Here is a 52,954-nt window from a genome sequence, read left to right on the forward strand (position 1 = left end):
CGGGGAGTGGCACGCGCCGCGCCGCGGGGCGTTCTCGGGGGGGGGCTTTGCCCCCCCGGCGGGGGGCGCCGGGGCCCCGCAGCCCAGGGCACAGGTGGACGCCTGCGTCGTGCTGGGGGCCAAGAATGCGATGTTGCGCGATCAGCTGGGCCAGCTCGAGGACAAGGTGAAGCTGCTGCAGGTGGCGGCGGGCGCCGCGCCGGCTTCAAGCCTGCAAACGCCGGTGGCGCCGCAGCAGCAGGTGCACCGGCTGAAGAAGAAAAAGCCGGAGCCGCCGGCGGAAGAGGGCTCGCCCTGGCTGCTGGCGGCGCTTGGTGCCGCCGTGCTGGCGCTGCTGGCGGGGCTGGTGTTCGCCCTGCGCGCCAGGCGGACGGCAAGGCGCGCGGAAGGGCCCCGCGTCGGTCTGGGCGCGCGCGTCAAGGCGCGGCTGGGACGCAAGCCCCTGCCTGCCTCGGCGCGCGAGCCGACCCTGGACGAGGCCGCGCACAACTCGTCTACACAAGATTGAAATTCTTGCTATACTCACTCCGTGGTCGCGAGATCACGAACGGCACAGAGGCCTGGCGCAGCCACCACCGATAGCGTGGCGCGGAAAGCAGGCAGACGTTGAAGAAACGCCTGTGTCCGGAAGCGGTTCGCGTGTCAACTGAGGCAGCGAACGCCGGATGCAACCGGCAAGAGGCGACGCCAGGAGATACCTGGTGATCGCTCTCCCCGATTCCGTGGCCGAGCCTTCTGCTCGGGCACATCTCAAAGCGCCTGCGGGCGCTTTTGTCTTTTCAGGACGTCCATTCGCAGTTCATGCGTTTTGCATGGTGGGCCCTTGGGCTACAATCCCACCTGCGGCACAGACCCTGGCGGACTATGAAGAACTGGATCAATCGTTTATTGAGCGGCGCGGAACCCCAGGCGGCCGCGCCCGAGGAGCCGGGCGGCGGCACGGACCATGCCGCGACCGACGCCCTGTATTACCTCTGGCTGGCTGGCCCGGCAAGGTTCGACGCGCCGCCCGAGGCCGAGCGCCTGATCCTGGAGCAGGTGCGCACGCTGGCGCAGAACCCGGCCATCGCGGCCGAGCTGGTGCCGCGGGTCCCGGAACTGATCCCCAAGCTGCTGCGCAGCCTGCGCGACGAGAGCGTCAGCACGGGCGAGCTGGCCGGCCAGGTGGCCGAAGACGTGGTGCTGGTGGCCGAAGTGCTGCGCGAGGCCAACAGCGCCTATTATCGTCCGGTCACCCCGATCAAGACCCTGGACGCCGCCATCATGCTGCTCGGGCAGAACGGCTTGCGCATGCTGCTGGCGCGGGTCGCCTTCCGGCCCCTCATCAGGCTGCACGAGGCGGGCTTTGCCCGCCGTGCGGCGCCGCTGGTATGGAACCATTCCGAAAGATGCGCGGTGGCGGCGAGCCTGATGGCTTCGGCGGTGGCGGCCGACATCTTCGAATCCTGCCTGGCGGGGCTGATGCAGGACGTCGGGCTGATCGTCGCCTTCCGCCTTGGCGACCGCATCTGCCAGAACGGCAAGGTGCCGGCCTCCGAAGCGTTCGGGGTGGAACTGCTGGCGCGCAGCCGGCAGCTGTCGGCGGTCATCGCCAGGCATTGGGATTTCCCGGATACGGTGGCCGAGGCAATCGCCCGGGCCGGCGAACCGGATGGCCCGAACCTGGCGCAGGCGCTGGCGCAGGGGGATCACATCGCCAAGCTGCGGCTCTTGATCGATGCCGGGAAGCTGGCCGAGGACGATGCGCTCGTCACGGAGGGGCTCAACAGTTACCAGCGCCGCTGCCTGGGCAAGCTGAGCAAGCTGGAATCGTAGCCAAAAAACAAAAGGCACCCGCAGGTGCCTTCGATCGTCAATTCGTGCTGTTCAGTGCGCGCACATCGCGCGGTCCAGCTGCCCCATCCAGGGTTCGGTCACGTCGCGAATCGCGCGGTCATTGGCCATCAGCTGCTTGAGCAGGTCGATCTTGCGCTGGCGCTTGGCGCCTTCCAGTGCCGGCACGCCGCCGATCGCGGCCCCAGCGGCCACCGCCGCCTGCACGTTCAGCTTGTCGAAACCGGTCCAGTCGCCAGCCTCGGCGGCGCCCTTCATCTGGCTGCTGAGGCCAGCGAGGTTTTCGTACATCGAGAGGACGTCGTTCGAGGTCATGTTGGCACCAAGGCAATGAACGCCGGCCGGATTGCCGGGTATCTAAGGCATTTACGGATGGGCTTTCGGGAACTTTAGGGTAATTCGAGAAAAATTTCGGATTTTTTTCGAATGCCTCCGCCATTCCCCGGTTTCAGCAGTCTGGCCCCGTTTTTTGCAGTCTGTCGCAATCCGGGCGCAGGCGGCGCCGGGCTTTCCTACAGTGCGTGCTGGGTTCTTGCGCCGTCGCGCGCAGGAACCGTCACATAAAAACAGATTCGAGAGAGAGACTTATGAGAGACATGCCAGTCGCCCGGGCTCGCAAAGCCACGGCCGCGCTTGCGTTGGCCCTGGGCGCCGCCACGGCGCAGGCCGAGGCGCCGTTTTCTTTCGCGGCAACGCCGGGCAAGCTGCCGAAGGACGTGGTGCCGCTGCAGTACGACGCCCACATCGTGCCGGACGTCGCCGCCAACAGCTTCCGCGGCACCCAGACGGTCGAGATCGACGTCCTGAAGCCGACCTCGACCATCATGCTGAACGCCGAGAACATGCAGATCGATTCGGCCAGCCTGACGGGCAAGCACATCGGCAGCTTGAAACTCGACCCCATCCTCGACAAGAAGCAGCAGACCCTGCGCTTCGCGCTGTCCCAGCCGCTGGCGCCCGGCAGGTACGCGCTGGCGCTGGCCTTCCGCGGCCAGATCAACCGCGAAGGGCGCGGCCTGTTCTACGTGAACTACAAGGCGGGCGGCCAGGACAAGAAGCTGATCGCCACCACCATGGCGCCGACCGACGCCCGGCGCATGCTCCCGACCTGGGACGAACCGGCCTTCCGCGCGCGCTTCAAGCTCACCGTCGACGTGCCGGGCAATTTCAAGGCCTACTCCACCACCCCGATCGACAAGCGCGAAGACCTCGCCGGCGGGATGCAGCGCATCAGCTTCGGCAACACCCCGAAGATGCCGAGCTACCTGGTGGTGCTGGTGGCCGGCGAGCTCGAGCGCTTATCAAGCAAGCAGGATGGCGTCGACATCGGCATCGTGACGACCGAAGGCAAGCTCGGCTCGGCCACCTTTGCCCTGGGGGCCACACGCGACCTGCTGCGCTACTTCAACAACTACTTCGGCATCCCGTACCCGCTGCCCAAGCTGGACCAGATCGCGATTCCGGGCGGTTTCAACGGCGCCATGGAAAACTGGGGCGCGGTCGTCTACAACGAGCCGACCCTGCTGTACGACCCGAAGAGAAGCCCGGAGAAGGTCAAGAAGTTCACCTTCAACATCAACGCCCACGAGCTGGCGCACCAGTGGTTCGGCAACCTGGTGACCATGGCCTGGTGGGACAATCTGTGGCTCAACGAAGGCTTCGCCTCGTGGATGGCGACCAAGGCGACGCACCACTTCCACCCCGAATGGCGTCCCTACCTGGAAGGCATGGCCGAGCGCGAATACGTGATGAACCTGGACGCGCGCAAGACCACCCACCCGATCCAGACCCCGATCGAGACCGAGGAGCAGGCCGCGGCGGCTTTTGATGCCATCACCTACCTGAAGGGCGAGGCTTTCCTGCGCATGCTGGAAGCCTACCTGGGCGAATCGGCCTTCCGCAAGGGCATGCGCGCCTACATGGCGAAGCACCAGTATTCGAATACGACATCGAGCGACCTGTGGGCCGCGCTGGAAAAGGCTTCCGGCAAGCCGGTCGGGAAGCTGGCCTCGGACTGGACCCTCCAGCCGGGCTTCCCCTTGATCCGGGTCGAGCAGGCCTGCGAGGAGGGCAGGCGCAAGGTGACGCTGTCGCAGGAGCAGTACCGCCTCGACGAGCCGCCCCGTGAAAAACGCCTGTGGAACGTGCCCTTGCAGGTCGGCACCGTCAACGGCAAGGCCTGGACCACGCTGCTGTCCGGCCCCAGCACGACCATCAACCAGGGCAGCTGCGACGGCACCCTGGTGGTCGACCCGCACAGCGTCGGCTACTTCCGCGTGCAGTACGACGCGGCCAGCTTCCACGCCCTGGCCGAGCAGGCGCCGCGCCTGCCGGACAGCACGCGCCTGAAGCTGCTGTCGGACACCTGGAGCTTCGCCTCGAACGGCCGCATGGGCCTGGAGGCCTACCTCGACCTGGTGCGCAAGTACGGCGACGAGCCGCGCGTGGCGGTCTGGGACGCGATCCTGTCGAACCTGCGCACGCTCGACTCGCTGGCGCGCGGCGAGCCGGAACAGGCCCTGATCCGCCGCTTCCTGGTCGATTTCGCGCGCCCGAAGTTCGACAAGCTGGGCTGGGAAGAAAAGCCGGGGGAGACCGCCGAGGACGCCCAGCTGCGCGGCATGCTGGCCACCGCGCTGGCCCGCGCCGGCGACCGCCAGGCCATCGACGAGGGCAAGGCCAGGTTCGCGCGCTATGTGCAGGACCCGTCCTCGGTGCCGCCCTCGATGATCGACTTCGTCACCGGCACCGCCGGCCGCTATGCGGACAAGGCCACCTACGAGCTTCTTGCCGCGCGCGCCGCGAACGCCCCCACCAGCGAAGAGCGTAACCGTTTTGGCCGCGCCCTCACGGGCGCCCAGGACCCGCAGCTGGCCGCGCGTACCCTGCAGTCGCTCCTGTCGCCGCACACCCCGCCGGATCTGGTGCCTTATATTATTGGCGGGGTCGCCGGCGAGCACCTCGACCAGACCTGGAAGTTCGCCATCGCCAACCGCGACGCGCTGCTGGCCAATATGGAAGCGCTGGGCCGCAACAGCCTGTTCGCCAGCATCGTCGCTTCCTCCAGCAATCCGGTGCATGCGGAGATGATGGAAGCGTACATGCGCAAGAACTTCGGTCCGGACGGCGTTGTCGAAGCCGAACGCGTCGGCAACGGCGTGCGCATCCGCGCCGACCAGAAAGCGCGCCTGTTACCGCAGGTCCGCGCCGCCCTGCAATAAAGAGCAAACACCACTTTCACAAGAAGGGAAGCGAATGAAAACCAGCTGGACCTTGAACAAGACTGCCATCACCCTGGCGCTGTGCGGCGCATTTGCCATGGCTCCATCCTACGCCGCAGAGCAAAGCGCCGCCGCCGTGGCGCCCGCCACGCCGGCCGGCGCCGTCGTGCTGCCAGGTGACGATTTCTATGCCTACGCCAACGGCGAATGGATGGCCAGGACCGAGATCCCGGCCGACCGCGGTTCCTGGGGCTCGATGGCCGTACTGGCCGAAGACACCAATGCCCGCATCGTCAAGCTGATCGAGGACACGGCGGCCAGCAAGTCCGCCACTCCCGAGGCGCGCAAGGTGGCCGACTTCTACACCGCGTACATGAACGAGGCGGCGATCGAGTCGGCCGGCCTGGCCGCGCTCAAGCCGCGCCTGGATAGAATCGAGGCGATGGAGGACCGCGCCGCGCTCTCGCGCGTGCTGGGCGAATTCCTGCGTGCCGACGTCGACCCGCTGAACGCGACCAACTTCAACACCCCGAACCTGTTCGGCGTGTGGTTCAACCAGGGGCTGACCGACCCGTCGCGCAATGTGCCCTACCTGCTGCAGGGCGGCATCGGCCTGCCGGACCGCGCCTACTACCTCGACAACAGCCCGAAGATGGCCGAGCTGCGCACCAAGTACCAGCAGTACATCGCTGCCATGCTGAAACTGGCCGGCTACGACCGGGCCGACGAGCGTGCGGCGAACATCTTCGCGCTGGAGTCAAGACTGGCCGAGAGCCACGCTTCGCGCGAAGAGTCGGCCGACATCCAGAAGGCCAACAATACCTGGACCATGAAGGACTTCGCCGCCAAGGCGCCGGGCATGGACTGGAACGCCTTCATGAAGGGCGCGCGCCTGGCTGGCCAGGACCGCTTCATCGCCTACCACCCGGGGGCGCTCAAGGGCGCCGCCGAGCAGGTGGCCGCCACCGACCTGGGCACCTGGAAGGACTACCTGGCCTTCCACAGCCTGAACCAGTTCGCCAGCACGCTGCCGAAAGCCTATTCCGACCTGCGCTTCGAGTTCTACGGCAAGGGCCTGACCGGCTCGCCGCAGCAGTCGCCGCGCTGGAAGCGCGCCCTGGCCGCCACCAATGGCGCGATGGACGAAGCCGTCGGCAAGATGTACGTCGCCAAGTACTTCCCGGCCGAGGACAAGGCGCGCATCCTGAAGATGGTCGCCGACATCAAGACCGCCTTCGAGCGCCGCATCGACAAGCTCGACTGGATGGCGCCCTCGACCCGCACCCAGGCCAAGGAAAAGGTGCGCACCATGTACGTGGGCGTGGGCTATCCGGATGCGTGGAAGTCCTACGAGGGCCTGAAGGTCTCGCCGAACGACGCGCTGGGCAACGTGCTGCGCGCGCAGGAATTCCACTACACCCAGCAGCTCGCCAAGCTCAAGCAGAAGCCCAGGAAGACCGAGTGGGCGATGCCGCCGCAGCTGGTCAATGCCGTGAACCTGCCGCTGCAGAACGCGCTGAACTTCCCGGCCGCGATCCTGCAGCCGCCGTTCTATGATTCGAAGGCATCGGATGCGCACAACTACGGCGCGATCGGCTCGGTGATCGGCCACGAGATCAGCCACAGCTTCGACGACATGGGCGCCCAGTTCGACGCCCAAGGCCGCCTGCGCGACTGGTGGACGGAGGAAGACCTGGCCCATTTCAAGAAGGCCTCGCAGAAGCTGGTGGAGCAGTACAACGCCTATAAACCCTTCGATGACCTGGCCATCAACGGCCAGCTGACGCTGAGCGAGAACCTGTCCGACCTGGCCGGCCTGGCCGCGGCCTACGACGCCTTCAAGGCCTCGCCGAGCGGCAAGGCGGCCGGGACGGAGGCGGACCGCGCGTTCTTCACCGGTTTCGCCCAGAGCTGGCGCACCAAGATGCGCGAAGCCTCACTGCGCCGCAACGTGCTGACCGACGGCCACTCGCCGGGCCAGTACCGCACCTACACCGTACGCAACCTGGATGCCTGGTACAAGGCCTTCGACGTGCAGCCGGGACAGAAGCTGTACCTGGCGCCGGAGCAGCGCGTGCGCGTCTGGTAATGGCGTGAGCGGCGCGAACGGACGGATTCTGTTCGCTCGCGCCGCGCTCTGGCGGATAATGCTGTCATGAACGCAGACGACATCTCCCGCCGCACCCTGGCCCACTACGACCAGACCGCCGACGCCTTCTTCGCCGGCACCATCGACCACGACGTCATCCAGAACATCGATGCCTTGCTGGGCGCGATCGAGGCCCCGGCGCCCTGGACGATCCTCGACCTCGGCTGCGGCCCGGGCCGCGACCTCAAGACCTTCACCAGCCTGGGCCACAAGGCCATCGGCCTGGACGGCAGCGCCCGTTTCGCCGAGATGGCGCGCAGCTTCAGCGGCTGCGAAGTCTGGCACCAGGATTTCCTGCACCTCGACCTGCCGCCGGCCATGTTCGACGGCATCTTTGCCAATGCCTCGCTGTTCCACGTCCCCAGCGCCGAACTGCCCGGCGTGCTGGCGCAGCTCTACGGCGCCTTGAAACCGGGCGGCGTCCTGTTCAGCTCGAATCCGCGCGGCGACAACCGTGAAGGCTGGAACGGCCCGCGCTACGGCAGCTACCACGACTACGAGACTTGGGAGCACTACTTGACCGCGGCGGGTTTTACGCCACTGCATCATTACTACCGCCCAGCCGGCTTGCCGCGCGAGGAGCAGCCCTGGCTGGCCAGCGTCTGGCGAAAGCCAGTGTGTTAACTGGCGAACAGAACGCCCCGCTCATCGCGCCTATGGTGGGACCTCGCTTCACAACCGAAGAGGGTGACTGACATGAACGACGATCAAATCAAAGGCAAGGCCAAGGACATCGGCGGCAAGATCCAGGAGAAGGTCGGCGAAGCCGTCGGCAACCGCCAGGCCCAGCGCGAAGGCGTGTCCAACCAGGCCGAAGGCAAGGTGCAGGAAAAGGTGGGCGACGTGAAAGACATCGTCAAGGGCAACCGCTGAGCCTTGCCGCCACCATGAAAAAGCCGCGCACTGCGCGGCTTTTTCTTGTCCGTCCCACAGACGGGGTCAGGTCTGACATTTAGACACGGGCTGAGCAATACAACAGCCTAATGCTTGAGTTCGTGTCCGAATGTCAGACCTGACCCCCGTGGGGTTTGACCCCCGTGGGGTTCTGTGCGCTAACTTCGTTTCTGGGCCGGCCGGTCGCCCAGCACGTCCTCGATGTAGAGCATCTTGACCAGTACCGCCAGCCCGGCCGCCAGCGGGGTTGCCAGCGCCACCCCGGCAAAGCCGAACAGGGTGCCGAAGACCAATTGCATGACGACGACCAGGGCCGGCGGCAGGTCCACCGCCCGGGCTTCGATGAGCGGCTGCAGCACATAGCCTTCGACCAGCTGGATGCCGGTAAACAGCAGCACCGTGTACAGCGCCAGCTCCGGGCTGATCGACAGCGCCAGCAGCACCGCTGGTATGCCGGCCATGATCGGGCCCAGGTAGGGGATGAAGTCGAGCAGGCCGGCAATGATGCCGAGGATCAGCGCCAGCGGCACGCCCAGCATGGACAGGCCGATCGAGGTGGCGATGCCGACGATTAGCATCGAGGCGGCCTTGCCCAGCAGCCAGCTCGCCAGCGTCTGCCCGAGTTCCTGCTGCACTTCCCGGGCGCGCGGCCGTTTGCTTTGCGGCACGAGACGGATGGCGCCATTGGTGTACAGCTGCGGCGACGCGGCGAAATAGATGCCGACGAAGATGATGATGATCACGTTGCCGATGGCGCCCAGCACGCCGCCGAAGAACAGCCCGGCGTTCGGCACCATGTTGCCCATTTGCTTGACGATTTGTTCCGGCGGCGGCAGTTCGCTGGCGACACGCTTGAGCAGCGGTTGCTGCTGCACCGCGGCTTGCAGCCGCTCGACGGCGGCCGGGATTTCCTTGGCCAGCTTGCTCGACTGCTCGGAAATCTGCGGCGCCATGGCCCAGCTGCCGAGGCCGATGATGGCCGCCAGCGCCAGCACCACGATGGTCAGGGCCCACTTGCGCTTCATGTGCAAGCGGCGCGCCATGATCTCGCTCAGCTTGTAGAGCAGGATGGCGCACAGGATGCAGGCGAAGACCAGCAGCAGGGCATCGGCGGCCAGCACGATGGCGGCTGCGAGCGCGATGAACAGGATGGCCAGGCCGTTGATGATCGTCACCCGCTTGGCGAGGCGGCGCTGGGTTTGCGGCGGATCGGAAGCATGTTCGTGGTGTTGTTCGGTCATGGCATCAGCCTTTCGAGCGGGATGGTCGTGTTGACAAAAGATTAGCATTCCCAGTGTCTTGACGTCGCGCAAATGCTGACATTTGTGTAATGTGCGGACGCGAACAGAAGCGCTGTCGACGCTGCCGTATTCTGTACCCATGCATGGCCATCCGGACATGTTTTCTTAAAGGAGAAGACCATGATTAACGAAAACCAAGTCAAGGGCAAACTGAAAGAAATCGGCGGCAAGATCCAAGAGGAATTTGGTGATGCGATCGACAGCCCGACCCAGGAAGCCAAGGGCAAGGCGACCAAAGTTGAAGGCAAGGTCCAGAAGGCTGCTGGCGATACCCAGGAGCATGTGGAAGAGAAGCTGGACGACGCGGCACGCCGCCACTAATCTGTTTCACGCTTCGCAAACAGCCGCCCGCGTGCGGCTGTTGTTGTTTTCGGAGCGCTGAAATGAAACAGCCGCCCTCGGGCGGCTGATTTACTTGGCGAAAATCGGCTTACTTAGCCGCCGTTCCACCCAGGTTCTTCTTGAAGAAGGCCTCGATCATCCCATACACGTGACGCTGGTTGACCTTGCCCGAAATGCCGTGCTTGGCGCCCGGATAGGTCATCAGATCGAACTGCACGTTACGCTTCACCAGCTCGTCGATCAGGCGCGTGGTGTTGGTGAACAGCACGTTATCGTCAGCCATGCCGTGGATCAGGAGCAGGGGCGACTTCATGCCGTCCAGGTGGGCGAACACACCGCTGCGCTCGTAGGCCTTCGGATCCGATTTCGGGGTGCCGCCCACATAACGCTCGGTGTAGTGGGTGTCGTACAGCGCCCAGTCGGTCACCGGGGCCACCGACACGCCCATCGCGATCTTGTCCGATGCCGCCGACAGCAGGCGCAGCGTCATGAAGCCGCCGTAGCTCCAGCCGAACACGCCAATGCGCTTCGGATCGACAAAGCTCTGCTGGGCCAGCCAATCGATGCCGGTCACCTGGTCTTCCACTTCGACCGAGCCGAGATTGCCATAGAGGGCGTCGGTGAAGACGCGCTCGCGGCGGCCCGAGCCGCGGTTATCCAGGCGGAACACCACGAAGCCCTGCTGCGCCATGTACTGGTCAAAATAATTGCCCCAGGCGCGGGTCACGCGCTGCGAGTGCGGGCCGCCGTAGGTGAACAGGAACACCGGGTAGCGCTTGCTCGCATCAAAATTGGCCGGCTTGATGATCGAATAGTGCAGGGTCTGGCCATCCTTGGCCTTCATCGTGCCGTATTCGGTCGGCAGGTGGTCCGGCATGTACTTGGCGTACGGGTGGTTCGCGTTCAGCTCGTTCTTTTCCAGCCATTCCACCATCGTGCCGTCGGCGCGGCGGATCGACACCTGCGGCGGCGTGGTCGGGTTCGAGTAGGTATCCACAAAAATCTTGCCGTTGCCTGCGAACGCCGCCTCGTGCCAGCCGTCGCCGGCCGTGATGCGCACCGGGTTGGCGGCATTGCCGCCGTCCAGCTTGAGCGCGTAGGTCTGCTTGTCGATCATCGCGTCCTTGCTCGACGAGATGTAGACGCGGCCGCCGTCCTCGTCGACCGCCAGGATGCTGTCCACGCCCCATTCGCCTTTCGACAGCGGGACCTGCAACTTGCCGTCCAGGCCATACAGGTAGAGGTGCTTGCGGCCGCTGCGTTCCGAGGCCCAGATGAAGGCTTTCTTGTTCTTCAGGAAGCGCAGGTCGTTGTGGATCTCGACCCAGGTCTTCGAGGTTTCGGTCAGCAGCGGGCGCTGGGCCAGGGTGTCGACGTCGACGGCGACCAGGTCGAGGCGCTTCTGGTCGCGCGTCTGGCGCTGGTAGACCAGGGTCTTGGCGTCGGCGCTGAAGTCGGCGCGCACCAGGTAAATGTCTTTCTCGGCGCCCAGGTCCACCTTGCGCTGCTGGCCGGTGGCCGGGTTCACGATCATCAGCTCGATCAGCACGTTCGGGTCGCCCGCAGCAGGGTAGTGCTGGTCGATCACTTCGGTGCGGTCGGCGAAGATCTCGAAGCGGCGCGCCACCGGCACCGGCGCTTCGTCATAGCGGCGGTAGGCGATCGCGGAATCGTCCGGCGCCCAGTAGTAGCCGGTATGCTGGTCCATCTCTTCCTGCGCGACGAATTCGGCTTCGCCGTTATGGATCGTGCCCTTGCCGTCGACCGTCAGCTGGCGCTCGGCGCCGGTCTGCAGGTCGATCACGACCAGGTTCTGGTTGCGCACGAAGGAAACGTAGCGGCCCTTCGGCGAGATCTTCGGATCGGTGACGTTGCCCGAGGCGACCTTGCGCGGCGCGTCAGGCTTGGCGGCGTCGATCAGGAACAGGTCGCCGCCGATCGGCACCAAGAGCTGCTTGCCGTCCGGCGACCAGTAATAATTGATGATGCCCGACAGGCCCGCGGTACGGGCGCGCTCGCGGCGTGCCTTTTCCTCGAGCGAGAGTTCTTCGTTCGGCACCAGGCGCTTGGAATCGACCAGGCGCTGGGTGCTCTTGGTCTTCATGTTGTATTCCCAGAGGTCCTGCTGGTACTGGTTGTCGGCACGGCCGCGCAGGAAGGTCACGCGTTCGCCGTCCGGCGAGACGCGCAGGGTCTTCACGCTGGCGCCGGCCAGGGCCGGATCGCCGTAGATGCGGTCCAGCGTCAGGCGTTCAGCCGAAGCGGGAGCGGCCGCGAGAGCGGCCATAAGGAGCAGGAGAGGGCGCATGTAAATGTCTCTGGTATAAGTTAATTTGCGACAACTGCGGAACGATACCAGAGTCGGCCCTCAAAAGCTGTAATTACGTCGGTTCGGCGTGCCGATGTGCCACCGGCTGTTTGGCGCCGTCGCGGATGCGCTGGCGCGCCAGCTTTTCGAACGACCACGTGAGCAGCACGGCCGCCACCGTCAGCGCCACCACCAGGCCGATCCAGAAACCGGTGGTCGACATCGGTGCGGCCGGCGTCCACGGGAACCAGCCCGGCGCGAGGCCCAGGATGCAGCCGAGCGGCAGCGATACCCCCCAGAAGGCCAGCAGCTGGATGATCATCGGCGGACGCGTCACCTGGTAGCCGCGGATCGCCGAGGCGGTGGCGACCTGGGTCGCATCGGACAGCTGGAACAGGGCCGCGAACAGCAGCAGGTGGGCGCAGGCGGCCTGCACCGCCGGATCGGAGGTGTACGCGGCCGCGATCTCCCAGCGGAAGATGGCGATGCCCAGCGCAGACAGGGCGCCGAAGCTCACCGACATGCCGACGCCGACCCAGCCCACGAAGCGCGCACGCTCCGGATTGCCTTCGCCCATGGCCTGGCCGACGCGGGTCATCATGCCGATCGCGAAGCTCAGCGGCACCATGAACACCAACGAGGAGAAATTGAGTGCGACCTGGTGCGAGGACACCGCCACCACGCCGAAGCGCGCCACCAGCAGGCTGATCAAACCAAAGGCGCTGACCTCGGCGAAATAGGTAATGCCGATCGGCAGGCCGAGGCGCAGCATCGGGCCGATGGCTTTCCAATCCGGCCCTTCCCAGCCGGTGAACGGGTAAGTCTGGCGGTAAGGCGGCGCGTGCTTGACCCACACGATCATGGCGCCCAGCATCAGCCACATGCCGAGCGCGGTCGCCACCGCGCAGCCCACCGCGCCGAGCTGGGGGAAGCCCCAGTTGCCGTAGATGAGCAGCCAGTTCACGAATACGTTGAAGACGCAGCCCAGGATAGCGATCCACATGATCGGCTTGGTCTGGTTGATGCTCGTGCTGTAGCCGTACAGCGCGCGGAAGCAGCCGAAGGCCGGCATGCCGAGGCTGGCCACGTGCAGGTACATGGCGGCACGGCCGGCGACCTGCTCGTCGAGACCGACATGGCCGAAGAGCAGGGTGCACAGGTTGGCGAACAGGCAGCCGACCAGCCCGACCAGCAGGCCCTTCCACATCGCCTGGCGGACCGAATGCGGCACCTGGTCGTAGCGGGCCGCACCGATCTCGTGGGCGACAACGGTATTGATCGCCATCATGGTGCCCATCACGGTGACCAGCACGATCGACCACACCGAGGTGCCGAGCGACACGGCGGCCAGTTCCTCGGCGCTGACGTGACCGGTCATCGCCACGTCGGCGACACCCATGCCCACGGTGGCCAGCTGACCGACCAGCATCGGCCAGGACAGGCGCCACAAGGTGGAAATCTCGGTGCGTACGGGCGAAGCGGTGCTGGATGGGGAGGTGGTGCTGGTCATGTCGGTCTGGCGATACTGGAAAGCCCTCCATTTTACTGATTAAGCCGCCTACTGAACCACACGCTCCCCGCGCTCGTCATCCAATGCGTGCCGAATAGCTACTGCTCATCCGTTCTTGAGCCGTCGCAAGGTCTCGTGCGCAAAACTGCACGACCTTTAACGCTTGAGAGGAGAGGGCCATGGAAGAACTGTTGCCGTACTACGAGCGTGAACTGGTCTACCTGAACACGGTCGGCCGCGAGCTGGCGCACCAGTATCCGCGGCTGGCGAGCGAACTGGGCCTTGGCGCCGAAGGCCTCGAAGACCCGCACATTCGCCGCCTGATCCAGGCCTGTGCCCTGCTCAATGCGCGCACCGCCCGCAAGCTCGACGACGACTATCCCGAGTTCACCGAAGCCCTGCTGGGCAGCCTCTATCCCTATTTCCTGCAGGGGATTCCCTCCTGCTCGATCGCGCGCATCGGCAGCGGCGCCGGGCCGCAGGTTCCGGGCAAGGTCGAGCAGGTGCAATCGGTGCCGCGCGGGACCGAGATGAGTGCGCTGCACGCCAAGGGCACGGTCTGCCGCTTCCGCACCGCCAGTTCCCTGATGCTGGCGCCGGTCGGCGTGGCGCGGGCGCGCTACGAGCCCGTGGTGCATGCGCCGGCCCATGTGCGGCTGCCGGCGCGCGCCACCGGGCAGGTGGCGGTGACGATCGAGAGCGCCGCGCCGGCGCGCCTGCTGCGCCAGCTCGGCCTGCCGCGCCTGCGCCTCTACGTCGATGCCGATCCGCTGCTGGCAGCAAGCCTGATCGACACCCTGTTCATGCACGTCGGCGCCAGCTACCTGGAAATCGGCGACGGCGGACCGTGGCGCCAGCTCGAGCGCATGCCGCTGGCGCTGGGCGGCTTCGGCCACGACGATGCGCTGGTGCCGCTGCGCCCCAGCGAGCACGCCGCCTACCGGCTGCTGAGCGAGTACTTCGCCTTCCCCGACAAGTTCCACTTCATCGACATCGACCTGGGCAAGCTGGCGCCGATGCTGCCGGCGGCCGCGCACCGTTTCACCCTGCACCTGATCGTGGGCGGCCTGCACGGCGACAGCGGCGCCGCGCGCCTGCTCGGGACGCTGGAGGCGGCCCACCTGGTGCCAGGCTGCACGCCGGTGGTCAACCTGTTCCACCAGGCCGCGATGCCGGTGCGGATCACGCACCGCACGGCCATGTACGACGTGGTGCCGGGGCGCCATGAAGAAGACGTGGAGGTCTACAGCATCGACACCGTCAACGTGCTGCGCACGGCGGAGGGCAGGGTGCAGTCGATTGCCTACCGTCCCTACTACGGGCTGCGGCACGGCGAAGGCGGCGAGCTGCGCGAACGCTACTGGTTCGCCCGCCGCGACGACCGCGGCATGCACCGGCAGCGCATGAAGATCGGCTTCACCGATGCCGGCTTTACCCTGGCGGCCGACGAGCAGTGCGTGGCCTCGATCGACCTGACCTGCACCAACGGCGCGCACGCCGCCAGCACAGGCTTCGGGGCCCCGGACGGCGACCTGACCAGCGAAACCGCCACCGGCGGCGTGCCGATCCACCTGCTGCGCCGCCCGACGCTGCCGCACCGCTTTCCCTCCTCGGGCGGCGCGCATTGGCGCCTGGTGGCCCAGCTCGCGCTCAACCACCGCTCGCTCGGCGACCTCGATGCCTTCCGCGAGGTGCTGACCCTGTACGACGTGTCGCGCTCGGCGGCGACCCAGCGCCAGATCGCCGGCATCACGGCCATGGAGACCTTGCCGTCCACGGCCTGGATGCGCAACAAGAGCGGCGCCACGCTGGTCCACGGGCTGGAGGTGCGCATGACGGTGGACGAAGAGGCCTTCGCCGGCAGCAGCCTGTATGTGTTCGCGGAAGTGGTGAACCGCTTCTTCGGCCTGTACGTGCACATCAACAGTTTCACGCGGCTGGTGCTGCGCTCGGCGCAGACCGACAGGGAGCTCCTGCGATGTGAACCATGCAACGGTAACCTGACGCTGGTGTGATCGCGCTGTGATCACTGAGCTGCTGGCCGAACCCTGGCGCTACGAATTCTTCCAGGCCATTCGCCTGCTGTCGCGCTGGCTGCGCCGCTACGGCGTCGCGCTGGAGACCGCGATCCGCTTCGAGAACAGCCTGTCGCTGGCCTTCCCGGCGAGCGACATCGATGCGCTGCAGCTCGAGCAGGGGCAGGGCCAGGGCGGCGCGGACGCGATGCGCCTGCGGGTGCGCACGGCGGTGATGGGCCTGCTCGGCCTGAACGGCGCGCTGCCGCTGCACTACACCGAGCGCATCGCCGCCTGGGAGCATGCCACGCGCGACGAAGGGCCGCGCGCCTTCTACGATGCCTTCTCCAGCCGCCAGGTGGCGCTGTTCTACCGCGCCTGGAGAAAATACCGGGTGCGCGGCGGCGCGGACGAGCACAACCGCGACCGCTTCCTGGCCCAGCTCGTGGCGCTGGCCGGCGCGGGCTGGCAGGCGCCGGGGCAGGGCCAGCCCGGGGGCGGCCTGGCATTCGAGAACCTGGCCTACTTCGCCGCCCAGCTGCGTAGCCGGGCGGTGCCGGCGCACCTGATCGCGGGCGTACTGTCCGAATACCTGCAGGTACCGGTCAAGGTCGAGCAGTTCGCCGGCAAGTGGGATCCGCTCGGCACGGGCGACCGCAGCCGGCTGGGCGAGAACAACTGCGACGTCGGCCTCGGCGCAACCCTCGGCGAGCGCCTGCTGCGCCCGGAACTCGGCATCCGCATCAAGGTGGGGCCGGTGTCGTCGCGGATGTTCGAACGTTTCCTGCCGGGCGCGAGCGGGGCACGGGCGCTGGCCGCACTGCTCGACCGTTTCGCGATCGAGGTGCCCTACCGCGAGCTGCAGGTCATCCTGCGCGGCGAGGAAGTCGACGGCGCCGGCCTGGACGGTACGGTCCGGCTCGGGCTGGACGGCTTCCTGTGCACGCGGCCGGATCGGCGCGACCGCGACGACGTCTGTTATCTGCTGCCTTAGGTCCATCATTCGCGCGACGCCTGCGATGTCGGCGTCCTACAATCGACCCGACTAGCGAACCAACCAGACAGGAGGGCATATGGAAAATATTGTGAATGCGGGCGATCACCTGGACCTGGTGAGCGAGAAGGACCTGGTCGGCCGGCGCGTTGCGGTCCTGATGACCGATGGCGTCGAACAGGTCGAGTACACGGGGCCGCGCAGTTTCCTGGAGCAGAAGGGCGTGCGCGTGACCCTCGTTTCGCCCAAGGGCGCGGGCGAGGAAGTGCAGGGCATGAACCACGACCAGCCGGGCGACAAGTTCAAGGTGGAACTGAGCCTGGCGCAGGCCAAGGAAGCGGACTTCGATGCGCTGCTGCTGCCGGGCGGGGAGGAGAATCCGAAGAAGCTGCGCCAGATGCCGGAGGCGATTGCCTTCATCAAGGCGTTCGACGACGCCGACAAGCCGATCGCGGCGATCTGCCATGGTCCGTGGCCGCTGATCGAGGCAGGGATTGCGGAATCGAAGCACCTGACCAGCTATCCGGCGATCCAGGACGACCTGAAGGCTGCGGGAGCGGAGTGGACGGATGACGAGGTGGTGGTGGACGGCAAGCTGATCACGAGTCGCAAGCCGGATGATATTCCGGCGTTTAACGAGGCGCTGATGAAGGAGTTGATGGTGATTCAGCAGGCGGGAATGGATCCGGGGCCGACGTCGTAAGGAAAACGAGCAGCGATTCGATAAAGGGGACAAGCTTGTCCCCTTTTACATTCGATTGACCCCAGGGCGTACAGTTGGCGTTACGCCATAGGCCCTATTCGAGGCCCAGCACGCGCATCCTCGTGCGCAGTCGCCGCACCTCGTCACTCAGGTCGATCACCAGCGCCGCGATCTGCTCGTTGGCTTCGAAGTCGCGCTCGATGCTGAGCAGGCGCCGCACACGGTCCAGGTCGCTGCTGCCAAAACGCAGGCTCGTCACCTGCACCGCTGGCTCCCCGCCCAGCACGCCGGCCTGCACGTGGCGCACTACCCACTCCGGTTCCACGTTCGCCGCCCGCGCCAGTTCTTCCAGGCTCAGGGCCACTTCTTCCAGCAGCACGCCGGTCAGGGTCTGTGGCTGTTGCATCGTTCAGGCTCCCATGTTTTCACGCGGATTGAAGGACATCTCGCGCGCCATCTGTTCGTAAAGCTCTTTTGCGTGCGGAGTATCAGCCGGGGGCAGCACCACTGCGAGGATCAGGTACAGGTCGCCTGGCGTGGCGGCCGGGATGCCGCGACTCTTCAGGCGCAGTTTGCGCCCGTTTTGCGATCCTGCGGGGACCGAAACTTCGACCGTCCCGGACGGTGTAGGCACCGATATCCTCGCGCCCAGCGCCGCTTCCCATGGCGCCACAGGCGCGGTCTCATACACGTTCGCGCCCTCTACCCGGTAGCGCGGGTCTTCGCTGAACTGGATTTCCAGGTACAGGTCGCCCGCCGGGCCGCCCCCTATCCCGGGCTGGCCCTGTCCGGCCAGCCGCAACTGCTGGCCGGGCGTGACGCCTTTTGGAATGTTCACGCTCAGGGTCTTTTCCTGCATCGTCACATGGCCTTGCGCGTCCTGCACCGGCGCGCGCAGGCTGATGTTGCGCGTCGCGCCGGTGTAGACGTCGTGCAGGTCGATCGTGATCGCGGCGTGTATGTCTTCGCCGCGCATCTGGAAGCCCGCACCCGGGCCGGCGCCCGTGCGACCACGGCGCCCCATGTGCGCAAACAGGTCGGCAAAGATGTCGTCCGCGTCGGCGCCGGAGAAATCGTGCTGCGAGGCCCAGTCCGGCGGCGGCCGGAATCCTTCGCGGGTTTGCTGGCCGCGGCGGCCCAGGTCGTCGTAGGCCGCACGCTTTTCGGCGTCACCCAGCACGTCGTAGGCTTCGTTGATTTCCTTGGTCTTCTCGGTCGCGTCCTTGTGCTTGCTGACGTCCGGGTGGTACTGGCGCACGAGCTTGCGGTAGGCCTTCTTGATGTCATCCGGGGAGGCGTTTTTTTCCAGCCCCAAAGTCTTGTAATAGTCCTTGTACTCCATGCGCACCTCCGCAAAGGTTCTGGTCATCCTAACCGGCTACGCCTTCGAACAGCGCACGGTTATGGTGGGCCGGGCCTGTTGCAGCTCAGCTAGCGAATCTTGCATGCGGTCTTATTTCCTTATCGCTTTGGCTGACGAGAAATACCAGATTGCTAGCGTCAACGAATTTCTCGCGAGGAGGAAATCGACATGAACAGTGGATACAGCGGACCAGCAGAAATGAAAAAGCCGCTGACGAATCAGCGGCTTTTTGGAAGAGGTTGGTGGAGGCGGCGGGAATCGAACCCGCAGTCTGCTAGCATCCATGCGGGTTTCAAGGCTTAGGTTGGCTGAAAGCTGCCATTCCAACGAAAAGGAGCCTACGAACCATGCTTGAAGTCGCAAAGAAAGACGATATTGATTGGGAGGCGATTTACGAGGCGGAGCGCTTTCGCCTGCCAGTCCGAGAACTTAGCCCGGATGTTGCCCGGCACTTCGCCTGGGAGGGGTGGAACAACGAGCACAAGATCCCGGCGCAGTGGCTGATTCATCACGCCCAGGCCTTCCATTTCAGCGACGCAGAGATCCTTGCGGCCAGGACGACACGCGACATGCCGGCCACCGCAGGAGTCTACTTTCTTTTCGATGGCGAAGAATGCATTTACGTGGGGCAATCACAGTGCCTACGAGACAGGGCAATGCAGCACCGGGACGGCGGCAAGCGATGGAACTCTCATTCCTACATCGAGGTGCCCGCAATGCATGTCAAGACTGTTGAGGCCTATTACATTCGGCGCATTAATACGCCGCTGAACAATATGTTTCCGCCAGATCGCACGTATGCCGACATCGTTCGGGGGCTCGGCCTGGACGGAGAGCCGCCGGCGCCAATAAAGCAGAGAGTAATTGTGGTGCGCCGTCAACTCCCGACCATCACCGACCACTCCTGAATGTATGCCGGCCCGGCATCGCCCTGCTGCCTTTCCTCGCCGTAGAGCAACATGCCATGGCCGTGCATCGTGACCAGTTTGGCGTGATGAAGGATGGGCAGCAGCGGCTCGCCGACTTGGGAATTCGGATCGCTGACGCTGGCCACAATGACTCCAGCCAGGCCATAGACGCGCACCTCGCCCTGAACGAAGTCCGACCGGGCAATATCGTGATCCGACAGGCGCTTGCCCGCGGAGCGCAGGCGTTTGACTTTTCCATACATGGGGCAAGTCTAGCACCGTTGAGCTATCGCAAGCCGGCGTGGTCAGCCGGTGCTATGCTCATTGGATGACCAAACGCATCGACCGCTTGACCGCCATTCATGTTGACCTGGCCATCAACCTAGCCGGCTCGCATGGGGTCGCCGCCGGCGCCGCCGAATTGTTCCGAATGGGCCTGCCGCTTGAGCTGGCCCGGCGGGTATTGCTCAGGCCGTCGGAGCGGCGAGGGCGCGCAGGGCCAACAGCTCAGCCTCGGCCGCCCTCAGCCGCGCCAGCTCCTGCGCGCTGATCATCTGCAGCGGCGTCTCGTCCTTCTCGCCGCGGTGGATGGTACACACGTGGGTTGTGCCCTGGTCGGTGTGGGCGTGGAGCTCGAGCGTGCTCATTTCTCGTTCACCGTCCGGCAGGCTTCGAAGCGCTCGACGACGCGCTCGTATCGCCGCACGAGTCCCGCAACGTCTGCGGCGTCGCCGAGAATCTCTGCAGCAACCTCTGGCACAATTTCCGGTCCTTCTCCGTCAGCTGCAAGTCCGGCGGCAGCGGATCGATCGCCGCTCTGGGTGGCGGCTGGTACGGCGCCGGGGCAGCGCAGCCGGTCATCGCCAGCGCGCATGCGGCGCTGAGCAGCAGCGAGATTCGTTGCATATTCCTTCTCCTTGGTAAATGCCGCGTCGTCCTTGGCGCGCAGCTGGGCGCGCAGGTCCGTCTCAGTCTTGCGAGCAGCAGCGGTGTCGCGCTCGAGCTGAGCGCGGCCGGCGGCGATGGCGGCAGCGTGGCCGACCTGGTACTGCTCGGCGCCGTAGTGCCGAATGCCGAACCAGGCGCTGACCAGCAGCAGCACCGCAGCCAGGACGGAGCAGAGCAGTCGGTCGAGCGAAGTCATGCCGCCACCCTCGTAGCGGCGCGGAACATGGCCTCTTCGGCCGCGCGCCGGTTGACCAGACCCTGCAGACGCACGCCGCCGGAGTTGACCCAGCGCTTGAACTCGTCGGCGGCGGCGATCGGCAGCCCAGCATTGAGCCGCTTCAACAGCGTCGACTGCTTGAACGCGCCGGCGCCCAGGTTGAACACGAACGACACCAGGGCGTCGAACTGACCCTGGCTGAGCGGCGCCTTCACCAGCGACGAAACCGCAGCCTCGGCGTCCTGCAGGTCTTCCGTCAGCCACAGATCGGCTTGCTGGACGTTGCACCGGTCAGTCATCTTGACGCCGCGGGTGTGGCCGATGCCGATCGTCGGGATGCCGGCCGGGCAGCGATAGGCGGTCAGGCGGCAGCCTTCGAACTGGCGGATCAGCGCGCGGCAGGCGCCGGAGGCTTTCATTGCGGCCATCAGAGTACCTCCCGCGCTTCACGAACGACTTCGGCCAGGTCGGCGCCTTGCCTCTTGGCGATGTAGTTGAACAGCCAGCGCACCAGGGCCCAGCCGGGCAGGCCGCAGGCGAACACGAGGCCGAGCATGCCCACGAGGCCGATTGGGGTCTGCCCCCAATGCTGCAGGCCGTAATGCTGGATCACTGCCGCGCCGCCGCCGACCGAGGCGACAACGGTCGAGATGAGGCCGATTGCCCACTCCCTGGGGCTGCGGGGCGTCATGGCGCACATCACCACGATCGCGGCCAGGCCGGCCCCGATTCCAGCAGCGCCGGCAGCGCCGCCGATCAGCTTCCATCCTGCGGCGCCGGCGGCTGCGCCGGAAATTGGTTCGCTCATATTTGAGGCTTTCATAGTGGTGAGGCGTTAAAAAACCCGCTCGGGGCGGGCTTCGGTGGTGGTGTCGTTTCGCATCGACGGTGGGAAGTGGTATCGCGTCAGCTCTTTCTTGTGGGCGTTGACGCAATGCCCGGGCCCCTGCCAGAAGAACAGGGCGTCGATGAGGACGCGCCAGAACTTGTACGGGTAGCGGTGACCGAGCCGCCCGCAGCGCGCGGACAGCGTCTCGTCCGGCCAGAGCTCCTTGCTGGACGGATGCATGACGAAGCCGAGCATCATGCCCAGCGTCTGATCGATCGAGATCAGGATGAAGAGGAAGTTCTGCCAGGCTCGTGCAAGCTTGCTCATGCCATCTCCTAAAGGGTTGCTGCTTGGGTGAAAAGTGCATCAAGGGCCGACTCGTCGAGCCCAAGCGCCGCGCCGATCTGAATCACCAGCGGGCGCGTGCGCACAAACTCGAGCGAGTCCTCCCACTCGATCTGTGCCATGCGGCGCTGGACCGGATCCGGAATGGCGTCGATGGCTGGCTGCACATCGTCGAGCAGTTCGGCCATGAGCAGCGCCTGCCGAGCCTGCCGGCGGGTGACGGTCTGCGGCACCGGCGGCGGCATCTCGGTCGGCTCCTTCACCGGCATCAGCTCCAGCCCATCGCGTGCCTCGTTGGCGCGGTAGTTGACCCACGCCGCGCGCTGCACTTCATCGGCCGGGATGTGGCAATCGGCGTGGTCCGGATGTAGCACCTGCAGGTAGGAGCCGGTCAGCTTGCCGGCGTCGTCGTAAGTCACGTAGCCGAAGGGCTGCGGCTGTTCAGGGGTGATTTCTTGGTCAATCATCAGGAGACCTTTTCGATAAAGACATCGGTATAGACTTCTTCGCCACCCAAGCCGAGAGCGAGGCCAAGGCCGTTGGGAACATTCCAGGTGTCAAACATGTGCTGAATAGAAATCGATGCCGTACTCCCCGCCAAGAATTCACTCATCTGGATGGCCGAGGGGGCGGACCCGTTGGCCGTCTGCCCCTCGATGGACGTAGTCACGCCGCCGACAGTGATGCTTGCGTACGCCCGATGTCTTCCTGAGCTGTACGCCGGAGCGGACGCGGAAAGTCGGTATGTACCGGGTGGTACTGTAATTACGTCCCCAGATAGGCTTGCGCCAGGGATGGTATTTCGCTTGACGGTATTGAGCGTTCGACGCTGAGTGTTGGCAGTTGTACCTGCGCTTTGCCCGCTGCCTTTTACGTCTCGCACCCACAGAACAGTCGTGAGCGATCCAGCGTCGCCCTTGTCTCCGGTGCGCTGGAAGGACACCTCAACAGCTTCCCCGGCGCTGAAGGGGAACGGCTCGCTGGCATCAATTGGCGCAATCGAAAACACCTTATATGGCCTAGCCGGGTCCGTGATAGAGAGGAGCGCCGTTACGCGAAATAAGGCCCATGCTGTGGGGCGGTTGATTACGGTGAGGCGGATATGCCCTTTAACGGAACTCGTATTCCCCTCTGTGGTGCTGTAGAGCACATTCGCCAGGTTTATTCCTCGGAGATCGGTGTTATCCACATACATTTCGGTGGACGAAAGGGCGCTACCATTCAGCGCGAAAAATCCGTTGCCGTAGCCCACGTCACTTCCAACGCCGAGTTTGTACGGAATCGCATACGCCCCTCCCGCTGCGATGGAGTTGAGGTTGGCGGCGAGGGCGTTGGCCTGCCCGACGAATGCGGGAATGGCCGACCCGAAGAAGTTATCGACGTCGGTGCGGAACGTGGGGCTGGTCCGGTCCAGCGGTGCGAGTGGTGTGATCGCCATTTAGTTAAGCCCTTCAATTTCGATGGAAAGCATGTGGTAGTTCGGGTACGAAACCGCGATTCCGAAGTCCTTATAGAAGCCGTAGGTGATCATTGGCTCATACCCGACCTGATCGGCGCCAATGTAGATCGCCGGGGTCGCGCGTAGGGATGCGAGGAGGCGGTAGATGCTGTTGAACTTGGCCTTGTCCGTGACGACTTGCAGAGTGCTACGCCGGCTGTAGTTGCGCTCGAGTACATCCAGATTGCCGAATTGGTCGCGCTCCTTGCGGCTGTAATCGACGATCCCGACCGACGCGCCGTACTGCGCGCGCCCGATCTCGAACACCTGGCCGACCGGCAGCGCGCCGATGGAAACCCCCGAAGTGCCGGTAAGCGTGAAGCTCAGCTCGCATCCGGGGTAGTGCTGCGGAAGGTCGGTCAGCACGAAGTCGCTCAACTGCTCGTAGTCGGCAAAGAACCAGTCGTAGATGGTGTCCACGACCGTGCCGTCGAGCTGCACCGTCCGGTCGTACACCACCGGGCCGCCAGGCGCCGTTTTCATCTGGATGTGCGCCTGCCGCCCGACCAGCTCCAACGCGCTCAGGCCAGATACGCCGCCAGGCCGCATGACCACCGTCAGCGACGCCGCCTCGGTAGCGGTCCCGATCTTCCGGTCGAACATGGCCCACCGATTGGTGGGTCCGATGTCCATCCAGTTGGCTGGATCGCTTTCCGGCGCCGTTGCGGTCGTGCCAGCCGCCAGGCGCTCGTACTTGCGGTGAGTCGTCGTCCGGATCGCGACCTGACCCTTTGCATAGGCCGTGCCAGCGTTCCAGGCGACCTCTCCGACATCCGGCTCCGCGATGCTGCTACTTGCCAGCATCGCGTCCGTGATCACGGTCGGCTTGATGATCTTCATGCCGCTCATTAGGCCTCCGCTTTCACTTTGATTTCGTTGCCCTCGATCACCCGATCAAACAGTCGCGCAGTCTTCTCAGTGTGCGTAGCCGTTGCTCTGGCTTCGGCGCGCAACCCTTCGACCTCGCGCGTCAGTCGCTCGACGGCAGCGGCCAGCACGGCGTTGCTCTGCTCCGGATTCGACAGCCTGCGCATCAGCTCGCGGTTATCAGCCGCAGGGATGATTCGCTCACCCTCGTGGATCATTGCCGGCATGTTGGTCGGCACATAGTTCGTGCCCACCGCGAAGCCGCGCAGCTTCTCTCCGCTTTGCTCGAGCGCCCTCTGGATGTCCGCATACGACGTGCCCTTGTTGACCTGGTCGACCCAGAACTGCAGTCCGCCCGCATCCGCTGCACGACCCAGAGTTGCCTGGTACATGCTCTTGATGTTGGCCTCGGCCGAGTTGGCGATCGCGTTGAGGATGTCCGTCTGCGACACGCCCTTCGCCGCCTGGTCCTGCCAGAACTGCATGCCGGCAGCATCCGGGGCGCGGCCCAAGACACTCTGGTACTGCGCATTGACCGCACCGGCGCTGGCGACAACCGCATTGCCCTTCGCACTCGCGATCGACAGGCCCAGAGCTGCGACCGCATCGGCAACCGACAGCACCGAGGTGTCGATGCCCTTGAGGACGTCGATCTGCTGCTGGGCGCTCGTGAGGATACTGTCGAGGCGCTTGCCTTCCTCTTCCAGCAGCTTGAGCGACTTCTCTTCGATGCTCAGGGTGCTGTCGGTGATGTCGGCCAGCGCGGCGATGTCGTTCTGCGTGGTGTAGAAGTCGCGCAGATAGTCCTGCTGGGTTGCGTACAGGGCCGATGCGTCCTGCCCAACGACCGACAGGGCGCGCTTCAGGCCGTCCGCATCCGGCAGCGAGCCGCTTGCTTTCGCCATCGCCAGGGCGGCCTGGATCTGCGCCTGAGCACTTTGCCGGCCGAACAACTCCTGACCTGGCACCGACATCCCGTCGAGCGTACTGCGCAGTGCCGATGACAGGGCCTGATGCTTCGCGACGATTGCCTGCTCGGTAGTGATGCGCTCCTGCAGCAGTTGCTTGTCGCGGGCGACAACACGCTGCAAGACACCGAAGGCGCCGTCTACGCCAGAGAGAAGCGATGTCGCCTGCTCCTTGATGGCCTGGGTCGCGTTACGCTGCGCCTCGGCCTGGGCCTCCAGTGCAGCCCGCGATTCCTTGAGCGCCTGGATCTGGTCGAACAGCGGGCGGTTGCTCTCGTCGAGCGCGTCGCGCTGCTTGGCCTGCAACTGCACTGACGTCATGGTCAGCTGGTCGAGCTCCTCCTGCAGCGACGCGCGCTCCTGCAGCGCCTTGGTCGCCGCCTCGGTGGCTGGGTAGACCTGGGCAAACGCGGCCTGCAGGTTCATCAGGGCGCCGTACTGTTTGGCGCCTGCTTCGGTCGTCAGGTCCAGCCCGAGCACAACCTGCTTGAACTCGTCGCGCGTGTCCACGCTGGCCAGGCCGAGAGCGGCCATCTGCTCGGTGACCATCTTCAGCACCGGAGCGTTGCGTTCAGCCTCGGACAGGAAATTCTGCTGGAAGCCCGCGGTGTTAGCCGCGAATGCCTCGATCCCGCCGGCGGCCGCCAGAAGACGCTCGCGCGCCTCCAGCGATGCAGTGCCCACGGCGCCGAACGACATTCCGATGGACCACAAGGCCTGCTCGATGGTCGAGTAGCCGGTTGCCAGGCGCTGCAGCGTTGCGCTTGCGGCTTCACCCTGCGCCTGGAACTTGCCGATTTCGGGCAGCAGCTCGCCAGCGATGGTGTTGCCGACGCCGACGAAGAAATCAGCGATTGCCTTCTGGTTCGCTGCTTCGTCCTTGCCCATGGCGATGCTGATTGCCTGGGAGCGGCTCGCGATGCTGTCGGCGTTGATGCCCAACACCCGGGCGAACTCGGCGGAGCTCGACTTGATGGCATCGTAGGCAGACGTCAGGCCGGCCGACATCTCGGCACCGACAGCATTGCGGTCAACACCGTTCTTGTCGCTGCGGAACCAGCCGCCCTTTTGCGTCCAGGCTGTGTCCGTCGAGCCGGAGAAACCAGCCGAATCGAACGAGCCGTTCAGCACCGCGTCGCCGTACTCCTTGGCCTTCATGCCGAACGCACGGTTGACCAGGGCGCCGACCACGCCAGCGATTGGGCCGATCCCGGGAATCGCCGAAGCTATGCCGGCAGCGATGTTCACCCAGTTGCCAGCCGAGTAGCCGCCCGACAGGCCCTTGCTGATGCCGTAGCCCGCCAGCCCGTTGCCGAGCATGCCAAGGCCAGAACTGAGCATCCCGGCATTGTTGCCCAGCGACGCGCCCATCTTCTGCATCATCGGATTCGAGCTGTCCATCATCCAGTTCGCCGCACTAGTGACACCCTTCGTTGCGCCGTAGCTGATCGCGGAGCCGTTCGCCATGCCCCAAATGTTCTGCAGGGCGGAAGCGTAGCCGCCGGCGCCGGTAGATGCCTGTGCGCTGCCTGGCATCATCCCGGCTAGGCTGCCCGAGATCGGCGCCATCATCGGCTGAATGATCGGTCGCAGCACCAGCGTCTGGAACATGTTCTTCAGCGTGTCGACCAGGTTACGCCCGAAGGACTTGCCGGATTCGAAGCCGCGAAGGAGGGCGTCGGTCAGCGAGCGGTTGATGTCCTCGGCGGCGCGCCTCCAGTCGTCGGCGGCCTGTTTGGCCGAGTCGGCGGCGACTTGCTTGCGAGCGCCTTCGCTTTTGGCGGAGGCAAGATCTCGCAGCGCAGCAGCTTGCGCTCGGTACAGTTCAGCCACTCGGCTACCCGGCTCGACCGCATCCAGTGCGGCAGCGGTCTGCTCCTTCAGCGCGGCCGCATCTTCCAGCCGGCGCACCTGCAGGTCAGCAGCAGCTTCCGCTGAGAGGCCGATCACCTCGTTGCTCAAACGCTGGGCGCCAAGCTGCTCAAGCAGCGAATCGCGGTACTGCTCGGCGGTCTTAATGCCTTGCTCGTAGAGCTTGTCCGATTCGGCTTGCGCCTTGATCTGCTCGTCGTTCGCTTTCTTGATGCCGGGCTGTTTGGCCAGCAGGTCGGCCTGCGCCTTCGTCAGCTGGTCAAGAGAAAGCGCGCCCTTAGCGTAAGCCTTGCTCAGCCGGTCCCAATCTTCGGCAAAGCCCGGGGTCAGGCCGGCGAGCTCGGCCAGGAGGCCAGCTTCCTTCTTGAGCGCCTCTGCTGCCGCCTTCGCGGCTGCCTCGCGCTTCTTCTGCGCGGCTTCGTCGACGTCCTTGTACTTGTGACGGACGATAGCGAGAGCTTGTTCAGTCTCAGCCTCGGTCAGCCGGTTTTCCGCAGCCTTCCTCCTGGTAGCAGCCAACTCACGCTCGCGCAACTGCTCACGGCTAAGTAAGGCATCTAGGCCGTTGGCGATCTCGATGCGCATCTGATCCGCCTTTGATCGGCGCGCCTCTTCCTCAGCCTCTTGCTTAGACAGGCCGAGCTTCTTCTGCATGGCTGCAATTTGGGCATTCACAACGTCCAGCAGAGCCTGCTGCTTTCGCGCGCCCCAGGTGTCGTTCCGCGCGTTTGCGTCGTCGATGTTCTTCTGGATCTTGGCAGCGCTGGCGGTTAGGTCGGCCAGGGTATCGTCGCGGCCCATACTGAGGAACCAGTCCTTGGTCGCGCCGGCCGCTTCAAGCACACCGTTCTTGATGCCCTTCCATGCGGATTCGATGTACCCCAGGTTCTCGACGACCCGTGCAGACTGGCTGTTGATGCCGTCCGCGTGCGCCTTCTGTGCCAAGGTGACCGCCTCGACGGTCCGTCCTTCATCCTGCAGGGCCTTGACCTGAGCATAGGTCGCGCCGGACAGGTGGTGATACTTCCCGATCAGGTCGGCGAGGGCCTTGACCGGGTCCTTGCCCAGGGAGGCGAATTCCTCGACCGTCGTACTCACCTCGCGCCCAAGGTCGCGCTGGGCCTTGATGGCGGCCACGCTCAGGTCGATCATCACGGCGCCGGAGATTTGGCCGGTGGCGACCATGGAAGCCAGCACCTTGGCTGCGTTGCTCTGCGAGCCGACGAATTCGGCAGTTTGCGCAGCAGCTTCAGCCATCAGGGCGGCAGACGTGCCGGCAGCGTTGCCGGTGGTGGCGATCGCCAAGTTATAGGCGCGCGCCTCTTGGCTGCCGGCATAGTAGGCATAAGTCAGACCGGCGACAGCCGCTGTTGCGAGGGTCACCGGATTGAGCAACCCCAGAATGTGCGAGCCGACGTTCCGGATTGCGTTGCCAACGCCGCCAAATGAATCGGTGACCTGGCCACCCTGCTGCAGCAGGACCGTCAGCGGCGACTGACCGCCCTGCAGGCTGACCAGAACGTCGGTCATCTGCGCTGGCAATTGCCGCATCGCGTTGCTGGTCTGCGCCGCCGATTGGCCGGCACGCTGCTGCGCCTGTTCGACCGCGCGAAGCTGGCGGAGGTATGGCTCCAGGGCCGCAGGATTGACCCCACGTTGCTGCGCCAGGATCTCGAAATAGCGTGAGCCGGCGCGGCCGCCCGATTCCATTTGCGCCGTCGTTCTTTGAATCGCGGCGATCAAGTTCCCCTGCGAGCGGGCCGAGTTGTTCGCGCCGGCGGTGATCTGACGCTCGGCGCGCTCGGCGGCGCCCGTGGCCTGGCGGAGACCGGCCTCGACACCAGATGCATCAACAACAACCTGGATTTCTGCGGTGTTCTGCGATGCCGACATATCCGCTCCAAATGAAAAAGGCCCGCCGAAGCGAGCCTAAATGTTTAAATAAATCGCAAGTGCTTATCTGTCTTCGCCCTCCACCTGGGTGGCTTGCACTGGGACAGGCGGCGCGTGGCGGAATGCCCATGCGAGCGTTAAAACCCAAGGGACAAACAACCAGCCAAGAAGCAAATTGACTATGAAGATTGATGTGAAAGCAGGATGGCCGACTTTTCGCGCTCGGAATGTCGGCCAGAAGTAAAGCAACACGAAGCCGACCACTAGCAGAACAAGTACGACAAAGCCGAAAAGGTCTTTCATTTTTTTTTGCACCGTGGAATGTATAGGGCAATATTACACCAGCAACACGAACAGCCGCCTCCATTTCTGGGGCGGCTGAGCGAAGTGCGGCAGTGGATCAAGGACGCCAATGGCGCCATCCATGGAGTAAGCCAGCTCGAGTCTGAATTTGCGAAGCGACTCGATAAAGTCCGGGAGGCGGTTGAAAATCTTGAGCCTCTTGCTCCTGGCGTTGCTCCGATTGGCTCATCGGACGAGGAAAAAGCTGCCTCGTCAAGAGCGCTTCGACTGCACCGCAAGCCTCCTACGAAAAAAGGGTGACCCAACTTGGGATACCCTTTGCAAAGGGGGTATCGAATCGATACCCCCTCCCTTTTTTTCACTCCTGCCTCATCGCCGGCAAAGCGGCGCTCTCCATCACCCTGATGTCTTCGAACAACTGCGACCAGTCGGCGCGCGGCACGCCCTGCAGGCGCAGGACAGTGGGCACGGCGTTGTAGTCGAGGCCGGTAGCGCCGGCCATGCCAACGCGCCACTGCGTGCGCAGCGCGCTGAACAACTCGTAGGCCTGGAGGTTTTCCGGCCAGATGTCGGCACCAATGTCGAGATCGTCCTCAGTAAGGCCGGCGGCCGCCAGCTCAGCAGCCGAGGGCGCGGAGGTGTACATCGCCTCCGCGATTTGAGTCAGTTTCCCAGGCGGCCCTCGACGATCGCTTCGCGGTAGGTGCTGACGATCGCGGCGACTGCGGCCGGCAGTTCGTCAACCAGCTGCTCGACGGCTTCTCGATCGAATGGGATATCGAGGTTCCAGCCCTTGACGGCGCCCATGATCGTGTCGACGCTCGCGGCCACCTGATAGCCGACGATATCGGCCTGCTTGATCTGCGGCACTTCCTGGCCGGCGTCGGTCAGGCCTTTGTAGCGCTCCGCTTCGGCTTTTGCCTTCGCCTCGATGCTGGCTTGGATTCCGTCCACGAACTCGGCGTGCTCCTTGCGCGTGCGGTATTTGAAGTCCACTTTGATGCAGCCGGTCGAGCCGTCCAGCATCGGGAAGGTGACTTCTTTCGAGAAGCTTTCCGGACGCTTGCCGAGGGTGATTTTCTGTGCTTTTGCCATGATGTTCTGCTTTCTGGAGGGGTAAAAAGACCGCGAGGGGCGACCTCGCGGCGGAAAAGCCGGCACCGGCCGGCAGGCAAAACGGATTAGTAGCGGACGACCTTGTTCTGCAGCGAGAAGGTCGCGCGCACGGCCATGACACTGCCCTTGGCGAGCGAGGGACTTTCGTTGAACGAGCAGTACCCCGCGTACAGCAGGACGCCTGCAGTGGCGCCCGGCAGGATGCCGCGCAGGCAGGTCAGCTTCACGCCATCGGAGACGCTCTTGAGAGCGGCGTGGTGGGCGAGCGACTTGTCGTCTGCGATGGTCAGGGTCACGGTCGTAGCGCTGAAGCCGTCCGGCAGCATGACCGGCATATCGCTGTCCAGCAGAGCGACTTCGACGGTCTTGCCGTCGCCGCCGGACACATCGGCGCTGACCACACCGGTGATCGGCACCCAGGTGGTGACTTTGCGCACGGTGCCGGTGCCGGCGCCAGCCGGGAACAGCGAGGTGTCGGTGGTGTCCAGGCCTTCGAGGGTGAAGTTCGTGCCGGTCGGAGCCTTCACGCGGAAAACGCGGCCATTGGCCTTACTCCAGCCGCCGATGTACTCGACGTAATCGCCAGCGGCGAAGGTGTTGGTAGCGCTCAGCACCGCCTCGGCCGCGTTGGTTGCGGCGGTGACGCTGACAGCGGTTGCGAAGACGGTCGCCACGGCGAACGCGATGTTGTTTGGCAGTTGCATAAGGGCCTTTCAGGTTAAAAGCCCGGGAGCCGGGCAAAGAAAAAGCCGCCCGGATTGCTCAGGGCGGCTTGGATGGAAATTGGTGAGTCAGGCGAAGATGTAGAAATCCTGCCGGGTGCCGCGGCACTTCGTCTCTTCGTCGAAGGTGGCAAGGCGGCCAGTAGCGACCTCGGGCTGCAGGTGGGTCGCGGTGCGGATCGCCTCTTCGACCTGCTGACCGAGCTCGGATGCGGCGATGCGCGACTCGCCGGCCCACGCACTGACCTGCACTCGGACCTTCTGTTTGTCAGGCTGCTCGCCGGTCAGGTAGTTCACCGGCTCGCCGCCGACCACCTGGTAGACGATACAGGGCAGCTCGTCGGTTTCAGCAAAGTCCGGCCAGATTCTGCCGCCAGCCAAATTCTTCAGCGCGTCGTATACCAGGGCTTCAGGCGTCATGTGTTCCTCGCGAGGATTTCAGACAGGGTACGTGTCATGGCATCGACCGACTCCTGCTTTTTGCTTTCGTAAGCCGGGCGAAAGAACGGGTAGGCCGGCACCTTGCGGGAGCCGTATTCAAGCTCCGCAGCCCGGCGGTGCGCTGCCCAGCCGATCGTGCGCCCTGTCTTCGCGCTACGCTTGCGATTTGGCGGGACGATCTTGTGGCCCTTCTCGACGAAGCGCCAGTAGAAGCCGCCAGGGCTTGAGCCCGTACCGTTGCGCACAGTGATCTTGTACACCTGACGCTTGTTGGCCTCGGACTCCTCGGTTACCCGTACGACGATGATGTTGTCGAAAAGGATGCCGGTCTTCTTGTGGGCGAGAGCGTTCTGCTTGACCTGATCCTTGAAGATCTCGGCGCCTTCAAAGCCGATGGTCCGAAGAGTGCTTTCGCCTACGCTCTCTTCGACCCGCGACAGCAAGTCGCCCAGCACTTCACTCAGGTTTGAAGCATCGATCGTGATCATTTGGCCGACTCGCAGACGAGGAACATGAAGCGCCGGTCGTCGCTGGGCAGCACCGACTTGATATCGTACCGCTTGCCCTTGTGCACCAGCCGCATCGTGTTGTCGATGTCGCTTCGCTCGCGAACCATGGCGGAGATTCTCACCGTGGACACCGGCAGGCCACCGCGCAGCACCTCGGCGCCGGTCTGGAACTTGACCCCGGCCCAAATATTCGCGGCGACATCGGTCCAGTCGCCGATCACCTGGCCGGCGGCATCCTTGCTCGTAGGAGGGGCCTGAATCGTGATGCGCTCGTTCATCCGTACACCTTAAAGCGGTCCAACAGGCCGCCCAGGAACTCCGCATTCTTCAAAGCGGCCGGCAGGTATTTCGCCTCAATCCGCCCCAGGATATAGCTCTGGATCTGCGCCGGCACCGCGGCGTGATCCGGACCGTAGCCGCAGCGGTACTGCACTTCGACAGCGTTTGCGCGATTGGCAGTCGCCGGCCAGGACCGGCCCGGCGCCGGCAGCAGGTAGCCCGGCTCGCTGACGTTGTCGACGTAGTAGTCCTGCGGGTCCAGGGTCTGCAGCGCGCCCTCGGCGTCGTAGAACTTGACGTAGTCCACGGCGATCACCGGCGGCATCGCAAGCTTGATCGCGTCGGGGAAGCGGTCGAGCGTCACGCGCCAGGTCTGCTCAATCAAGGCGCGCTCCAGCTCGTGCTCGACCTCACCGGCGACGCCGCGGACGTCAAGTTCAATTTCGGCGTCGAGGCCGGCGCCGTCAGCCTTCGCCTTCGCGATCGCAGCGGCCAGCGGGACCGGCAGGCCGACAGGTGGCACAACCAGGCGGGCGCTCATCGCTTATCCTTCAGGGCCGCTTCGTGGCCGTTGCCCTCGGGGGCGCGGACAAACTGCGGCGAAACAGCTGACTGCTCTTTGCGCACACGTTCCTGCTCGAGCAGAGTTTGCACGGCTGGGATGGTTTTTGCGTCGATCATCAGTTGTCCACCCGGTTGAAGTAGATGGTCCGGTCGAACTGCTCGGTATTCGCGCAGATAACGCGGAAGGTGCAGTAGTTGACGGCGTCTGGCGCGGTGTCCAGGCCGCCCAGCTTGACCACGATCAGGCTGCCCTGAATCTCCGGGCCCTCGATAATGGAGACGCCAGCGACGACGCAGGTCACGGACGCCGCGGTAGTGCCGCTGTCGGTCAGGTCGTTCGTGATGTCTGCGACGTAATACCGTTTATCCTCCGGGTCTTTATCGATCGTCCACTTGCCGTCTTTCAGGTATGGAGCTGCTGCCATTTAAAACCTCACTTTTCTGGTTCCACCTTCGAAGGCGACGACCCGGACGCCGCCGGAGAATACGACGACACGCGAGGCTGGCACCTTGGTTGCGTCGACACTATTCTCTGGCGGCGGGCTGGTTGCTGTAGGAGGCTCGGCGGGCGCCAAGTACGCGCGCCCGACGGCATCTGCGGGATGTAGGTAGGCTGCCATTTACGCCACCGTCACAGTACGGACCAGGTTTCGCCCGTCTGCCATCTGCACGACGACCGAGCCCGAGCCGCCAGCCGTAAGCGTCGACTGCACCGCAAGCGACATGACACCCGATGCATTGGTCGTCACATTCGCAGCCTTGAAGCGTGGCGCGGTATGCAGGTCCGGCGTCGGCTCGTCGTAGAACGCCACTTTCAGGCCGGTTAGGTTCGCCAGCGGACCCGATTCGTTGCCGAGGGCAAGCGTCACAGTGCGCGCACTCGTTGCCGGTGGTGCGCTGGTCGTCGCGGGCAACAGCGGCTTGACGGCGGCGGCCATCCTCGGGCCAATGATGCGGTTGTCGAAGGCGCGCGGGTGTATCCGGTCCTCGCCTGATGCTGCAGTAGGAACGAAAAAGCCGGCCGTGTCGATATAGCTCACGCGGGGCGAGTTGACCGTAGCAACAACCGCCTGCATCTCGGTTGCGCGGCCACCGAACAGGCGAAGTACTGCGATCTTGGTCGTGCTCGGCGTTTTCGCCAGCAGTCCATTCACCACCCCGACCGCCGCATCGATAGTCGCCTGGTTATACGGGTCATTCGTGCCCATATTGATGACGATGAGGTCGGGCGCCGGGTTGAATGTCCGATCCTTGCCAGGATAGAGTTTGTCGTACGTACTGGGCAGCGCCGGGATATTGCCGTTGCCGATCTTCGTAAAGCCTTGGCCGGTAAATGCCGCCATGCCAAGTTCCACCCCCAGCACTTCGGCCATCACATAGGCCCAGCTATGGCGCGCCGTGACCGCCAGATATGCATCGATCGTGCGGAAGCCTTCGGTGATGCTGTCGCCGTAGACGAGCACGCTTTGCGGCAGGGCGGCGGGTTTGCTCAGGGTTGCGCCAGAGTCGATCGTGACACCTGTCAGCTTGACGCCCTCGACCGGATCAACCCAGCGCGTATTGTCGAAACTGAACTTGTTGATACGGACTTCCAGCAAATGCACCGAGGATGCGCCCCATACAAGGCGCGACGGGATCGAGATTGTCACGGATGCTGCAAGCGGAACCAGTACCCAATCGTCAGCATCGACGCGATACTCGATCACGTCGGCGAGATACTGAATCCCGGTGATGTCGAAACTCAGCACGCAGCTATTACCACTGAAAATCGTGCGGAAGTACGCGCCCGAGTGATTCGAGAATGCCGACGTGCCGGTCACATCCCAGTTAAAGGGGGAGAACAGGATATTATCGGTGAAGCCGGTGACAGGTGCAGCGGTCGCGGGCACGATGGCAGTTGCCGCGCCCGACTTGGTGCCATCAACCTGACTGGTTGCGGTAATCGTGATCGTTTGCGCGGAAGCAGTTGCTTCTGGTGCCGTAAATAAGCCGGATGCGTTGATCGTGCCTGCGCTTACGGTCCAGTTGACGGCCTGCGATGGCGAATTGGCGCCCGTGACGGTCGCGCTGAACTGCTGCGTTGCGCCGCCTGCGACGTTGGCGGTGCTCGGGCTGACCGTCACACTCGATACCGTTGGCGTCGCGCCAGATGCCTCCACAGTGACAGTTGCGGTGCCGCTCTTGGTTGCGTCAACGGTGCTGGTAGCCGTGATCGTAACCGTCTGAGCCGATCCGGTTGCTGCTGGCGCGGTGAATACACCGGACGAATTGATGCTTCCTCCGCTTGCCGACCAAGTGACGGTCTGCGCAGGCGAACTCGTACCGCTGACAGTAGCTGTGAAGGTTTGCGTGCCGCCACCGGATAGACTCGCCGTTGACGGGCTGACCGATACTGTGGAAACAGTTGGGGATGGCGCGACAGCGCCGGCGCTGTCGTTCGCATTGTCGTCCAGGTGGTACAGGGCGCGCAGCCCCGATGCGCTGTCGCTGGTTGCGGCAGTCGGCGGGGTGAAGGCGGTAGTGTGCAGGCATGAATTCCACACCGCCACTTCATCGACCAGCCCGTTGAACCGGAAGTTCCCCGTACCGAAGGCGTGTACGCAGAACGGATTCGTCTCGCGCGTACCGTTGAACGCGCTGGCGGCCGACCCCTGCAAAATGCCGTCGATGAACAGGTAGACAGTCGATCCGGTGAATCCGATCTCGAAATGGTGCCAGTTCGTATCAAGGGTTGGTGTAGTGCTGGAGGATATCGTGCCGCCGCCACTAACAACAGTCAAGTTCCAGCAGCCAGTCGATGTATTCTGCTGGAGGTAGAACACGCCGAGCTGCCCTACCGGGACCGTGTTATCGGCGGTGGCTGCGTTTTTCTTGAACCATCCGCTAATGGTGAATGGCTGACCAATGGCCGGGAGTGGTGTTGGACCGTAGGCGTCGCCCCCACTGATTGCCGAGCCGAATTTTCCCGACGCACTGTAGGTTGCGCTTGCAGGAGTGAGGTTGAATGGCATTGCAGGCTCTCGCTTTCAGCTTGGGCAAATTGACTAGGGCGACTGTGCGCCCTGCGGGGTTACTTCAGGGATTCGGCGTAGGCGACTGCGGCCGGATCCGTTATTTCTTGGTGCGAGTGGGCTTCGCTCCGTCCTCATCGGCGTCGAAGGCGCCCAAGGCGGCAGCCGCCGCCTCCAGCTCGGGCGGGCATTGGTCACCCACCTGGTACTGCACTGGGTAGATTTCGCCGTCAGGCACGCCCAGGAATGGTTTTGCAAGTTGCATTGGCTTCTCCAAATGAAAAGGCCCGACATCAGCCGGGCCTCTCGGGTCACTCAGCGATTAGGCTGCAGCGATGCGCATGAACTTCATGCACTCCGGGTTCTCCAGACCGCCGCCGACGCGCTTCGTGGTGTAGAACATCACGTAGGGCTTTTTGGTGTACGGGTCGCGCAGCACGCGCACGCCGACGCGGTCCAGGATCTTGTAGGCACGCTTGAAGTCGCCGAACGCGATCGACAGGGCATTCGCCGCGACGCCCGGCATGTCCGGAATGTCAGCGATCGCATAGCCAGCAAGGGTGGATGGCTGGCCAGCCTGCATCGACGGCTGCCACAGGTAGTTGCCGTCCGAGTCCTTCAGCTTGCGAATGCGGAGCATCGTGTTGCGGTTCATCGCGAACTTCGCATTGCCGGTGAAGGTTTCCGGCAGGGCATACACCAGGTCGAGCAGCGCATCGCCAGTGATCGAACCAGCGGCACCCGATGCGACGACTTCGATGCCGCCCAGCGGGTGCAGATTCGAGCCGCCGGCTGCGTAGGTCAGCAGGCCGCGTGGCTTCTTGGTGCCATCACCCGAGACGAAGGCCTTGCCTTCCTGGTACGCGAATTCGACGTCGACTTCGCCGGCCAGCCACTGCTCGATGTCGATCTCGCTGTCGTCCAGCATCTGCTGGGTGGCCGACGGGTTCGCGTAGATCTCGCCCCAGCTGTAGCCTTGCTTGGCCAGCTTCGAGGTTTCGGTTTCGGTGCGAGCGTCTTCCTCGCCGACCCAACCGGACGTGGTGCCGCGCTTATTGACCAGCTTTTCGTAGCCGGTGCCGCTGACGGGCTGGACCGAGCACAGGGCGCGCATCGGCGACACGATGACCAGCTTGTCGGTGACGGTGCGGTCCCACTCGACCGGCGAGGTGTAGCCACCGTCTTCAGCGACGCCCTTGTTCAGCGCCGCTTGAACGTCGCCGCGGCGCATGTGCGCCTGGAAGGCGTCGCTGTATTCCTTGTCCTTGATCTGGCGACCACCGCTGGAGATGCCCATTTCCATAGCGGCCATCTTGGTGTTGCTCGCGTCGATCGCGGCCTGCAGATCGGCGATGGTCTCGTTGATCTTCTCGACCTTGCCGGCCTGCAGCGGGTCGTTGATGCCGGCCTTCAGCTCGGTGAGTTGGCGGGTATGTTCGTCCTTGAAGGCGGCGAATGCCTGCTGCAGTTGCTGCACCATCTGGGCGACGTTGCTGCCGTCGGCGCGCACGCCGCTGACGATGCCGCGCGGGGCCGGTTTTGCTGCCAGGGCCAGCGCGGCGGCTTTCGCCAGCATGACACGATTGGTTTTCATAGGTTTAACCTTTCAGGGTATTCAGGAGGTTCTGAAGCGAGGCTTCAACTTGGGTGTCGTTGCCAGCGCCCGGCGTGGCATCGGGATTCACGGCAGCGCCCGGCTTGCCGTTGAATAGGGCGTTGAGCGTCTCGCGGCGCGCGGCCCGGGAAAGCCCGGACTTCGCCAGCGAGGACTCGACGGTAGCCAGCACTTTCATGTGCTGGGCGGCTTTGGCATCCTTCTTGACCGCGGCGCGATCGAGCTTGCCGGTGGCGAAGCCCTTCTCGACCGCATCGGAGGCGCCGATGAACGTTTCGTCGTCCATCATCTTGGCGATCACCTTGGCATCCAGCCCGGTGCGCTCGGCGTACAGGTCGCGCATGGCGTTGTCGAACGGCTCCAGGTAGGCGGCGGCCTCGGCCATGTCATGGCGGTTGCCAGCGGCGACGACCCAGGCGTTGTGGATCATCAGGTGCGAGCCTTCGCCCATGTTGATCTCGTCGCCGGCCATGGCGATCACCGAGGCGGCCGAGGCGGCGATTCCCATTACGTTCACAGTCACCTTGGCCGAGTGCATGCGCAGCAGGTTGTAGATCGCCACGCCCTCGAAGAAGTCGCCGCCCGGCGAGTTCAGGTTGACAGTGACATCGTGGTCGCCGATGGCGCGCAGTGCAGCGCCGATTCGGCGCGCGGTCACGCCTTCGCCGTCCCAGGTCTGGCCGATCGGGGCATACATGCTGATCGTCTTCGCGTCGCCATCAGCCGCGGCGCGCACGCCCGGCTCCCAGGTGTCCAGCGCGTCCTGGCGCAGATCGAATTGCGTCGTCGCGATGCGGGCGTCCGCCTTGATTTCAGGTAGCTTGAGCAGGGACATTCGTGTTCCTTGTGAGGGTGCTTTGCAGCGAATCTGCGTCCGGGTCGTCAGACTTGGGGAGATCCAGGCGGTCGCGGACCTCGTTGGACTTCATGAACGGCCGGCTGCCGCCGGATCCGAGTGCCTTAGCGAAGAAATCCGCCTGGTCTTTCAGCGTGCCGCGGAGCAGGGCATGTTCATTGACCTTAAAGTAGTAGAGCTCACGCTCTTTTTCGGTCAGCAGCTTGAGTGCAAGCTCGTCTTCCCAAATGTTGAACCAGTGCTGCAGGCCGTATTGAATGAAGAAGATGCCGAGCTGCTCGATGCCGGTGCCCCAGGACGTGTCGTCCATCATCAGCAGCGGGCGGGGCACGCCCATAGCACGGGCGATTTCCTCGATCTGGTGATCGCGGCTCTCCCCCAGCTCGGAATCCTTGGCTGAGTTCGCCCACTTCTCAGCCGTGATGCCGTCTTCCAAGACCATCCACTTGTGCGCGTTCTCCGTGCCGGCGTACCGGGCTTCCAGGCTCTCGCGGATGTTCTTGATCTGCTGATCATCAAGCTTACGGGGGTAGCTCAGCGCGCCTCCGGCCATGACCCCGTTTTTGAAGACGCGGGCGGCTGCTTTTTGTGCTTGCAGGGCCAGGCCGATCGCTTCGCGCGCCTTTTTCACGCGCGACAGGCCGATCAGGCCGTGCTCGTCGTCCGCCAGGTCAGCCAAATGCAGGACCTCGCGCGCGGCGAGCGTGATCAAGCCGCCGTCGGGGCGCTGATACTCATAGCGTACGGTGAAATCGTCGTTCAGCTTCGGGGTCACCTTGCTCGAATCTAACGGGATCAGGCGAGCAGGCGTGTTCCCGCGCCAGATGATGCGCGCGTAGGCGTTGCCATGCAGTAGCGCGCGCAACTGCATCGTGCTCTTGAACTTGTACGGCCCCTGATACTCATTGGGGCGGACTTTGCACAGACGGTGCGCGGCATGCTCGGATGCATAGGCCTTCTCATCACCCTTAGCCATCAAATTTAGTGGCAGCATGCCGATTGACTCGGAAATAAGGCTGACGCTGCGCAGGATCGCCATGTTTTCCAGCGCCTTGGACGCCGTGACGTACTCGCCGCTTGCGGTCTCGCCGCCGCGTATGAAGGCGGGCAGGTCCGCGCCGGTCAGGGCTGCATAGGTCTGGCCGCCCGATGGGCGCGACTGCACATCCCGCCAATGCGACGTGGCGGACAGGGCGTCGAATAGTTCCATGGGGTTCCTTAAAACATGAGAATGCCGCGGTCTTCGTAGGCGGATTCAGTTGGCGCCGTGATCGCATTCACCAGGCCGGCGGCCATGACGGCTGCAATGATCAAGTCAATACGGCCGGTCGCTATTTCCTTGTCCAGCTTTCGATTCCCCGCCGCATCCTGGGTGGTGACCGCATTACCGGCACACATCGTCAGCACCTTGTGCCCGTTATGGGCCAGCTCGCCATTGAGGAGCATCGTTTCGAACTGCTCGATTGCCGGGCTCATGTCCTTGTAACCCTGGCCGAAAGGCGTCATCTCCGGCAGGCTGATCCCATCGTCTGCCGCCATCTGCAGCAAGTCCTCGATTCGCCATCGGTCGTATGCACAACCGATGATCTCGAAGAAGTCACACATACCGGACAGCTTCTGCAGGATGATCCGCTTGCTAATCGCCCGGCCTGGAGTGGTGTGCAGCAGGCCCTCAGCCTTCCATTGCACATACGGCACTCGGTCCTGATCCGCGCGGCGCTGCAGATCAGCGTCGGGCAGGTAGGGATAGGGCACCAACTTCCATGGCTCGCCATCCTCGACCGGCTCAACCAGGAAGACCAGGCCGGTAAGGTCGGTCGTGCTGGCCAAGTCGAGCGCGGCGATCGCGCGGCGTCCACGCAAATCCTCGACGTCGTAATCGAGCTTTGCCGCCTTCCAGATTTCGTGGCTGATCCAGGGAGACTCAGCATCCGTCCACTGGCAGAAGTTCAGCCGGCGCACCAGCGACTCCTTTGACGGCATGCCTCGAGCTTCCGTCACCTGTTCGCGGATGTACTTGTAGCCGGGCAGGTTCGCGTCCTGAAGGCTGGGATTCGCCTTCGGCCAGCAATCTTCACTCTCGAAGGGGTCGTCGCCCTCGTCGAGCGCGCAGATGTACGGGAAGAAGGCATCGTCGATCAGCTCGCCCGACGCAACCTTCGCGGCGTATTCATGCGAATTCCAGCAAGGCGACTTTCGGCTCGCGCCGGCGTTCGTGATGATGAAGATCAGCGCCTGGCGCCGACTCTTCGTGCCCGCGCGGAGCATCTCAAGCACGGTCGCCGTCTTGTGCTCGTGATACTCATCCACTAGCGCGACGTGCGGGCGCGGCCCTGACTGCCCATCGTCGCTACTGATCGGGCGGAAGAATGACCCAGTCTGCAGGTATGCGAGGTTCCAGGCCTTCTCGCCGGTGCCGCTCTTGGTCAGGCGCTTGGAGAGCTCCGGGGACTGGTCGTGCATCGCGACGGCATCGCGAAACAGGATCATCGCCTGATCTTTCTTCGTCGCCGCAGAGTAAATCTCGGCTCGCGCCTCTCCGTCAGCCACAAGCCCCTTCATGCCGAAGCCAGCCGCCAACGGAGACTTGCCGCTTCCCTTCGCGGTCTCCACATAGGCCACGCGAAAGCGCCGGTAGCCGTCGGAGCCCTTCCAGCCGAATATGCTGCCGACGACGAACTTCTGCCACGGCAGGAGGATGAATGGCAGGCCCTCGAAGTCACCGCCATTCAGCTTCAGTACGTCCTGATAGAAGCCGATCGCCTTCAGTGCCGCCGCGAGGTCCCACACGAGGCCGCGCTTCGGGCCTTCCTCTAAGTCTTTAAGGTGGCGGGCGCACTGATGCCGCACGTGAGGCCCGGCGATACGGGTGCCGGCGACAACCTCGCGGGCGTATTCGGTGACCGGGTCAGCCGAAGTAGCTTCCGATCGGGTCTTCCTTTTCGTCGTCATCGGGCTCTTTCGCATTCACCTTCGTGCGCGCAGCCGGCGTCAGGCCGAACTCGACCAGGTAACTCTTAAACTGCGCGTCAGCCGCGCGCAGCTGGTTCACTGCGGGATTGTTCTTGATCAGGGTGTTGCTGTTCTGATCCAGGGTTGTGTACGTGCGCCCATCGCGTTCGATCAGCTCCCGGCAGGCCAGAATGTCGGCGTAGCAGTCGCACAGGCGCTCGAGGGCGAAGGCATCGGCCTCGGTTAGCACACCCATCCTGTCGAGCAGAACCGTCAAGCGTCCCCAAGCCACCTTTGCCTCATCCGTCAGATGGGCGGGGCAGGACGGAACCTCACGTGCGGGCTTCGGCTCCTTCTTGTTCATCGCCCGCTTGCCAGGATTGCCCTTGACCAGCTTCAGCGCAGTTGGCGTTGGGCGTCTTCCAGCCATGATTTTCGTTCCAGAAAAAAAGTTCCAATTCGCGGATGTGCGCACGGAGGGTGCCAGGCGGTCCCTAGCAGGTGACCCTCTGAACTTTCAATAGGGGTGGGGCTACAAGGGCCAGCCGTCGTCCCCAATGACCTTCCGGGGACGTTTCCGCTTCCCCTGCTCAGCCTCCGTTTTGACGAGGTGACAGGGGTTGCAGATTGCTTCCAGATTGGATGGGTGATCAGTCTTGGCGCGCGGCCAGTGAAGGGCCTCGGCTTTGGCCTTACTTACGATGTGGTCTACCGCGTGGGCAAGCGTGGTCCGCCCGGCGCGCTTGCAGGTCTGACACAGCCCGCAGTCGCGCCTCATCACCTCGTTGCGCACCTTGACCCAGGCGCTGTCGTAGCCGCGCTCATGTCGGCTCTTAGCACCCCAGGCCATTCGCTTCTCCGCTTAGAGCAGGGTCAGAACCTTATCCTGTCTGCTCATGTTGTCTCTGGCCCATGCAGGGCGAAGGTTAGGTAACGCCCAGCACTGCCGGAAGGCGTCCGAGTCCTCCTCGAGGATGCCAAACGCGGCGACCGGGATGATGTGGTCGATGTGAATCTCGCCAGCCATGAACCGATCCCAGCTCATGCCCTTGGTGAACTGCCGCTCTAGGTGCGCGCGGAGATCATCAGCGGTGTAGCCGAGCAGCTCGGCCATCCGTCGCCCGCTGCGCCTCTTCTGCAGTGTCACCCGAAGCAGGGCGCGAATGCGATGCTTAAGGGTGAACTCCAGATCAGTGCCGTAACGCGCGTGAAACGCAGCCTTGCTCTTTGGGCGCCGGCGCTCGTTCAGTGCATCTAGGTTCGCCGCACGGTACTCGCGCATCTTCTTAAGCCGATCCTCGTGGTTCCTGTAGTGCCGCTCCAGCGCTCGCTGCCGCTGCGCCTCGGCATTCTCTGCGTAGTAGGCGCGGCTCACCTCGGTCAGCCTATCTCGGTTAGCGGCGTAATGCTCTCGACGCTTAGGCAGGCGTTCTTCTCGATGCTCTGCGTGGTCGGCAGCTCGGCATACGCGGCATACCTCGCGGCGACCATCAGGGCTTTTCTTCTTGGCGTGGAAGAACTCGGCTGTTGCTGGCTTGGAAATTTTGCAGCGCGTACAAGTACGGAATACGATACTATCGGCTTCAGCCATGATGACTCCTGAGGTCAGATTGGTTAGAGCCTGGTCGGTGTTAGCGCACCTGCCGGGCTCACCCATCTTACCTACCTCTGCGAGTCAGTGCTTCGTTTGCCCGCTCACCTTCCCTCATGCTGCCTCCAGCAGTAGTGCGACGGCCTCGTCGATGGGCAAGCGGTCGAGCCCCTTCTTCTGCAGCATCTCGCCGATCCGCTCAGCCCTGGCCAGCTGCTCACACAGGGCGGCAAGCCGGGTTGCGTCATCGACAGTGGCGATCATCGCCGGGCGCATGCCGGTGACAGCGCGGACAATGACGCCTCGGTAGACCTCAGCCTCGGGGCTCATGGCCTGGCGTCGATGATTGACTGCTCGCGGCATACCTGCACAAGGATGCGCAGCCACAGCACTTCCGCTTCGACGCTCATCGCAGACCTCAGAATAAAAAAGCCCCAGCTGTGCGAGCTGGGGCGAAGATGCTGATTGATCGTCAGCATTGGAGACACTGCAGTAAAAAGCCGCCAGCGCAGGGGCCTGCGTGGCGGCTAAACGACCAGCCATGCCAACACCACTGGTCGAGCTTCGATTGTAACTGGTAAGCTAACTAATTAGCAATACGATAAGGTGTAATGCGGCGCGCATAGAAAAGCGTCGGCAGCCTTTACATGGGCAACGTGGAGCGCACTTAGCCGGCGCCCATCCCTATGATTCTGCAGGAATATTACTTGCTGGCACGCTGATTGCTCTAGCAGCTGAAGCCATCCAACTCATATTTAGGGATAGACATGAAAAAACTAATCGCTATTGCAGCAGCAGCTCTGCTGTCGGCCAACGCCTCAGCTGGCTACGTTCAGTATGACTTCACCGGCCCCATTACTGGATTCGTGATCCAGCATGATCACAATGGATCCATTGCGTTCTACAACATGATGGTACAGGTGCCATATCCCGATCACGAGCCGAGCTCCATCGGCTTTCAAATCTACCCATCGCCTAGTGTAAATCTCGCGCACGGAGGTACTACGTATTTCCGGAACGGCCCGACGAACTTTACTACTTATAACCCGGATGCAGACAATAGCTGGGCGATCCTCGATGTTACCTTTGCGCGCTCGACCGGCGGAGCGTTTGCGTACACTGCAAAGTACTCCACTGCGTACTGGAACATCGACGGATGGCATTACGCAAACGGCACGCTCAACGGGCTCGCTACTAAAGGGGAGGTCAGTCCACATATAGCTGCCAGCCTGGATGCTGAGGGCGGTTATGACAGCTATGTTCGTCCGGTCATCCCAAGATACATTGGCCCGGGTCGCGTTCCGGAACCAGGCAGCTTCGCCCTTCTGGCGATCGGCGCCTTGGGCGTCGCCGGCCTGCGTCGTCGCAAGCCGCAGTAATAAGCAAAAAGCCCGCTGACCTTTCGGCGCGGGCTTGGTATGGGCGAGCACAGCCAGCAAGGGTGCTGGGTGTTCGCCTGCCTCGGGTGACGGTGGCGCCGAAGCGCGCATTACGTGGATCGAGGGAATGAGGCCTACAGTTTACGACTGAAGGCCTGTCAATGCAATACGGCTGAGCAAATAAGCTACGCCGCCTTGCGCATCTTCGCGCCAGCCCGGGCACCATGCGACTGGAACATGCCTTCCAGCTCGCTGACCATATCGGCTATTTTCTCACGTTCGATGGCGCCGCCCTGGATCGGCTCGCTGCCGGTGCCGTGGCAATGCGTGCACGCCCGGCTCTCGCTAATCTTGGTCCCATTGCAGACCGTGCAGCCGCCTGCCAGCCAGTGCGCCAGGCTGACGCGGGCGATCTTGGCATAAATGGCGTGCGCCGCCTTGATGTCCCATTCGTGCTTGATCTTGAGCCAGCTGCGGGCGAGGCCCTTCTTCGTCACCTCCTCGGTCCAGACGCGGAGCAGGGCGCCCAGGCCATACGTGCCGCTTTCGATTGCCTGGCGCGGCACGCCGGCCAACTTGGCGCGGGCGAGCATCGAGCCGAAGACGCTACCGGAGCCGCCCGTCAGGTCGGCCAGGGCGGCGGCAATTAGCGGCTCGGCTTGTTGATGCTGGGCGTCGTCCATGAGATTCGACGCGCTCAATGCGTGGATGTAGCGATCTGCGAATCCCATGATGTTCTCCGTCACACGACCCTCCCAGCGTATCATATTCGACCTAATTTTTTCCGAAAATAAACTGTAATCTGGAAATATTATTAAACTCAGCCACACCATAGAGCGAGTTAACTACGGTGGTCCACGCTGCTTCGATGAACGATGTTCGGTCACACTTCGCCGCCAGGTCTTGGAGCGCCGCGAGAAACCGGGCGCTTCCGTCTTCTATCGTGTCGCAGCTGCGCACCTGGGCGCCGGTGAGGGCGTTCAGGCGGGCGCGGCTGTCGGCGGGCGTCATGCCGGCCAGGTCGGCGGCCAGGTCGGGCATATGCCGGGCGATCCAGGAGCGGAGCTGATCGGTGTGGGTCACGCTGCAAGCTCCAGCGGCAGGAAGATCCGGCGCTGTGCGGTACCGAAGTGCTCGGCGTCCTGCTCAATGCCTGTGAATGCGCGGCCAGTATTCCGGCACGCCACGCCGGTAGTGCCGCTGCCCATGGCGTTGTCCAGCACGTGGTCGCCGGGGTTCGAGTAAGTCCGGATCAGGTACTCCATCAACTTCACCGGCTTTTGTGTCGGGTGGTAGTTCCCGCGCTGCTTGTCGCTGGAGAAGAACTGCACGCTGCGCGGGTACCGGCTGGTTGAGTCGTACTCGGTCAACTTCAGCGCCTTGCCGTAGCACTCGCTGTTGACTGTGCGGCGCGAGGTCTTCTTGCGGGCATGGCCGTGGGTGAACTGCGGGTTGTAGGTTGGCTGGGCCGGCGCGAACACGAGTACTGACTCGTGCGCACGGAGCGGCGCCCGCTTGGCATTCAAGAACCCGGTTGCGTTTCCCTTTTCCCACACCAGGTCGTACAGGAACCAGTCAGGTTTGCTCATCACAAGCGCACTGGTGAAGGGCTGCGCTGCAGTCAGCACGACGGCGCCACGCGGCTTGAGCACGCGGGAGTACTGCTCCCACATCGGAGCGAGCGGGATCACCGAGTCCCAGGCGCAGCAAGTCGTCCCATACGGCAGATCGGCCAGGATCAGGTCGACGGTCCCGGACGGGATCTCCTGCATGCGCTCCAGGCAGTCGCCCAGCATCAGGTTTGCTTCGTGTCTCACGCCGCCTCCCTCTTCAGTTCGCGCAGCTTCGCGCGGTACGTGTCGCGGATCGCGATCAGCTCGTCGGCGGTCCACTTGGCCGGGCCGTTGTTCGCCTCCAGCGCCTCGACACGCGCCAGGCCGATGCGTGCTATCAGGCCGATGCGGTAATCGACCGCGCGGCCGGCGCCGTGCCGGTTGCAGACGGTGAGCTGCCGGTGCGCGTTGTCCTCGTTGAAGCGCAGGTGCGGCGCGCTGCCGGTGCTGCGGTAGTGGCCACAGTCCCAGTTCGTGCCGGTCAGGTACTGCTTCTCCGACGTCCGGCCACAGCAGATGCAGGGCTGATCTTTGTCGCGCTCACGGATGAAAGCGTTGAAGGCGACCTGCGCGGCCTTGAGGTGGTCGGAGCGCGTCTTTAGCGCGGCCTTGCGCTCGCGGGTCTGTTTGGCGTCCAGGCGCTTGCGCTCCTCTGCAGCGTGCACGGCGGCGCACTCGGCGCCACATACCTTGTGCATCATGTTCCGCGGCTGGAAGCGGGTAGGGCAGCCCTTGACGGCGCACTTGCGGGTGCGCGCGGGCTTGAGGGTGCTGGTGCGGGCGATGGGGGCGCTGCGGATCATGCTGGTTCTTTCTGTTGGTGTTTTTCTGCGAATGCCCTGCGCGGCGCCTCATCCCTGGCGCGCAGGAACAGCACGCACGGCTGGTCATCCCAGGCCGCGACCTTGTCGAAGCCGGCGCAGTAGCCGCGGCCCTGGGCGGCTTCCTCGCTGCGGCCGACGATGGAGAACTTGCTGCACATGACGCAGGGCGGGTGCTGGCTCACGGCGCCTCCGGTTTGATGTCGAGGGCTTCGCGTGCGAATCGCGCCTGGATCGGCAGAATCGGTTCGCCGGCAGCCTCTTGCTCGAGGATCTTGCGGGCCCAGCGCTTCGCGTCGCGGCCGGCACCATCCTTGACCACCGCGGCTGCGCCCAAGTCACGCAGGCGTTGCGCCGCTTCCTCTCGGCTGGTCTTGGTCTTGCCCGGGGCGGCCAGTGCGATCATTGGCTGCGGGATCTCGGCCCACTCGCCCAGCTCGAGCTGCTTCGTGAGCGCAGCCTCCCAGCGTGGCTTGACCTGGCTGTAGGTCTGCTCGCGCAGGTCGTGCGACAGCGGCATGGCGGCCCAGTAGATCGCCGGGTGCGACCATTCGCCGTACTTGCCAACCTGCCGCGCCTGGACGCCGGCTACGGCCTCGTAGTACGCCACGGTCGGGTCGAGCGGCTTGCGGCACAGCTTCTTGAACTCGGGCAGGGTAGGTGGCCAGTCACGAGTCTCGAGCGCCTTCAGCCCGCGCTGGATCTCGATCGGCTGGTAGCCGGCCAGCTCCTGCCCCCAGTGCGCGACCAGCTCGTCAGTGCTCGTGGCGCCCCACTGGTCCGTGAATTTCTTGCCGTAGCTGAGCAGCATCTTGTGCAGCAGCTTCTCAACCCAGCTTGCGGGCAGGGGCGTCGTTGAGGTCGATGATGGTGCGGCTGTCAGGTTCATGGCTTCGGTTCTTTCCGGTCAGGCGGTCGGCCCAGTCTTTCGCTTTATCGTTGGCGGATTGGTAGCCCTGGGCGGGCCCGGCGCGCTGGTCCTTCAGCACCCAGTCGGCCTCGAAGCCGGCCCAGCCCCGCGAGCAGCAGAGGGTCAGCGCGGACTCAAGCGACAGCCCGGCTTTCGCAGCCTCGGCAAGGAAGGTCTTCAGGACGGTAGGGGTCACAGTGGCGCGCTTCGACTTGCGCAGGGCAAGCCAGTCGGCAGCGGTTTGTTCGCTGACACCGTTGGCGAGCAGGTCGGGAAGAGGGTCGAACGTCGGCGCAGCCGGCGCTTTAGTTTTTGACTTTGCCTTTGGTTCTTTCTCTTCTTCTCTACTCTTCTCTTCTCTAGGCGTGACTTGGCGTGACGTGGCGTGACATGGCGTGACGGTTGTCTCTTCGCCATCCTTGGCACTGTCACGCTCACGTTGCGCACGCTTACGCTCGGTAGCGGTGTTGTCGACGCGCTCGCGCTTCGGCTGGCGATCGTCCCAACGGGTAACGCGATCCTCGGTGATCAGGCCGCGGGCCTTCATGGCTTCGATGATCCGGGCCGTGGTGCCGTCATCAGCGCCCAGGAGGAAGTCGGTAGCTTCGGCATCCAAGTCAACATAGGCGCCGCGATCAGTGTTCGCACTGGCCTGCTCGAGCACGAGCGCCCATACGGCGATGACGTCGCCGACGCGCGCGCCGGCCTTCCGTGCGATCAGGCCGAACTTCGGATCGTTGACGCTGCCGTGGTGCCAGCGGAACCAGTCGATACCATTGGCCATCAGGCAGCTTCCTTCACCGCAACTTCAGCCTGGCGACGCATGGCGCGATTCCAGCGCTGCTTGGCATCCTTCCAGCCGGCCTGCCAGTCGGCGATAGCCGGCGCACCAAAGTTCATGTTGTGGTCATCGAGGCCCAGGCCCTTAGAAAAAGCTGCGGCGCCGCGGTCGAAGATCATGGAGCGGGAGACGATTTGGTCGCACATGATCAGCCCTTCTCGGCCATGCCGTTGATGCGGGCGCGCAGCTGCATGCCGAGCTGGAAGACGACGAACAGCGCCTTGTCGATCTTCTCGACCTCGTGCGCGTCGACTTTGCCATCGGCCAGCGCCTGGTGAATCTCGCCGCCGAACGCGCCGAGCTTCTCCCACAGGCCAGTGACCGACTCGAGTACGGCCATGTCGCCGGCCGGCTGCTCGTCAACCTTGGTGCAGATGAAGCCGTGCTCACGCGCCAGGGCATGCAGAACCTCGTAGTTCTCCGTCAGTTCCATCGCGCGCGATGCGTCATCCATCGTCAGTACGTTGGTGGTCGAGTTCGGGTTGGCCTTGTTGCGCAGCAGGCCAGCGGTGTAGCCCATGCGCACAGCCAGCGCCTCGCAGCCGCCAGGGGAGTTGTGTACGGTCTTGTAGAAGGCGTCTTTGTAGTTCATGTGGAAATCCTGAAAACAGATGAGGCGTGGAAATGTGGGCTGATCGACAATGCGGGCTATGGATACTTCGAAATCACTTCACTTTGTCGACCTGACGCCGGCGCGGCAACTCAGGAAGAGGGCCGTAGATGTCGTCGAATGTGATGCGGTGGCCCAGGCCGTGCGCGTAAGTGATCAGTTTTCGAGCTACGTCAGGAGGCATCTGCTGCCCCCGCTCATAATTCGAAACATTCCCCTGGGAGACGCCGAGACCGACGCCCATTTCGTCTTGGGTCACGCCTAAGCGCTCCCGGATGGTTTTGATCGGGTTCATACCCACATATTAGTCCGACTAATCGGCAGAGTCAACAGTCGGACTAATTGTGGAATATTAGTTTTACTTATATTCTTCGCGCATGCCAGCCCAACCCCTCACTCCAGAGCAGCTTGAAGATGCTGCGCGCCTCAAGAAGCTCTTTCTCAGCTGGCAACAGCAGCAGAAGGAGGCGGGCTCCGCTGTCTCGCAGGAGGCTGCTGCGGAGCGCCTGGGCTTCAACCAGAGTGCGCTAAGCCAGTATCTTAACGGCAGGATTCCGCTCAACGTCGATGCGTCGAGGAAGTTCAGTGAGCTCTTGGGGCGCCCAGTGTCTGAGTTCAGCCCGCGCCTGCACGATCAGCTGAAGGAGTATGCTTCGTCGGTATTGCCTGACGAGCCAGCTGCTAACGATTCACTGCCGCCTGGCGCGCGGCGAGTGACCGAGGAGGGTGATGAGGATGACGTTGTCGAGATTCGCAAAGTTAGGCTGAAGCTGCGCGCCGGTGTTTCGCGCTTCGAGACAGAGCCGCTAGACGGCGACGGTGATCCTTTAAAGGTCTCGCGCTCAGATTTGGATGGCCTCGACCCCAAGAGGCTCATCGCGATTCCCGTGCGCGGGGATAGCATGGAGCCGCTGCTGTTCGATGGCGACACTGTTGTAATTGATCCCACCGATAAGAAGCTCGTCAGCCGCGAGCTGTATGCGCTGAATTTCGAGGGCGACTGTTGCGTAAAGCAGATGCTGCACAAGGCCGGCGCCTGGTATCTGCACTCGATCAACAGCGATCACAAGCCGGTCCGCGCCGAAAGCGGCCAGTGCGAAGTCATCGGCCGAGTTGTGTACCAGCCAGGGCGCTCGCTGAAAGGCCGCCTGTGAAGTATGCGGTAACGAAGTGGATCGCGCCGCTGATCGTTGTCGAGGTCGACCCGCGCGACTTTGACGGGCCGCATTCAGCCGAGCTGGAGAAGAGGCTTGCTGAGCACTTCCGCGGCGCGAGCTTTGCGCTGATCACTCCCGACATTGAGCCGGCCAGCGGGATTCGTGCTCGTGGCCTGGCTGTGCCGCATGACGTGCTTACCGATCCCGATCTGGTGTGGCATGACCTAGTTTTGCCGGAAGAGCCGGAAGCCCCGTTCTAGCAACAATTGGTGAGTCTTTTGCCCCAGCTCAGCGGGTAGACTCAAGGTGCGAAACGGCACGCTTAGATGCCGGATAGGGGTCAACGAATGCTAATCAAATATCTGCTTGCTCTCCTTGTGCTCTTGCCTGGGCAGGTGCTAGCGGCCGATACATGGTTGTGCGAGGATGCAACCGGCCGGCGCTACCAAGTTAGCCAGAATGTACCTTCAGACAGCTGCAAAAAGCTGGACGATGATCAATTAACGCTGGACCCAGCAAGCATTGATCTGCCCCAGCGCGCAAACCCTAAGTGGGGAATCGAAGCATTTTGCAGGGGAAGAAAAGCAAGCACTTGCGTCGCCAGCGACAACGCCCTGGAGCTCGGTTCGTTAAATGGGGTGTGGTTTCGACTTTCTGAGGACTCCGCTACGGTGGCTGGCGCGAAAGATCGCTCCCCCAGCAGTTGGACGGACGACGTTCACTGGAGTGTCAGCTGTTCACGAGACAAGATGTCGTCTCAGCGGTCGTGCATGATCAAAAAGGGCGACTTGTATGTCTTCGTTTATCAAGGCGGAAGATTGTCCGTCTCAGTGGGGTATGAGCATTTCCCCGGCAGTCAGACATCATTAAAGATCGGCGCGAGGCGTTTTGACACTCGCGATAAGGATGGGGATTTCAGCAATTCTGCCCAACTGGTAAATCTCATGAGCGATGGGGCGCCAGTGGTTACACGGTATATGAAGTGGCCCTACCAACATTATGTCGATGATGAGTTCGTTGCGTATGGCCTGACCACCTCCGTGGCGGTGGCGAAGTGGCTTATCAAGAACGGCGACTATCGCTGAAGTAGCCGCGCCTCGATCTGCCGCAGGATGATGATTGATTAAAAATGCCTGGAGACACGTTGGATACTGATATAAACGAAAAATTAATCAAGCTTCTGAGGGAGCAGCAGTTATTCAACGTCTTCGTGCTGGGGTGCCTGATAGATCTTGTTGAGGCAAATCCAGAAGGGGAGCGCAGAGGGAAATATCTGGACAAGGTTGGGCCGGTCATCGACCAGGTGAAGCGGTTTAACGAAGCATATGATCATTTCCGAGGGCCTCACTCAGACGAGGATGCAGATGAATCCTGAGAGAAATGTCCATCAGCTCGAAAACGACTACACCCGACTGCGCAGCGCACAGCAGCAGTTTGACGGAGGTGGGGGCGGGGGATATGATGGCCGCATGGATGAGCGAGTCAAAAAACTGGAAGCCGCTGCCGAGAAGACGGTCGAGCGCCTTGCTACGATCGAGCGCGACCTCGCTGTTGTCAAATCGAACTATGCGACCAAGGAAGATATCAAGAGTCTTGCTGCTGATTTTCACCGCGAATTGCACGCAACCACCTGGAAGTTGATCGGTGCCATGGGCCTTATCTGCGCCGCCGTGTTTTGGATGGCGCGCAACATTGAGCCGCCGCGCGCGACTGTGGCAAATCCAATACTTACTGCACCCGCGCCCACGGCGCCAGCCCCGGCCCAGCCGACGGCGAAGTAAAGCACTAATCAAGGTCAACGCCTGAGCCCGCCAGTGAGCGGGCTTTTTTTCGTCAAGATTTATCAGTCGGACTGTTGACTAATGAGATTAGTCGGACTAATATAACTCCATCGCAACCGAGCTCAGCCACCTGAGCAGATGGAGAACACGATGGTCGACCAACTCACCCGCCAGGACCCCGCTGAACGCCTGGACCAGCTGACCCGCGAAGCCGCGCAGTCCATCACCGCCGCCGTCTCGCACGGCACTCCGAACCTCACGACCGAGATCGACGAAGCGCTCGGCGACTACCTGCAGGACAACCAGGCGCGAGCCGACCTGATCCGCCGCACGGTGGCCGGCGAGAACGCGCTGCGCGCCGTGCTGGACGAGCTGATCAACGACATCGCCACGAAGCAAGCCGAGCAGGAGCTGCAGCGGGAAGACCGGGCGCACGCCATGGATGTCGCAGAGCGCCGCGCTGAGGCCGCATGGGAAGAGTTTCAGCTGCAGGAGCGTCTCCGAGCTGCATGAGGCCACGCCCTCGCAAGAGGGCCTACACAGCGCCGCCTGTGAAATTCCTATCAACCGGTATTTCAAGGGAGCGGGCGGCGCTGTGTGGCAGGACAACCGAGCCGGCAGGGCTGGCGAATAACGACAGGAGAAGAGGGTGAAGAAGAAAGCGGCAGAACTCAAGCGAGGCGACGTGATAACGAACTCTTTCGGCGCAATTTGCATGCTGTGCCCTGCCGTAGTGGTTCTTGACTACGTTTGTGGATCAGTGCGGCTTCACGATGCGAACGGCGCGACCGGAACAGTCATGATCGGTTACGACTCCACTGTCGAAGTCGAATCCCCGACTCTGACGCCAGCACAGCAGCACGCCGAGGAAATGCTTGATCTGCTGCGCAGGGTAATGGTTCGCG

66 protein-coding genes (1 of these 66 cut by a window edge) are annotated in these 52,954 nt (G+C 63.5%); 19 read left to right on the top strand and 47 right to left on the bottom strand.

What is annotated here, in order from left to right:
* Nucleotides 1–130 precede the first annotated feature (130 nt).
* Complete coding sequence (locus B2R83_RS11795; protein WP_292041385.1) at nucleotides 131–508, top strand: hypothetical protein; 378 nt, start codon at nucleotides 131–133, stop codon at nucleotides 506–508.
* Nucleotides 509–864: 356 nt separating this feature from the next.
* Complete coding sequence (locus B2R83_RS11800; protein WP_292041388.1) at nucleotides 865–1,815, top strand: HDOD domain-containing protein; 951 nt, start codon at nucleotides 865–867, stop codon at nucleotides 1,813–1,815.
* 51 nt (nucleotides 1,816–1,866) lie between these two features.
* Here B2R83_RS11800 and B2R83_RS11805 read toward each other — a convergent pair whose 3' ends face one another.
* Complete coding sequence (locus tag B2R83_RS11805; protein WP_036216062.1) at nucleotides 1,867–2,148, bottom strand: flagellar protein FliT; 282 nt, start codon at nucleotides 2,146–2,148, stop codon at nucleotides 1,867–1,869.
* Between the two features lie 272 nt (nucleotides 2,149–2,420).
* Between B2R83_RS11805 and B2R83_RS11810 the strand changes: the two genes are divergently transcribed.
* From B2R83_RS11810 to B2R83_RS11825, 4 genes are all read left to right on the top strand, one after another.
* Nucleotides 2,421–5,054: a M1 family metallopeptidase gene (locus B2R83_RS11810; protein ID WP_292041390.1), complete on the top strand. Its 2,634-nt coding sequence runs from the start codon at nucleotides 2,421–2,423 to the stop codon at nucleotides 5,052–5,054.
* Nucleotides 5,055–5,088: 34 nt separating this feature from the next.
* Nucleotides 5,089–7,143, top strand: coding sequence for a M13 family metallopeptidase (locus B2R83_RS11815; RefSeq protein WP_292041393.1), 2,055 nt, complete (start codon nucleotides 5,089–5,091; stop codon nucleotides 7,141–7,143).
* A gap of 66 nt (nucleotides 7,144–7,209) precedes the next feature.
* Complete coding sequence (locus B2R83_RS11820) at nucleotides 7,210–7,827, top strand: class I SAM-dependent DNA methyltransferase (protein ID WP_292041395.1); 618 nt, start codon at nucleotides 7,210–7,212, stop codon at nucleotides 7,825–7,827.
* Nucleotides 7,828–7,899: 72 nt separating this feature from the next.
* Nucleotides 7,900–8,076 carry a CsbD family protein gene (locus tag B2R83_RS11825; RefSeq protein ID WP_027864847.1) on the top strand — a complete coding sequence of 59 codons (177 nt, stop codon included), beginning with the start codon at nucleotides 7,900–7,902 and terminating at the stop codon, nucleotides 8,074–8,076.
* A 179-nt stretch (nucleotides 8,077–8,255) separates the two neighbouring features.
* Here the strand turns inward: B2R83_RS11825 and B2R83_RS11830 are convergent, their stop codons facing one another.
* Complete coding sequence (locus tag B2R83_RS11830) at nucleotides 8,256–9,338, bottom strand: AI-2E family transporter (protein ID WP_292041398.1); 1,083 nt, start codon at nucleotides 9,336–9,338, stop codon at nucleotides 8,256–8,258.
* Between the two features lie 180 nt (nucleotides 9,339–9,518).
* Between B2R83_RS11830 and B2R83_RS11835 the strand changes: the two genes are divergently transcribed.
* Complete coding sequence (locus B2R83_RS11835) at nucleotides 9,519–9,719, top strand: CsbD family protein (protein ID WP_307189251.1); 201 nt, start codon at nucleotides 9,519–9,521, stop codon at nucleotides 9,717–9,719.
* A gap of 109 nt (nucleotides 9,720–9,828) precedes the next feature.
* On the opposite strand, the gene B2R83_RS11840 is transcribed toward B2R83_RS11835, so the two are convergent.
* Together B2R83_RS11840 and B2R83_RS11845 are read right to left on the bottom strand one after the other, a co-directional pair.
* Entirely contained in the window at nucleotides 9,829–12,048 is a 2,220-nt protein-coding gene (locus B2R83_RS11840; protein WP_292041401.1) for a S9 family peptidase, read from the bottom strand.
* Between the two features lie 73 nt (nucleotides 12,049–12,121).
* Nucleotides 12,122–13,558: an MATE family efflux transporter gene (locus tag B2R83_RS11845; protein ID WP_292041403.1), complete on the bottom strand. Its 1,437-nt coding sequence runs from the start codon at nucleotides 13,556–13,558 to the stop codon at nucleotides 12,122–12,124.
* 179 nt (nucleotides 13,559–13,737) lie between these two features.
* Here B2R83_RS11845 and tssF point away from each other — a divergent pair, with 179 nt between their 5' ends.
* The 3 genes from tssF to B2R83_RS11860 all read left to right on the top strand — a co-directional run bounded on the left by tssF (nucleotide 13,738) and on the right by B2R83_RS11860 (nucleotide 17,270).
* Nucleotides 13,738–15,573: a type VI secretion system baseplate subunit TssF gene (gene tssF, locus B2R83_RS11850; RefSeq protein WP_292041405.1), complete on the top strand. Its 1,836-nt coding sequence runs from the start codon at nucleotides 13,738–13,740 to the stop codon at nucleotides 15,571–15,573.
* A 7-nt stretch (nucleotides 15,574–15,580) separates the two neighbouring features.
* On the top strand, nucleotides 15,581–16,567 hold the full coding sequence (gene tssG, locus B2R83_RS11855; RefSeq protein ID WP_292041410.1) for a type VI secretion system baseplate subunit TssG: 987 nt from the start codon (nucleotides 15,581–15,583) through the stop codon (nucleotides 16,565–16,567).
* Nucleotides 16,568–16,646: 79 nt separating this feature from the next.
* Complete coding sequence (locus tag B2R83_RS11860; protein WP_051996988.1) at nucleotides 16,647–17,270, top strand: type 1 glutamine amidotransferase domain-containing protein; 624 nt, start codon at nucleotides 16,647–16,649, stop codon at nucleotides 17,268–17,270.
* Between the two features lie 94 nt (nucleotides 17,271–17,364).
* Here the strand turns inward: B2R83_RS11860 and B2R83_RS11865 are convergent, their stop codons facing one another.
* Together B2R83_RS11865 and B2R83_RS11870 are read right to left on the bottom strand one after the other, a co-directional pair.
* Nucleotides 17,365–17,676, bottom strand: a complete 312-nt coding sequence (locus B2R83_RS11865; RefSeq protein ID WP_292041413.1) for a MerR family transcriptional regulator — start codon at nucleotides 17,674–17,676, stop codon at nucleotides 17,365–17,367.
* A 3-nt stretch (nucleotides 17,677–17,679) separates the two neighbouring features.
* Nucleotides 17,680–18,612 (bottom strand): DnaJ C-terminal domain-containing protein, encoded by a 933-nt coding sequence (locus B2R83_RS11870; protein ID WP_292041628.1) that lies wholly within the window; start codon nucleotides 18,610–18,612, stop codon nucleotides 17,680–17,682.
* A gap of 368 nt (nucleotides 18,613–18,980) precedes the next feature.
* On the opposite strand from B2R83_RS11870, the gene B2R83_RS11875 reads away from it, so the two are divergent.
* Complete coding sequence (locus B2R83_RS11875) at nucleotides 18,981–19,541, top strand: hypothetical protein (protein ID WP_292041415.1); 561 nt, start codon at nucleotides 18,981–18,983, stop codon at nucleotides 19,539–19,541.
* Here the strand turns inward: B2R83_RS11875 and B2R83_RS11880 are convergent.
* From B2R83_RS11880 to B2R83_RS12030, 31 genes are all read right to left on the bottom strand, one after another.
* Entirely contained in the window at nucleotides 19,511–19,804 is a 294-nt protein-coding gene (locus B2R83_RS11880; RefSeq protein ID WP_292041417.1) for a hypothetical protein, read from the bottom strand. The genes B2R83_RS11875 and B2R83_RS11880 overlap by 31 nt on opposite strands.
* Nucleotides 19,805–20,008: 204 nt before the next feature.
* Nucleotides 20,009–20,140 (bottom strand): hypothetical protein, encoded by a 132-nt coding sequence (locus tag B2R83_RS11885; protein WP_292041419.1) that lies wholly within the window; start codon nucleotides 20,138–20,140, stop codon nucleotides 20,009–20,011.
* A 44-nt stretch (nucleotides 20,141–20,184) separates the two neighbouring features.
* Complete coding sequence (locus B2R83_RS11890; RefSeq protein WP_292041421.1) at nucleotides 20,185–20,685, bottom strand: hypothetical protein; 501 nt, start codon at nucleotides 20,683–20,685, stop codon at nucleotides 20,185–20,187.
* Complete coding sequence (locus tag B2R83_RS11895) at nucleotides 20,682–21,134, bottom strand: lysozyme (RefSeq protein WP_292041425.1); 453 nt, start codon at nucleotides 21,132–21,134, stop codon at nucleotides 20,682–20,684. Before B2R83_RS11895 ends, B2R83_RS11890 begins: the two co-directional genes overlap by 4 nt.
* On the bottom strand, nucleotides 21,134–21,514 hold the full coding sequence (locus tag B2R83_RS11900) for a hypothetical protein (protein ID WP_292041427.1): 381 nt from the start codon (nucleotides 21,512–21,514) through the stop codon (nucleotides 21,134–21,136). The genes B2R83_RS11895 and B2R83_RS11900 overlap by 1 nt, the downstream gene beginning before the upstream one ends.
* A gap of 27 nt (nucleotides 21,515–21,541) precedes the next feature.
* Nucleotides 21,542–21,862 carry a hypothetical protein gene (locus B2R83_RS11905; protein ID WP_292041429.1) on the bottom strand — a complete coding sequence of 107 codons (321 nt, stop codon included), beginning with the start codon at nucleotides 21,860–21,862 and terminating at the stop codon, nucleotides 21,542–21,544.
* Nucleotides 21,863–21,870: 8 nt separating this feature from the next.
* Nucleotides 21,871–22,347 carry a hypothetical protein gene (locus tag B2R83_RS11910; protein WP_292041431.1) on the bottom strand — a complete coding sequence of 159 codons (477 nt, stop codon included), beginning with the start codon at nucleotides 22,345–22,347 and terminating at the stop codon, nucleotides 21,871–21,873.
* The gene (locus B2R83_RS11915; protein WP_292041433.1) at nucleotides 22,347–23,318 is read right to left on the bottom strand and encodes a hypothetical protein; all 972 of its coding nucleotides are present in this window, start codon (nucleotides 23,316–23,318) and stop codon (nucleotides 22,347–22,349) included. The genes B2R83_RS11910 and B2R83_RS11915 overlap by 1 nt, the downstream gene beginning before the upstream one ends.
* Nucleotides 23,319–24,227: a hypothetical protein gene (locus tag B2R83_RS11920; protein ID WP_292041435.1), complete on the bottom strand. Its 909-nt coding sequence runs from the start codon at nucleotides 24,225–24,227 to the stop codon at nucleotides 23,319–23,321.
* Complete coding sequence (locus tag B2R83_RS11925; protein WP_292041436.1) at nucleotides 24,227–28,978, bottom strand: phage tail length tape measure family protein; 4,752 nt, start codon at nucleotides 28,976–28,978, stop codon at nucleotides 24,227–24,229. The genes B2R83_RS11920 and B2R83_RS11925 overlap by 1 nt, the downstream gene beginning before the upstream one ends.
* 63 nt (nucleotides 28,979–29,041) lie before the next feature.
* Nucleotides 29,042–29,281: a superinfection immunity protein gene (locus B2R83_RS11930; RefSeq protein WP_292041437.1), complete on the bottom strand. Its 240-nt coding sequence runs from the start codon at nucleotides 29,279–29,281 to the stop codon at nucleotides 29,042–29,044.
* Nucleotides 29,282–29,639: 358 nt separating this feature from the next.
* Nucleotides 29,640–29,927 (bottom strand): DUF1799 domain-containing protein, encoded by a 288-nt coding sequence (locus B2R83_RS11935; RefSeq protein ID WP_292041438.1) that lies wholly within the window; start codon nucleotides 29,925–29,927, stop codon nucleotides 29,640–29,642.
* A 17-nt stretch (nucleotides 29,928–29,944) separates the two neighbouring features.
* The gene (locus B2R83_RS11940; RefSeq protein ID WP_292041441.1) at nucleotides 29,945–30,376 is read right to left on the bottom strand and encodes a phage tail assembly chaperone; all 432 of its coding nucleotides are present in this window, start codon (nucleotides 30,374–30,376) and stop codon (nucleotides 29,945–29,947) included.
* An 86-nt stretch (nucleotides 30,377–30,462) separates the two neighbouring features.
* Entirely contained in the window at nucleotides 30,463–31,101 is a 639-nt protein-coding gene (locus B2R83_RS11945) for a phage tail tube protein (protein WP_292041442.1), read from the bottom strand.
* Nucleotides 31,102–31,188: 87 nt separating this feature from the next.
* Nucleotides 31,189–31,539, bottom strand: coding sequence for a DUF3168 domain-containing protein (locus tag B2R83_RS11950; protein WP_292041444.1), 351 nt, complete (start codon nucleotides 31,537–31,539; stop codon nucleotides 31,189–31,191).
* Complete coding sequence (locus B2R83_RS11955; protein WP_292041445.1) at nucleotides 31,536–32,048, bottom strand: HK97-gp10 family putative phage morphogenesis protein; 513 nt, start codon at nucleotides 32,046–32,048, stop codon at nucleotides 31,536–31,538. Before B2R83_RS11955 ends, B2R83_RS11950 begins: the two co-directional genes overlap by 4 nt.
* Nucleotides 32,045–32,347, bottom strand: a complete 303-nt coding sequence (locus tag B2R83_RS11960; protein ID WP_292041447.1) for a phage head closure protein — start codon at nucleotides 32,345–32,347, stop codon at nucleotides 32,045–32,047. Before B2R83_RS11960 ends, B2R83_RS11955 begins: the two co-directional genes overlap by 4 nt.
* The gene (locus B2R83_RS11965) at nucleotides 32,344–32,889 is read right to left on the bottom strand and encodes a head-tail connector protein (RefSeq protein WP_292041449.1); all 546 of its coding nucleotides are present in this window, start codon (nucleotides 32,887–32,889) and stop codon (nucleotides 32,344–32,346) included. The genes B2R83_RS11960 and B2R83_RS11965 overlap by 4 nt, the downstream gene beginning before the upstream one ends.
* The gene (locus B2R83_RS11970; RefSeq protein ID WP_292041452.1) at nucleotides 32,886–33,029 is read right to left on the bottom strand and encodes a hypothetical protein; all 144 of its coding nucleotides are present in this window, start codon (nucleotides 33,027–33,029) and stop codon (nucleotides 32,886–32,888) included. The genes B2R83_RS11965 and B2R83_RS11970 overlap by 4 nt, the downstream gene beginning before the upstream one ends.
* Nucleotides 33,029–33,337, bottom strand: coding sequence for a hypothetical protein (locus B2R83_RS11975; protein WP_292041456.1), 309 nt, complete (start codon nucleotides 33,335–33,337; stop codon nucleotides 33,029–33,031). The genes B2R83_RS11970 and B2R83_RS11975 overlap by 1 nt, the downstream gene beginning before the upstream one ends.
* A 195-nt stretch (nucleotides 33,338–33,532) precedes the next feature.
* Nucleotides 33,533–35,923: a LamG-like jellyroll fold domain-containing protein gene (locus tag B2R83_RS11980; RefSeq protein WP_292041459.1), complete on the bottom strand. Its 2,391-nt coding sequence runs from the start codon at nucleotides 35,921–35,923 to the stop codon at nucleotides 33,533–33,535.
* Nucleotides 35,924–36,023: 100 nt separating this feature from the next.
* Nucleotides 36,024–36,188 (bottom strand): hypothetical protein, encoded by a 165-nt coding sequence (locus B2R83_RS11985; RefSeq protein ID WP_292041461.1) that lies wholly within the window; start codon nucleotides 36,186–36,188, stop codon nucleotides 36,024–36,026.
* Between the two features lie 57 nt (nucleotides 36,189–36,245).
* On the bottom strand, nucleotides 36,246–37,517 hold the full coding sequence (locus tag B2R83_RS11990) for a phage major capsid protein (protein WP_414674405.1): 1,272 nt from the start codon (nucleotides 37,515–37,517) through the stop codon (nucleotides 36,246–36,248).
* A gap of 4 nt (nucleotides 37,518–37,521) precedes the next feature.
* The gene (locus B2R83_RS11995; RefSeq protein WP_292041464.1) at nucleotides 37,522–38,373 is read right to left on the bottom strand and encodes a head maturation protease, ClpP-related; all 852 of its coding nucleotides are present in this window, start codon (nucleotides 38,371–38,373) and stop codon (nucleotides 37,522–37,524) included.
* Nucleotides 38,351–39,604 carry a phage portal protein gene (locus B2R83_RS12000; protein ID WP_292041466.1) on the bottom strand — a complete coding sequence of 418 codons (1,254 nt, stop codon included), beginning with the start codon at nucleotides 39,602–39,604 and terminating at the stop codon, nucleotides 38,351–38,353. Before B2R83_RS12000 ends, B2R83_RS11995 begins: the two co-directional genes overlap by 23 nt.
* Before the next feature lie 8 nt (nucleotides 39,605–39,612).
* Entirely contained in the window at nucleotides 39,613–41,346 is a 1,734-nt protein-coding gene (locus B2R83_RS12005; protein WP_292041470.1) for a terminase large subunit, read from the bottom strand.
* Entirely contained in the window at nucleotides 41,303–41,776 is a 474-nt protein-coding gene (locus B2R83_RS12010; RefSeq protein WP_292041473.1) for a phage terminase small subunit P27 family, read from the bottom strand. The genes B2R83_RS12005 and B2R83_RS12010 overlap by 44 nt, the downstream gene beginning before the upstream one ends.
* Before the next feature lie 102 nt (nucleotides 41,777–41,878).
* Nucleotides 41,879–42,196, bottom strand: coding sequence for an HNH endonuclease (locus tag B2R83_RS12015; protein ID WP_307189252.1), 318 nt, complete (start codon nucleotides 42,194–42,196; stop codon nucleotides 41,879–41,881).
* Between the two features lie 12 nt (nucleotides 42,197–42,208).
* Nucleotides 42,209–42,937 (bottom strand): hypothetical protein, encoded by a 729-nt coding sequence (locus B2R83_RS12020; RefSeq protein WP_292041476.1) that lies wholly within the window; start codon nucleotides 42,935–42,937, stop codon nucleotides 42,209–42,211.
* A 114-nt stretch (nucleotides 42,938–43,051) separates the two neighbouring features.
* A complete protein-coding gene (locus tag B2R83_RS12025) occupies nucleotides 43,052–43,267 on the bottom strand; it encodes a hypothetical protein (RefSeq protein ID WP_292041478.1) in 216 nt (71 codons plus the stop codon).
* The gene (locus tag B2R83_RS12030) at nucleotides 43,264–43,416 is read right to left on the bottom strand and encodes a hypothetical protein (RefSeq protein WP_292041479.1); all 153 of its coding nucleotides are present in this window, start codon (nucleotides 43,414–43,416) and stop codon (nucleotides 43,264–43,266) included. Before B2R83_RS12030 ends, B2R83_RS12025 begins: the two co-directional genes overlap by 4 nt.
* A 288-nt stretch (nucleotides 43,417–43,704) precedes the next feature.
* Here B2R83_RS12030 and B2R83_RS12035 point away from each other — a divergent pair, with 288 nt between their 5' ends.
* Complete coding sequence (locus tag B2R83_RS12035) at nucleotides 43,705–44,316, top strand: PEP-CTERM sorting domain-containing protein (protein ID WP_292041481.1); 612 nt, start codon at nucleotides 43,705–43,707, stop codon at nucleotides 44,314–44,316.
* 185 nt (nucleotides 44,317–44,501) lie between these two features.
* Here the strand turns inward: B2R83_RS12035 and B2R83_RS12040 are convergent, their stop codons facing one another.
* The 10 genes from B2R83_RS12040 to B2R83_RS12085 form a co-directional block, all read right to left on the bottom strand.
* Complete coding sequence (locus B2R83_RS12040) at nucleotides 44,502–45,062, bottom strand: hypothetical protein (RefSeq protein WP_292041483.1); 561 nt, start codon at nucleotides 45,060–45,062, stop codon at nucleotides 44,502–44,504.
* 28 nt (nucleotides 45,063–45,090) lie between these two features.
* Nucleotides 45,091–45,399, bottom strand: coding sequence for a hypothetical protein (locus tag B2R83_RS12045; RefSeq protein WP_292041486.1), 309 nt, complete (start codon nucleotides 45,397–45,399; stop codon nucleotides 45,091–45,093).
* Nucleotides 45,396–46,133, bottom strand: coding sequence for a DNA-methyltransferase (locus tag B2R83_RS12050; protein ID WP_292041488.1), 738 nt, complete (start codon nucleotides 46,131–46,133; stop codon nucleotides 45,396–45,398). Before B2R83_RS12050 ends, B2R83_RS12045 begins: the two co-directional genes overlap by 4 nt.
* Nucleotides 46,130–46,732: a recombination protein NinG gene (locus B2R83_RS12055; protein ID WP_292041489.1), complete on the bottom strand. Its 603-nt coding sequence runs from the start codon at nucleotides 46,730–46,732 to the stop codon at nucleotides 46,130–46,132. The genes B2R83_RS12050 and B2R83_RS12055 overlap by 4 nt, the downstream gene beginning before the upstream one ends.
* Entirely contained in the window at nucleotides 46,729–46,935 is a 207-nt protein-coding gene (locus tag B2R83_RS12060) for a hypothetical protein (RefSeq protein ID WP_292041492.1), read from the bottom strand. Before B2R83_RS12060 ends, B2R83_RS12055 begins: the two co-directional genes overlap by 4 nt.
* A complete protein-coding gene (locus B2R83_RS12065; protein ID WP_292041494.1) occupies nucleotides 46,932–47,639 on the bottom strand; it encodes a hypothetical protein in 708 nt (235 codons plus the stop codon). The genes B2R83_RS12060 and B2R83_RS12065 overlap by 4 nt, the downstream gene beginning before the upstream one ends.
* Complete coding sequence (locus B2R83_RS12070; RefSeq protein ID WP_292041497.1) at nucleotides 47,578–48,444, bottom strand: hypothetical protein; 867 nt, start codon at nucleotides 48,442–48,444, stop codon at nucleotides 47,578–47,580. Before B2R83_RS12070 ends, B2R83_RS12065 begins: the two co-directional genes overlap by 62 nt.
* Nucleotides 48,444–48,647: a hypothetical protein gene (locus B2R83_RS12075; RefSeq protein ID WP_292041500.1), complete on the bottom strand. Its 204-nt coding sequence runs from the start codon at nucleotides 48,645–48,647 to the stop codon at nucleotides 48,444–48,446. The genes B2R83_RS12070 and B2R83_RS12075 overlap by 1 nt, the downstream gene beginning before the upstream one ends.
* A gap of 2 nt (nucleotides 48,648–48,649) precedes the next feature.
* Nucleotides 48,650–49,093, bottom strand: coding sequence for a phage regulatory CII family protein (locus tag B2R83_RS12080; protein WP_292041502.1), 444 nt, complete (start codon nucleotides 49,091–49,093; stop codon nucleotides 48,650–48,652).
* Nucleotides 49,094–49,166: 73 nt separating this feature from the next.
* Nucleotides 49,167–49,406, bottom strand: a complete 240-nt coding sequence (locus B2R83_RS12085) for a helix-turn-helix domain-containing protein (protein WP_292041503.1) — start codon at nucleotides 49,404–49,406, stop codon at nucleotides 49,167–49,169.
* 82 nt (nucleotides 49,407–49,488) lie between these two features.
* Here B2R83_RS12085 and B2R83_RS12090 point away from each other — a divergent pair, with 82 nt between their 5' ends.
* From B2R83_RS12090 to B2R83_RS12120, 7 genes are all read left to right on the top strand, one after another.
* Nucleotides 49,489–50,265 carry a LexA family transcriptional regulator gene (locus B2R83_RS12090; protein WP_292041507.1) on the top strand — a complete coding sequence of 259 codons (777 nt, stop codon included), beginning with the start codon at nucleotides 49,489–49,491 and terminating at the stop codon, nucleotides 50,263–50,265.
* Nucleotides 50,262–50,528, top strand: a complete 267-nt coding sequence (locus B2R83_RS12095) for a hypothetical protein (protein WP_292041509.1) — start codon at nucleotides 50,262–50,264, stop codon at nucleotides 50,526–50,528. The genes B2R83_RS12090 and B2R83_RS12095 overlap by 4 nt, the downstream gene beginning before the upstream one ends.
* 87 nt (nucleotides 50,529–50,615) lie before the next feature.
* Complete coding sequence (locus B2R83_RS12100) at nucleotides 50,616–51,353, top strand: hypothetical protein (RefSeq protein WP_292041511.1); 738 nt, start codon at nucleotides 50,616–50,618, stop codon at nucleotides 51,351–51,353.
* A gap of 59 nt (nucleotides 51,354–51,412) precedes the next feature.
* Nucleotides 51,413–51,643: a hypothetical protein gene (locus B2R83_RS12105; protein WP_292041513.1), complete on the top strand. Its 231-nt coding sequence runs from the start codon at nucleotides 51,413–51,415 to the stop codon at nucleotides 51,641–51,643.
* Nucleotides 51,627–52,049: a hypothetical protein gene (locus tag B2R83_RS12110; RefSeq protein ID WP_292041516.1), complete on the top strand. Its 423-nt coding sequence runs from the start codon at nucleotides 51,627–51,629 to the stop codon at nucleotides 52,047–52,049. Before B2R83_RS12105 ends, B2R83_RS12110 begins: the two co-directional genes overlap by 17 nt.
* 150 nt (nucleotides 52,050–52,199) lie before the next feature.
* Nucleotides 52,200–52,562, top strand: a complete 363-nt coding sequence (locus B2R83_RS12115) for a hypothetical protein (protein ID WP_292041518.1) — start codon at nucleotides 52,200–52,202, stop codon at nucleotides 52,560–52,562.
* 136 nt (nucleotides 52,563–52,698) lie between these two features.
* Nucleotides 52,699–52,954: the 5' portion of a hypothetical protein gene (locus tag B2R83_RS12120; RefSeq protein ID WP_292041521.1), read on the top strand. The gene runs 194 nt beyond the window's last position; 256 of the gene's 450 nt are visible here — the first part of the coding sequence; it begins with the start codon at nucleotides 52,699–52,701; its stop codon lies off the right edge, out of view.

It is taken from the genome of Massilia sp. UBA6681 (genome assembly GCF_002454935.1).
Lineage (GTDB): Bacteria > Pseudomonadota > Gammaproteobacteria > Burkholderiales > Burkholderiaceae_D > Telluria > Telluria varians.

Excerpts from the sequence above, each read along its gene's own strand:
- B2R83_RS11795 (WP_292041385.1), top strand. The coding sequence starts at position 131 with ATGTTGCGCGATCAGCTGGGCCAGCTCGAGGACAAGGTGAAGCTGCTG.
- B2R83_RS11800 (WP_292041388.1), top strand. The coding sequence starts at position 865 with ATGAAGAACTGGATCAATCGTTTATTGAGCGGCGCGGAACCCCAGGCG.
- B2R83_RS11805 (WP_036216062.1), bottom strand. The coding sequence starts at position 2,148 with ATGACCTCGAACGACGTCCTCTCGATGTACGAAAACCTCGCTGGCCTC.
- B2R83_RS11810 (WP_292041390.1), top strand. The coding sequence starts at position 2,421 with ATGAGAGACATGCCAGTCGCCCGGGCTCGCAAAGCCACGGCCGCGCTT.
- B2R83_RS11815 (WP_292041393.1), top strand. The coding sequence starts at position 5,089 with ATGAAAACCAGCTGGACCTTGAACAAGACTGCCATCACCCTGGCGCTG.
- B2R83_RS11820 (WP_292041395.1), top strand. The coding sequence starts at position 7,210 with ATGAACGCAGACGACATCTCCCGCCGCACCCTGGCCCACTACGACCAG.
- B2R83_RS11825 (WP_027864847.1), top strand. The coding sequence starts at position 7,900 with ATGAACGACGATCAAATCAAAGGCAAGGCCAAGGACATCGGCGGCAAG.
- B2R83_RS11830 (WP_292041398.1), bottom strand. The coding sequence starts at position 9,338 with ATGACCGAACAACACCACGAACATGCTTCCGATCCGCCGCAAACCCAG.
- B2R83_RS11835 (WP_307189251.1), top strand. The coding sequence starts at position 9,519 with ATGATTAACGAAAACCAAGTCAAGGGCAAACTGAAAGAAATCGGCGGC.
- B2R83_RS11840 (WP_292041401.1), bottom strand. The coding sequence starts at position 12,048 with ATGCGCCCTCTCCTGCTCCTTATGGCCGCTCTCGCGGCCGCTCCCGCT.
- B2R83_RS11845 (WP_292041403.1), bottom strand. The coding sequence starts at position 13,558 with ATGACCAGCACCACCTCCCCATCCAGCACCGCTTCGCCCGTACGCACC.
- tssF (WP_292041405.1), top strand. The coding sequence starts at position 13,738 with ATGGAAGAACTGTTGCCGTACTACGAGCGTGAACTGGTCTACCTGAAC.
- B2R83_RS11860 (WP_051996988.1), top strand. The coding sequence starts at position 16,647 with ATGGAAAATATTGTGAATGCGGGCGATCACCTGGACCTGGTGAGCGAG.
- B2R83_RS11865 (WP_292041413.1), bottom strand. The coding sequence starts at position 17,676 with ATGCAACAGCCACAGACCCTGACCGGCGTGCTGCTGGAAGAAGTGGCC.
- B2R83_RS11870 (WP_292041628.1), bottom strand. The coding sequence starts at position 18,612 with ATGGAGTACAAGGACTATTACAAGACTTTGGGGCTGGAAAAAAACGCC.
- B2R83_RS11875 (WP_292041415.1), top strand. The coding sequence starts at position 18,981 with ATGCTTGAAGTCGCAAAGAAAGACGATATTGATTGGGAGGCGATTTAC.
- B2R83_RS11880 (WP_292041417.1), bottom strand. The coding sequence starts at position 19,804 with ATGTATGGAAAAGTCAAACGCCTGCGCTCCGCGGGCAAGCGCCTGTCG.
- B2R83_RS11890 (WP_292041421.1), bottom strand. The coding sequence starts at position 20,685 with ATGACTTCGCTCGACCGACTGCTCTGCTCCGTCCTGGCTGCGGTGCTG.
- B2R83_RS11895 (WP_292041425.1), bottom strand. The coding sequence starts at position 21,134 with ATGGCCGCAATGAAAGCCTCCGGCGCCTGCCGCGCGCTGATCCGCCAG.
- B2R83_RS11900 (WP_292041427.1), bottom strand. The coding sequence starts at position 21,514 with ATGAGCGAACCAATTTCCGGCGCAGCCGCCGGCGCCGCAGGATGGAAG.
- B2R83_RS11905 (WP_292041429.1), bottom strand. The coding sequence starts at position 21,862 with ATGAGCAAGCTTGCACGAGCCTGGCAGAACTTCCTCTTCATCCTGATC.
- B2R83_RS11910 (WP_292041431.1), bottom strand. The coding sequence starts at position 22,347 with ATGATTGACCAAGAAATCACCCCTGAACAGCCGCAGCCCTTCGGCTAC.
- B2R83_RS11915 (WP_292041433.1), bottom strand. The coding sequence starts at position 23,318 with ATGGCGATCACACCACTCGCACCGCTGGACCGGACCAGCCCCACGTTC.
- B2R83_RS11920 (WP_292041435.1), bottom strand. The coding sequence starts at position 24,227 with ATGAGCGGCATGAAGATCATCAAGCCGACCGTGATCACGGACGCGATG.
- B2R83_RS11925 (WP_292041436.1), bottom strand. The coding sequence starts at position 28,978 with ATGTCGGCATCGCAGAACACCGCAGAAATCCAGGTTGTTGTTGATGCA.
- B2R83_RS11930 (WP_292041437.1), bottom strand. The coding sequence starts at position 29,281 with ATGAAAGACCTTTTCGGCTTTGTCGTACTTGTTCTGCTAGTGGTCGGC.
- B2R83_RS11935 (WP_292041438.1), bottom strand. The coding sequence starts at position 29,927 with ATGTACACCTCCGCGCCCTCGGCTGCTGAGCTGGCGGCCGCCGGCCTT.
- B2R83_RS11940 (WP_292041441.1), bottom strand. The coding sequence starts at position 30,376 with ATGGCAAAAGCACAGAAAATCACCCTCGGCAAGCGTCCGGAAAGCTTC.
- B2R83_RS11945 (WP_292041442.1), bottom strand. The coding sequence starts at position 31,101 with ATGCAACTGCCAAACAACATCGCGTTCGCCGTGGCGACCGTCTTCGCA.
- B2R83_RS11950 (WP_292041444.1), bottom strand. The coding sequence starts at position 31,539 with ATGACGCCTGAAGCCCTGGTATACGACGCGCTGAAGAATTTGGCTGGC.
- B2R83_RS11955 (WP_292041445.1), bottom strand. The coding sequence starts at position 32,048 with ATGATCACGATCGATGCTTCAAACCTGAGTGAAGTGCTGGGCGACTTG.
- B2R83_RS11960 (WP_292041447.1), bottom strand. The coding sequence starts at position 32,347 with ATGAACGAGCGCATCACGATTCAGGCCCCTCCTACGAGCAAGGATGCC.
- B2R83_RS11965 (WP_292041449.1), bottom strand. The coding sequence starts at position 32,889 with ATGAGCGCCCGCCTGGTTGTGCCACCTGTCGGCCTGCCGGTCCCGCTG.
- B2R83_RS11970 (WP_292041452.1), bottom strand. The coding sequence starts at position 33,029 with ATGATCGACGCAAAAACCATCCCAGCCGTGCAAACTCTGCTCGAGCAG.
- B2R83_RS11975 (WP_292041456.1), bottom strand. The coding sequence starts at position 33,337 with ATGGCAGCAGCTCCATACCTGAAAGACGGCAAGTGGACGATCGATAAA.
- B2R83_RS11980 (WP_292041459.1), bottom strand. The coding sequence starts at position 35,923 with ATGCCATTCAACCTCACTCCTGCAAGCGCAACCTACAGTGCGTCGGGA.
- B2R83_RS11985 (WP_292041461.1), bottom strand. The coding sequence starts at position 36,188 with ATGCAACTTGCAAAACCATTCCTGGGCGTGCCTGACGGCGAAATCTAC.
- B2R83_RS11990 (WP_414674405.1), bottom strand. The coding sequence starts at position 37,517 with ATGAAAACCAATCGTGTCATGCTGGCGAAAGCCGCCGCGCTGGCCCTG.
- B2R83_RS11995 (WP_292041464.1), bottom strand. The coding sequence starts at position 38,373 with ATGTCCCTGCTCAAGCTACCTGAAATCAAGGCGGACGCCCGCATCGCG.
- B2R83_RS12000 (WP_292041466.1), bottom strand. The coding sequence starts at position 39,604 with ATGGAACTATTCGACGCCCTGTCCGCCACGTCGCATTGGCGGGATGTG.
- B2R83_RS12005 (WP_292041470.1), bottom strand. The coding sequence starts at position 41,346 with ATGACGACGAAAAGGAAGACCCGATCGGAAGCTACTTCGGCTGACCCG.
- B2R83_RS12010 (WP_292041473.1), bottom strand. The coding sequence starts at position 41,776 with ATGGCTGGAAGACGCCCAACGCCAACTGCGCTGAAGCTGGTCAAGGGC.
- B2R83_RS12015 (WP_307189252.1), bottom strand. The coding sequence starts at position 42,196 with ATGGCCTGGGGTGCTAAGAGCCGACATGAGCGCGGCTACGACAGCGCC.
- B2R83_RS12020 (WP_292041476.1), bottom strand. The coding sequence starts at position 42,937 with ATGGCTGAAGCCGATAGTATCGTATTCCGTACTTGTACGCGCTGCAAA.
- B2R83_RS12025 (WP_292041478.1), bottom strand. The coding sequence starts at position 43,267 with ATGAGCCCCGAGGCTGAGGTCTACCGAGGCGTCATTGTCCGCGCTGTC.
- B2R83_RS12030 (WP_292041479.1), bottom strand. The coding sequence starts at position 43,416 with ATGCTGACGATCAATCAGCATCTTCGCCCCAGCTCGCACAGCTGGGGC.
- B2R83_RS12035 (WP_292041481.1), top strand. The coding sequence starts at position 43,705 with ATGAAAAAACTAATCGCTATTGCAGCAGCAGCTCTGCTGTCGGCCAAC.
- B2R83_RS12055 (WP_292041489.1), bottom strand. The coding sequence starts at position 46,732 with ATGATCCGCAGCGCCCCCATCGCCCGCACCAGCACCCTCAAGCCCGCG.
- B2R83_RS12065 (WP_292041494.1), bottom strand. The coding sequence starts at position 47,639 with ATGAACCTGACAGCCGCACCATCATCGACCTCAACGACGCCCCTGCCC.
- B2R83_RS12070 (WP_292041497.1), bottom strand. The coding sequence starts at position 48,444 with ATGGCCAATGGTATCGACTGGTTCCGCTGGCACCACGGCAGCGTCAAC.
- B2R83_RS12075 (WP_292041500.1), bottom strand. The coding sequence starts at position 48,647 with ATGTGCGACCAAATCGTCTCCCGCTCCATGATCTTCGACCGCGGCGCC.
- B2R83_RS12080 (WP_292041502.1), bottom strand. The coding sequence starts at position 49,093 with ATGAACTACAAAGACGCCTTCTACAAGACCGTACACAACTCCCCTGGC.
- B2R83_RS12085 (WP_292041503.1), bottom strand. The coding sequence starts at position 49,406 with ATGAACCCGATCAAAACCATCCGGGAGCGCTTAGGCGTGACCCAAGAC.
- B2R83_RS12090 (WP_292041507.1), top strand. The coding sequence starts at position 49,489 with ATGCCAGCCCAACCCCTCACTCCAGAGCAGCTTGAAGATGCTGCGCGC.
- B2R83_RS12100 (WP_292041511.1), top strand. The coding sequence starts at position 50,616 with ATGCTAATCAAATATCTGCTTGCTCTCCTTGTGCTCTTGCCTGGGCAG.
- B2R83_RS12110 (WP_292041516.1), top strand. The coding sequence starts at position 51,627 with ATGCAGATGAATCCTGAGAGAAATGTCCATCAGCTCGAAAACGACTAC.
- B2R83_RS12115 (WP_292041518.1), top strand. The coding sequence starts at position 52,200 with ATGGTCGACCAACTCACCCGCCAGGACCCCGCTGAACGCCTGGACCAG.